The sequence below is a fragment of the Halomonas kalidii genome (genome assembly GCF_030010475.1).
In the GTDB taxonomy this organism is placed as follows: Bacteria; Pseudomonadota; Gammaproteobacteria; order Pseudomonadales; family Halomonadaceae; genus Halomonas; species Halomonas heilongjiangensis.
Genome location: NZ_JASCQN010000040.1, coordinates 1 through 57,671 on the forward strand (window position 1 = coordinate 1; position 57,671 = coordinate 57,671).

Here is a 57,671-nt window from a genome sequence, read left to right on the forward strand (position 1 = left end):
CGGCCGAACGCGGTGGCCACGCCGTGGATGCGGCGCAGCGCCTCGCCGTCCTGCCAGATCGTCAGGGTCAGCTCGCGGTCGAGGAAGGCCTCGGGCGAGAGGTCGACGTCGCGGCTGGCGAGATTGACGACCAGCACGAAGGGCGCCGAGAGAGTTTCGGTCAGCGTGAAGTCGACCACCGCCAGGTCGAGGTCGTCGGCCCCGGCGAGCGCCAGGGTGAACTGCAGTCCGGTTGCGTTGGCCATACGTCATTCCCTGACAGGTGAGCCATTCATGGCATTGATCAACGCAGGGTACAGGGCCCAATCGAATGCACAAGGTGCCCCTGGCGAGTGGCGCAAATCTCCGATACGAAATATCGGCAATGTCTTACAAGAACCCTACGCTTTGGTCCCGCCGGCCCACCGCAAAGGCGCCCTCCCCCCTGCGGCTTTATCACCCCTGGTGTTCCGCGTACAGAGCAGCAGCGAAGAAGACCCTGTCTAGAATTCCAGTGTCACGGTGATGATGTCTGTGTAGTTACCCACTCGGACATTCTGGCCCGCCGGAATGCGCCCATAAACGGTATGCTCTTCCGTGCCATCGGTGCTACTGCTGAGAGCGAAGGATCCCTCGCCCCAAACCGATGAGCGGGCAGCATCCTGATGCAACTGGTAGTCGAGAGTATCGATGCTGCTGCTCAACAATGGCTGCTGGGGACTGCCATTGGCAGAGCTCAGTGCGAGACTGTATTCGGTGGTTTCGCTGCAGATTACCGTGATGGTGGCAGTACTATCATTGTGCGCTGCACTGAACACGTCATAACCGGCAAAATCCAGCCCGCTGGCACTGACACTGCACTGTGCCTGAGTAGCACCGGCTGCCAGCGCCAGGGCCCCCCCGACCAGCCAGCGCAGCGGCCGATGGCTGGTCGGGATGGCAAGACGACAGGTGCCCGAGGCACACGTACCTGAAGGGGAAACAACGCTCATGGTGTGACTCCGTGGCAGATGACATCACCTAGCTCAAGAAATACATCTTCGATTTCCGGCACGTCCAGCGTGAACTCGCAGGCCTGCCCCTGCCAGAGGGCACGTAGCCGATTACTCGATTCGAGGTCGGTCACGAAGGTCTCGCCACGCTGGCCCACCGGAAAGCGCTCGCCGCGAGCATCTTCCACCACCGCGCCTACAGGCAATGGCTCGCCGCTCTCCAGCAGGATCCGGAAGAAGGCATCACGGCTATGGCTCACCGGGAAGCTCAGCTCCACACCGCTACGGTAGTAGGGGGATACCTGCATCTCCAGGCTCTCCACCCGAGCCCCCAGGGGCAGGTCCGCCTGCTCGATGCTGATGCGATTGCGCTCGTAGGCGCGCAGACGCGGGACCAGGGCGTTCCCTTGATGATTGGTGCGCGCGACAGGCTGGTTGTCGGCGTAGACCTGGACATCGGAAAATCCCGGCATCTGGACCACGGCAAAGCTGCGATCGATATGCCGGCTGGCGAAGAGGTCGCCGCCCAGCCAGGCCACACCACCACGCACATTGGCACGGCTGGCCGTTTGATCACGGCGTTGTGAGGCCTCCAATAGATAGGTCTGGTAGTCGTTCTGCAGGCCGAGACTGGCCTGCCGGTGATCGTCGCCGCCCAGGCCAGTGCGAACCCGGTAGCCGAACCCCCTGCCTACCGGCAGGCTGCGTTGTATCTGGAGGCTGCCCTGGCGGTGATCGTCACGGTCGCTGACGCTCAGGCTGGCACTGGTGCGCGGCATCCCCAGCGGGATGCCCAAGCCCGCCCGCAAGGCCGTTTCGCCAGTCTCCATGAAGTGCAGCGCCGAGAGCGTCAGGTAACCGAATGCCCCCAGCCCCTTGCTGTAGCCCAGGTTGACGATCTCGATGTCATCCCGGTCATCGAAGTTCTGGGCGGTATAGCTGAGGCTCAGCGAGCCGGCCCGGCCGCTCGACAGGCTGAAGAAGACTCTGTGCTGCTGGCGAGGCAAGGTATGTCCCTGGCGCATGCCGAGTCGCATGAAGTCCTCACTGGTGAACTGACTCTCGGCCCCCAGACTCAGGGGCCACCCCTGGCGCTGCAGTCCCAGGGTCATCAGATCACCCTGCCGGCCATCGGCCTCACTGGCAGCATAGGCGGCATGCATGACGCCGCCGAACGGCAGCAGCCAGCTGCCCCCCACCCCGGCCATCTGCTGGTCCTGCAACACTTGGGCATGCAGCTCGGTAGTCAGCCAGTTGGTCAACCCGGTACGGTAGGTGGCCGTTCCCAGCGCCCGGCCATAAGCATTGCTGGCGCGGCCAAAATCCCGACGGATGGCGCCCAGTTCCACGGAGTAGTCTTTCAGGCCCTGCCGCAACAGCCTCACGCTGGCGTAGAAGGGCTGGGTGATCAGCTGCTCGCGGCCGAGAATGTCGCGCACCACCAGCTGTGCCTGCCCCTGGCCGGTAATCACCGGGATCTCGTCGATGGAGAAAGGGCCAGGCGGCACCTCTCTGCGCAGGCGCAGGGCGTCATTAACGTACAGGTCCACGGTGGAGGGTAGCGCGGCCTCACCGGCCAGGCTCAGCAGGGGCAGGGTGACCATCTCCGGCCGGGTGGCGAAGTTGCTCCCCCACTGCAGACCACCGAAGCGCACCCCACCACTCCATGCCGTGCCCAGGCTGGTGGTATCCCCGAGCCGCAGGGTGCGCATGCTGTCGGGAGTGTCGCGGCGCCACTGGGTCTCCAGGCGCACCACGGCCGGCCGATCGCCGGGGGGGTTGTCTCGCACGACCAGTCGATTGATACCACTGCCCCAGCCGTTGAACACGCCTTGTTCCAGCAACCCACTATGGCGGGTCTCCCCACGGCTGTGGGTGCTCGACAAGTCATAGTTGAAGAAGGCGCCCAGTGACGAAGGCGTCAGCGGCACGCGGTCCCGGCGGGGGCCCTCGAGCCGGGTGTCCGCGAACAGGGCCGCGGGCACCTCGAGGTCCAGCGTTGACCGGCGTCGGTCCAGCTCGAAGGAGATCCCGAGCGGTTCAAGGCGGTAGAAGGCCTCGCCGTGATGATCGAAGGGCTCGATAGCCGGCGGGGCGATCCGCCACTGCTCCAGGTCGCTGGCGGCCACCCAGACGTCGTGACCGCCGCGTATCAGCGCCAGCGCCGTGGTGGGCCGTAGCTGGTCATTGACCGTGGCTTCCACCCACAGCTCCTCAAGCGTCCCGGTGTCCGGAATACCCCGGGGCTCCATGCTGGAAGACCCCGGCCGAGCGGCATGCGGCGAGGACTGGGCGACGACGCGTGTATACCAGCCATCGGCTTCGGCGGCTGTATCAGCATGAGCCGGGCTCACCATCAGCAGCAACATGACAGGCAAGGCGCCGCGCCCCTCCCCCCTGCGCCGCGCTGACCGCTGCACCACTACTCCACCTGTAAGCGTGAGGTGGTTTCCTGACCATTGACGCTCGTCGTGATGACAAGCTCGGTGCCTGCAGCGGGTAGTGGGCGGCCTGGGCTCAGTGCCCATGTCTGTTCGGCGCCCGGCAACACATACGAGTTGCCGGGGGACTGCAGCGTGCGACCACCGGGCAGACGTACGCGCAGACCACTCACCTGTCCATGGCCATGGCCACTGTTGCGGGCCCTCAGGCGTAGCTCACCACGGCCACCGCGCGTGGCTCGCCAGGCGAGCTCAGGCGTCGCGTCGCCGGAGGCCGGCGCCACGAATACCGGCAGGCTCATACGCAGCGCCATGCGCAGGCCCTGAAAGTCATCCGGGGCCGGCGGTGGCAACTCCTGCAGGAACAGGCGATAGCTGAGTTCGGTGTTGCGATCCGGCGGGCGGCGCAGTCCTACCCGCAATACCTGGGTCTGTCCCGGTGCCAGCGTGAAGATCGGCGGTGTGGCCAGCACCTCGCGACTGGGGGTGTAGTGCGCCTCACCGTTCTCCTGATGCCACGCCATCAGCGCCACCTGAACCGCGGTTTCCTCTGGCCCGGTATTGCGCACCCGCAGCGCCACCACCTCATGTTGGCCGGACAGGGCCACCCGGGTCGGGGTGACAGTGAAACTGCCGGCCTGGGCCTGGGTCGCCAGCAGCAGCGCTGCCACAACGAATGGCAACACCAGGCCACAACAGGCGGCCTGGCGGGCGGTCAGCGTGATCATCAGAACGTGACGGTGGCCACAACGGTGTCGGTGTAGGCCCCCGCGGGTGCGGTGCTCTGACCGCCGTCGACCCTCCCGAAGACGGTGTGATCCTCCGCCGCGCCCGTGCCCGTCGTCTCGACGTCACCCGTGGCCTCGTTGGTCCATACAACAGTTCGCCCAGCATCGCTGAAGAGTGAATACGTCAGGAAGTTGACCCCGTCTGTCAGCCGCCGCTCGGGCTCAGCATCGGTAGAGGTGCCGCCGGGGTTAGCGCCCTGCCCCAGGGTGATGGCAACGGCGGCGTCCTGGGTACAGGTCACGGTCACGGTGCCGGTGCTATCCAGGTCAGAGGGGGAAATGGGATCGTAATCGCCAAACGTCAGGGCCGTGGTGCCGATGGTGCAACTCGCCACGACAGTAGTGCTGACGTCAAGGTTCGCCGTTTCCTGAGCCTGAGCCATTGCCCCCCACCCCGTGGCCAGGGCCACGGTGGAAGCCAGCGTCAGTTTACGTAGAGAAAATGTCTTGGTGCTCATGGAGAGTGCTCCCTTGGATGTATTATGCCGTCGCTGACGGCGTAATAATCAATAGACCAAGGCACACGCTTGCTCTGTGCATCGCCGGCTGGCTACAGGCCAACAACCAAGACACAAAGAGCTCATTGTCCGGAAAGAGGACCGCAACAAGGAGGGAATCCCGAAACGGGATTCAGGCGAGTAGCGGCCCCTCGATCCTAGGATGCTGACATCCCTTAGACAGGTAGCTTTGCGTCACCGCTTTTCAACGGCTATGCCCTTGTCAACACATCGCCTGTTTTTTCAGGCATCAGGCCAGTACGAATATCAGCCTGATCAACGTTACATCACCCATATGGTGGCGTAACCTAGTTTTACATTAGTTGAGGCTTGTGCTTTGTACAAGCCAGATCCACACAATCGCACATCGATATTATATTAATATTAGATAATTTAGCATAAGTTGGTATGAGCCGGGTACTGGGTCAACCGCTATCGGCCCAGCTCTCGGTGCGCTCATGGAGGTCTTCTGTCTGCTGTCGTCGATCCTCCCTTGCCGACACCACCTACTAGGTGTCGACAAGGGAGTGAGTCGCCTTGCACTCAGCCTTGTTCGACAGAGAACTCCACGCTGCCGGTATAGCTCACCATCCACTGGACGCCGAACTTGTCCTTGCAGATGCCGAACTGTTCGGCCCACTCGGTTTGTTGCATGGGCATCTCGACCAGGCCGCCGGCGGCGAGCGCGTCGAACAGCTGTGAGGCTTCCGCACCGCTGTCCGCTTCCAGGCTGATGTAGAAGTTGTTGCCCATGTTCAGCGACGCGGCCTGGCTCTCGAGGACATCGGTACCCATCAGCATGGTATCCCGGCCGAGGGGCAGGGCCATGTGGGCAATCTTGTCCAGCTCGTGTTCCGGCGCCCCCATGGCGTTGCCACCGAAATCCCGGTAGCGGAGCACCATGGGGAACTCGCCGCCGAACACCGAGCGGTAGAAACCGAACGCCTCTTCGGTATTCCCGGCGAAGTTGAGATAGGGACTCACCATCTTCATGATCGTCGCGCCTCTTGGTGTGTATGTAGCTGTATGGATGGAGCTGTGTGGATGGAAGAGCAGCATCGCCTCGCCAATGTCGGGTCACGTACACGCTGTGCAACCAGCGGGCATGCGTTACAGGGTAGTCGAATCTCTCGCCACGACATCGACAGCCGCGACGCCCAGGCATGAATGCCCAGAGTCAAATCCATGGCTCCTGTAAACATCATGGATTGTCGCCTCGCTCCCATCGCCATATTCTTCCGACTATCAGGCGCACTACAGCAGGGTCATGTTACGTTGCCATGAACTCAGCTCGGGCATGAGCGACGTAGCAGCTCACCTTGGCATCGTGTCGCCTGGTGGGTCCGTGAGGCGCTCGATGCACCTCCGGCATGGACAGGCAATCACCCACTGACCTGGCTGGGAGGCCAACGTGAAACAAATGATCACACGACGTGGATTCGGGGTATGGGCCGGCACGCTGCTCGCCGGAAGCCTGATGGCGCAGCAGGGCATCGCCCTGGCGGTGCCTGGCACCGACGAAGGGCTGACCGACGAGGTGACCGAGATCGAGGAGCGACTCGGCGCCCGCATCGGCGTCGCCGTGCTCGATACGCAGACGGGACAGCGCTGGGAGCATCGCGGGAACGAGCGCTTCCCCATGAGCAGCACCTTCAAGACACTGGCCTGCGGCGCCGTGCTCGCGCGGGTCGACACCGGGGAGGAGGCCCTCGACCGCCGCATCCGCTTCGCCGCAGGCGATGTCGTGACCTACTCCCCGGTCACCGAGCATCGGGTCGGCGGCGACGGCATGACGCTGGCCGAACTCTGCGAGGCCACCATCACCACCAGCGACAACACCGCCGGCAATCTCATCCTGGAGACCCTGGGCGGCCCCGGCGGGCTCACCGAGTTCATGCGCTCCCTGGGCGATACCACGACCCGGCTCGACCGCTGGGAAACCGAGCTCAACGAGGCCACGCCCGGCGACCCTCGCGACACCACCACCCCGGTTGCCATGGCCGACAGCCTGCATGCGCTGCTCTTCGAGGAGAGCCTCTCCCCGCCATCGCGCGACCAGCTCAAGGCCTGGCTGGTGGCCAACACGACCGGCGACGCCAAACTGCGGGCGGGCCTGCCCCGGGACTGGCGCATCGGCGACAAGACCGGCGGTGGCGGCCACGGCACGAACAACGACGTCGCGGTGATCTGGCCGCCCGCCAGGGAACCGGTGATCGTCAGCGTCTACCTTACGGAGAGCGACGCCTCCTTCGACGACCGCAATGCCGCCATCGCCGAGATCGGCCGTCTCGTGAAGGAGGAGCTGGAACAGTGAGCCGCCGCGCTCGAAGCGGCTCGGAGGTGGTGCCGAGGCGATGGAGACGGCGCCCAGGATGAAAACGCCGGCAGGGATATGAGACCCTGCCGGTATCCCCCGAGTACCCGCCGAGGACATCGCCGACATGATCGATCTCTGGACCTGGACCACCCCCAACGGCCGCAAGGTCTCCATCATGCTCGAGGAACTCGGGCTGCCCTACCGCACCCACGCCGTGGATATCACCAGCCGCGAGCAGTTCGACGAGGCCTTCCTCGCCATCAGCCCCAACAACAAGATCCCGGCGATTCGCGACAACGACACCGGCATGACGCTGATGGAGTCCGGGGCGATCATGATCTACCTGGCCGAGAAGACCGGACGCTTCCTGCCCGAGGACGCCGAGGGCCGCTACCGCACCCTGGAATGGCTGATGTGGCAGATGGGCGGCGTGGGCCCGATGCTCGGCCAGGTCCACCACTTCCTGAAGTTCAACCCCGGCAAGGCGCCCTATGCCGAGCAGCGCTTCCACGCCGAGGCCGAACGCCTCTACCGGGTGCTCGACATCCGCCTGGCCGATCACGCCTTCCTGGCCGGCGACTACACGATCGCCGACATGGCCACCTGGCCCTGGATCTCGCGCTACGAGTGGCAGCGCATCGACCTGAACGATTACCCCAACGTCAGGCGCTGGTACCTCGAGATCGCCAACCGCCCCGCCGTACAGCGCGGCTACCACTGCCCGAAGCGGGTCAACGAGATTCCGATGCCCTGAGGCAGGCACGCCACCAGGCAGTGACTGACGGGCCACCCGAGCCGGGGCCTTTCAGAACAGCCCCAGCTGGCGGTCGATCAATGCCGTAAAGTCATCACCGACTAACGGCAGGATGGCGTCGGCCACCGGCTGCAGCTGGCGGGTGAGGTAGTGATGGTAGTCGATAGCCGAGCGGCGCGTTTCCAGCGGCTCCGGCCCCGCCACCGTGATCACGTAGCTGATCCAGCCGCCACCCTGGTACTGCCGCGGCCGGCCCAGCTGATCGTTGTACTCGTCGGCGAGGCGCGCCGCGCGCACATGGGGCGGCACGTTGCGCCGGTAGTCGTCGAGCCGCCGCCGCAACCGCTTGCGGTAGATCAGGCGGTCGTCGAACTCGCCCGCGAGCGTGCGGCGCACGTAGTCGCGCACGAACTCGCGATGCGGCTCGTCGGTGAAGATGCGGCGGTAGAGCTCCTGCTGGAAGACCTTGGCCAGCGGCGACCAGTCGGCGCGCACCGTCTCCAGTCCCTTGAAGACCACCCGCTCGCCGCCATCCGCCTCGCGTACCAGCCCCGCATAGCGCTTCTTGCTGCCCTCCTCCGCGCCACGGATGGTGGGCATCAGGAAGCGCCGGTAGTGGGTCTCGAACTGCAGCTCCAGGGCGCTTTCCAGGCCGAAGGCCTCGTTCAGGTGCTCGGCCCACCAGGCGTTGACCCGGGCCGCCAGGCGCAGCCCGATGGCGCGGGCCTGCGCTTCATCGTGGGCGTGGCCAAGCCAGACGAAGGTGGAGTCGGTGTCGCCGTAGATAACGGTATAATCCTCGGCCTCGATCAGCTCCCGCGTGCGGCGCATGATCTCGTGGCCGCGCAGGGTGATCGACGAGGCGAGCCGCGGATCGAAGAAGCGGCAGCCCCGGGAGCCCAGCACGCCGTAGAAGGCGTTCATGATGATCTTCAGCGCCTGGGCGAGCGGCGCATTCTGCTCGCGCTTGGCTGCCTCGCGGCCCTGCCACACCCGGGCCACGATATCGGGTAGCGCATGGCGGGTACGCGAGAAGCGCGCCCCCTTGAAACCGGGCACCGCGTCGGCGTCGCCGGGCAGGCGCAGGCCCTCCACCAGCCCCACCGGGTCGATCAGGAAGGTGCGGATGATCGACGGGTACAGGCTCTTGAAGTCGAGCACCAGTACCGAGTCGTAGAGGCCGGGCCGCGAGTCCATCACGAAGCCGCCCGGGCTGTCCTCCCCTGGCCGCTCGCCGTGGCGTTGCACGAGGTTGGGCGCGACGAAGCCGAGCCGGTGCATGCGCGGCAGGTAGAGATGGGAGAAGGCCGCCACCGAGCCGCCCATGCGGTCGGCGGGCAGCCCGGTGACGGTGGCGCGCTCGAGCAGGAAGTCGATCAGCTCGGTCTTCGCGAAGATCCGCGTGACCAGCTCGCAGTCCTTGAGGTTGTAGCGAGCGAGCCGGGGCTTGTCCTCGGCGAACATGCGGTCGATGGCGTCCATGCGCTGGTAGGGGTTGTCGATGGCCTTGCCCTCGCCGAGCAGCGTCTGGGCGACGTTCTCCAGGCTGAACGACGGGAAGCTCCAGGTCGCCTGGCGCAACGCCTCGATGCCGTCGATGATCAGCCGTCCCGGAGCCGAGGCGAAGAAGTGGTTGGCATTGTTGCCGTGGGCGCGCCACGCCAGGGGCTCGCCACCGCGCCCAAGCAACAGCGGCACGCCGAGACGCTCGGCGTGCCGCTGTAGAATACGCAGATCGAACTGCACCAGGTTCCAGCCGATGATCGCATCCGGGTCGTGCCGGGCGATCCAGCCGTTGAGGCTCTCCAGCAGCACCTCATGGCTGTCGCAGTAGTCGAGCGAGAAGTCCCGGGCGACATCGGCCTCGCCGCCCTGCCCGTTGGCCGGTCCCAGCATATAGACCTGGCGCTCGCCGCAGCCCTCGAGCGCGATGGAGTAGAGCTCGCCGCGGGCGTCGGTCTCGATATCCAGCGAGGCCAGCCCGAGCCGGGGGCGATAGTCCGGCGCGGGCTTCAACTGGGCATCGGCCAGCGTGCCATTGGCCTCCGCGCCGCCCGCGACCCACACCGGCGCGGTGATGAAGCGCTCCATCAGGTAACGCTCCGGCGGGCGGACATCGGCCTCGTAGACCTCGACGCCCGCCTGGCGCAGCCGCTTGTCGAGGTTGATCGACTGGCGATGCTGGCGACAATAGAGGCCAAGCACGGGGCGATGGTGAAAGTCACGCAGGTCCAGCTCGCGCAGCTCGACATCACGCTCGCCGCGCAGCAGCGCCTCGGCCTGCTCGCGCTGTTCGGCGGGCACGAAGGCCACCGAGGGCTGCACCGGCAGGCGGACATGCCGGGGGCCGTCATCGGTGGCCAGCCAGAACGTGACCTCGGTGCCGGCCTGCGTATCCCGCCAGTGTCGGGTCAGCACGAACCCCTGCTGTCGCTCCACCACCACCTCTCACCCGCCCGATCCTGGGGGAATGTTACTCGGTGGAGGGTGGAAAGTCGCCGTACGGCCGAACGCCGGCGCGCTGCGGACAATGCCTAAAGGCGCTTGTGGGTGCCGTTACACAGCGGCGGCGTGCCGGTCTGCTTGCAGCCGCAGAAGTAGAGCGTCTCGTCCCGTTGCGCCTTGTAGACCACCGGCCGCAGTTCGGTCACCTTGTGGGACCCGTCGCAGAACGGCTGGGTGGCGCTGCGACCGCAGGCGCACCACACATAGGTCTTGCCGGCGACCACGTCGACGGCATAGGGCGCCTTCTGGGCAATGCGGGCATCGGTCATGGCGTTTCCCCCCGGTCGGGTGATGAGCCTGCTTCTACCCTACTGCAGCGACCACGAGGCGTCACGCCCCAAGCGCCCCTCACTCAGGGCTATCGCAGATGGCGGTAACGCTCGAGGCTGTTCCGGCGCCACTCGCTTTGGGTAACTGCGATTCCCCTGGCCCCTCACTTCTTCCGCTTGTCATGAATGTAGATGACCTTCGAGCTCTCGCCCCGCGAGGGCCTCTCCTCGATATCGAAAAGCTCGGTTGCCGCCACCAGCTCCCCGAGCTTTCGATAGCCATAATTGCGCGAATCGAAATCCGGAAACTGCTTCACGATATTGCTGCCGACCGCGGCGAGCGGCGCCCAGCCGCTGTCGTCCGAAGACGACTCGACCGCATTGCGCAGGGAGTTGACGAGCTTGGCATCCGACTTCAGCTCCCTGGTGGAGCGCCGGATCGTCTCCGGCCCCTCCTCCTCACCTTCGCGCAGCACCTCGGTATAGATGAACTTGTCGCAGGCCGCGACGAAGGGAAGCGGCGTCTTCTTCTCGCCGAAGCCGAAGACGGTGAGCCCCGACTCCCGGAGCCGGGACGCCAGGCGCGTGAAGTCGCTGTCGCTCGACACCAGGCAGAACCCCGTGAAGTTCCCCGTATACAGCAGGTCCATGGCATCGATGATCAAGGCGCTGTCGGTGGCATTCTTGCCGGTCGTGTAGCCGAACTGCTGGACCGGCTGTATCGAGTGCCGCAGCAGGGTCTCCTTCCAGCCCTTCAGCTGCGGCCCGGTCCAGTCGCCATAGATTCGCTTCACGTTGGCGACACCGTACTTGGCAATCTCCGCCAGCAGGCCATCGACGATACCCGGCTGGGCATTGTCCGCATCGATCAGCACGGCAAGGTTGTTGTTCTTCTCCATCATGTCACCCTTGATGTCATCCTCAGGCATTTTCCCACCGGGACCAGTTCGGCGCAGCGACAATCGACTCGGCATCCGCCGGCAGGGCAAAGAAGAACCCCTGCCCCTGGCGGCAGCCCAGCCCCAGCACGGCCTGCCCCTGCTCCTCGGTTTCGATCCCCTCGGCGAGAACGATGAAGCCCAGGCTGGCACCCATATCGGCCACCGCGCGGACGATGGCCTGGTCCCGGGGATCGTCCAGGATGCCATGCACGAAGCTGCGATCGATCTTCAGCTTGTCGATGGGTAGGTGCTTGAGATAGCTCAGCGACGAGTAGCCCGTCCCGAAATCATCGATCGCCAGGGACACCCCCATGCGACGGATCTCATGCAGCCTCTTGATGGTGCCCTGGTCCGAGTGCATCAGGGATGACTCCGTGATCTCCAGCTCCAGGTAACTGGCAGGCAGGTCGGCAGCTTCCAGGATACGGCGAAGCTGTGCGACGAACCCCGGCCGCGCCAGCTGGGGAGCCGTCACATTGACGGCGATGTGTCCGAACGCCAGCCCGCCATCCAGCCAGGCCCGCCCCTGCTGGCAGGCACTCCGCAGCGCCCATTCGCCGAGCGCCAATACCAGGCCGGTGCGCTCCGCCAGGGGAACGAAAACGGACGGCGGGATATCCCCTTCCCGGGGATGCTGCCAGCGTGCCAGGGCTTCCACCCCTGTCCATTTCCCGGTCCGCAGGTTGACCTGGGGTTGGTAGTGGAGCAACAGCTGATCCTGCTTCAGGGCATCCCGCAGGTCGTTCCCCAGGCGCACCCGCAGCATCGCCCGGTCGGTCATGTTTTGATCGAAGAAGTGATAGCCAGAGTCATGACGCTTGGCCTGGTACATGGCGGCATCGGCCTGCTGGATGAGCTCGTCGGCCTGTTCACTGTCATCGGGATAGATACTGATGCCAATGCTGGCCTGGGCATGCAACTTCCAGTCATCGAACTCGATCGGCGCCTCCATGGCCCGCAGCAATCGCTCCGCGGTCTGGACAGCATCCTCCGGCATGACCAGGTCCTGGATCAGAATGATGAACTCATCGCCACCGAAACGTGCTACCGCGTCTTCTCCACGAATGGGCCCGGTGAGCCGCCGCGCGAACTCCTGAAGCACCCTGTCCCCCGTGGCGTGGCCGAGACTGTCATTGATCGTCTTGAAGTCATTCAGGTCCATGAACAGCACGGCCAGGCGCGTGCCCTGCCGCTGGCTATGGGACAGCGCCAGCCCGAGGTGTCGCCGGAAATGCGTCCGGTTCGGCAGGCCGGTCAGTGTGTCGGTGTTGGCGAGATGCTCCAGCATCCGCTGGATCGCCTTCTGCCGATCGGCCCAGGCCACCAGCAGGCTCAGGCCCAGGATCAGGCCGGCGAAGCCGCCGATGGCCGCGGCCATGCTCTCCTGGGACAGCAGCGACTCATGCGCGGCGCTCATGGGGCTTTCATAGAAGCGGGAGGCCCCCATCGCCGTGTAGTGCATGCCGGCCACCGCAAAGCCCATGAAGACCCCGGCTACCAGCGTCATGCCGCTTTCCGAGAACGCCGGCAGGCTGCGTACGCGGAAGTGGAGGTAGAGTGCCGCCAGGGCCAGCAGGAAGGCCACCACGATGGAGAGAACGAAGAAGGGGAAGTGATAGCGCAGCCCTGCCATGTGCATGGCTTCCATGCCGGCGTAGTGCATGCTGCCGATGCCGACGGCCATCAACAGTGCCCCCACGAGAAGCTGATGCACCTTGAGGCTCGGATGCGCCATGAAGTGCAGGGCCGCGCCGCTGCCCAGTATCGCCGGCACCAGGGACAGCGCCGTCAGGCTCAAGGCGTACTCCATCTGCTCGTGCCCTTCCACGGAGAAGGCCAACATGCCACTGAAGTGCATCGCCCATATGCCACAGCCCATGGCCACCGCGCCGCCGAGATGCCACCAGGTCTTGCTCGTGGGCGAAGGCGAGGCGACCATGCGATCCGCCAGCATCAATGCCGTGAGGCCCGCAAAGCAGGCGATGGCAATGGAAAGCGTGACCAGCAAGGGATCGTAGGTGCCTTCCAGCAACGGGCCCAGCGTGGGATCGGAGTTATCGAAACGCCAGAATTCCATCTTGACTCCTGATCGGACTCCTTGAGCCCTTCATTCGCGCGGCAAATCCGTGCCCTCACGATCCGACATGTCATGAACCCTAGGCGTGACCAACGGCAACCGCCCCTGAATCGAGCCTACTAAAGAAATTGTCGGCTTGCCGAGCCGGGACTTTAAGGCAGCACTGAATTCTTGTCGCGAGCAGTGGATTACAGCAGCTCCCGAGACACCTCGAGCACCCGCCCGTCGACCGTGCGCTGCAACTTGTCTTCGATCTGGCTGCAGATCGATTCCACCTTCTGGGACCCTGCCGCGGCCACGACGAAGGTCCATTCGCTGGCGTCGAGCCGGTCATGATCGGCGCTCTCGCAGACCGCGATCGCCGGGTTGCGCCCGAAGCGCTCGTGCAGGCCGCCCATGCGCTGGCGCTTCTCCTTGAGAGAGCGGCAGCCCGGCAGGGAAATCCTCACGGTCAGTACGCCGATATGCATGGTCCTCTCCTTGCCCGCTTTCCTTCCGGCCCGTCAACGCCGCCCAGGCACCCGCCAGGCCAGGGAGCACGTCCCCGGCGGCAGGCTCATGCCCTGCCCGCCCGCCGCTTCTCCTGTACCGCGAGCACCACCAGGGTCAGCGCGGTGATCGGCAACACGAAGTAGAGCATGGTCGCACCGAAGCCCGGCAGGGCGTCGTGCCGGGCGGCGGCCAGGATCAGGTAGAGGGTATAGGCCAGGTAGTAGCCGAGCAGGACCCCGCCTTCCCCGCGGCTGATCGTCCCTCGGGTAAAGCAGATCGGCAGGCAGGCCAGGGCCACCGCAATCATCACCGGGATGTCGAAACCGACCATGGCCGGCGACACGGCGATCCCCGAGGGCGCCAGCAGGCCGGTCAAGCCCAGCACGCCCAGGATATTGAAGACGTTGCTGCCCACCACGTTGCCGACGGCGATGTCGCGTTCGCCGCGCAGGGCCGCGATGATCGAGGTCACCACCTCGGGCAGCGAGGTGCCGGCGGCGATGATGGTCAGGCCGATGACCTGCTCGCTCACCCCCAGGTAGGCGGCGAAGGCCACGGCCCCCTCGACGAACCAGCGCGAGCCCAGCACCAGCAGCACCAAACCACCCGCCACCAGGCCCAGGTGGATTCCCCAGTGCCGCTGACTGCGGGCCGCTTCGGTGCCGGACGTGCTGTCTGCCGTCGACCGCTGGTTCTGGATGAACAGCAGTGCCAGGTAGCCCAGCAGGCCGGCGACCAGCAGCAGGCCATCGAGGCGCCCGATGCCGCCATCCAGGGCCATCAACAGCACCACCACGGAAAGCCCGATCATCAGTGGAATGTCGAGGCGCACCAGTTGCTGGGCGACCACCAGCGGCACGATCAGCGCCGAGATTCCCAGAATGAACAGCACGTTGAAGATGTTGCTGCCCACCACGTTGCCCATGGCGATCCCGGCCTGGTCGTCGATGGCGGCCTTGAGGCTCACGGCCAGCTCCGGCGAACTGGTGCCGAAGGCCACTACCGTCAGCCCGATGATCAGCGGCGAGATGCCCATGCGAGCGGCCAGCCGCGAGGCCCCGCGCACCAGGGCCTCGGCCCCCACGATCAACAGCACCAGTCCGGCGACGAATGCGGCGATGGTCATGCTTCAGACTCCCGAGGGGCGACGTCCCGCGGCCAATTCGGGAGCATCGCGATAACCACACCAACCATGTCAGCCTGCAGCCGTTTACTCATGCTGCAAGATATTGACGAGCTTTCCGAAAGGATCGCGGACGTAGAATCTCCGCACCCCCCAAGGCTCACTTACTGGCCCATACTCGATAGGCACGCCTGCATTTTTGAAGCGTTCGAGTGCAGCTTCGATATCATCGACTTCGATGGATAGATCGGGCACGGAAGTCCCTGAGCCGCCCTCGGACCCAAAACTCACCTGTACCATCATCCTTTCATCTGAGCCGTACGTTTGAAACCAACCGTGGTCCATCAACAGCTCAAGGCCCAGGATGTCCCCGTAAAACGCTGCCGCCTTGCCGAGGTCTGAGGTCGCCGTGTTGGACATGATACGCTTGACTTTCATGCTTCACCTCGATGTCTATTTTTCCCCCAACAGCCCGGGATCAGACGGTGCGCCCGTTATCGGCTTCGTGCCGCCTTCCCTGGCGGTGGTCGCATGCAGCAACACGGACGCCTGCACCTGTTACCGGCTTATCCACTACAGCCTAATCAACCTTTCTTCGGGTTGCGAAGGAGGAGATCCTGATGTTTTACGAAAGGAGGGGGCGTTCAGGAATCACTGACGATCGCATGACGACGAAGCTGAGCGGCGGTGCGAGTGGGCCGCACGCGTGTCGTCTGCTGAACAATCGTGATGCGGGCCTTCGGCCGTGGAAGCGATGCGACCGCCGGCCTTGCCTCTGGGCAAGGTCGGCGGTCGAGGTGACACTCAAGGGTTTCCGGGCGCCGCTGGCGCAGGGTCACACGGGGGTGCCGGATACCCGGTAGATATAGCCGTCGTTCATGCTCTCGAAGAGCGCATTCTTCAGCTTGCGGGTGGCATAGACATGCTGTGCCGGGATATTGGCCTCGGCCACGCTGGGCGCCGCCAGAATGGCGGCCACCGTGCTGTTACCGTTGACCCCGTTGATCTGAACCTGCAGGTTCAGATCGCCGGCGCCGGTGTAGCCCTGCACGTCGATCCGTACGGTGCCCTGGTTGATGATGGTGCCAGCCCCACGCCAGATCGCGGTATCGGCCAGGCTGTTGATGGCCGCCACCGCATCAGCGTGCTGGTTCTGGTTCATATTGCCGAAGGCATTGCGTATCGGGCCTTGCCGTTGTACCTGTAACATGGCTGTCTCCCTACTCGGACAAAGCGTAAGCTTTGTCTGAAAAGTCGGCGAGCGATGACCAGACAAGGCAAAAATTGGCGAAAAGACGGAGTTTACGCAGTGTAAATGAGTACTTTGAGCCAATTTTTAACGCCGTATGATCGAGCGCAGGCAGTTTTCAGACAAAGCGCAGCGATGGGGTTATCGCGGGTTCACTATCCAGTTGGTGCCCAGCCCGACGATGGTGCCCCAGTTGCTGTTGGAGGTGCAGGTAATGGTCTGCCCGTCCACCTTGATGGTGCCCTTGTCGGAGTCGGAGCCGCCGGCGCCACCGAACTCGAACGGTCCGATGAAGAAGCCGCCCTCGCCACTGATTTTCTGTTTCACCTCCTCGGCGAAATCCGAGCCGGCATTGATGGTGATGGTGGGCCGATAACCGACGATCATCTGCGAAACGATGCGCGCCAGGTTGCCACCCTTGCCGAAGTAGTACACATCATTGCCATCCTTGAAACCCGAATGGCCAGGCATGAAGGGACCATTCACGTAGTTGCTCGGCATGGACGAATCAAACCAGTTTTCCGGGGTCACGTTCACCACGGATACATCCTGGAAGGCGAAGGTGATATCGTACTCACTGGAGAAGTGCTCGGTGGAGACCTTCTCTACCTTGCCAGCGGCCTCGAAGCCGAAGAAGTCGAACAGGCCTCCCAGTTCCCCCTCGGCATAGACGGTGCTATCGGACCACTCCCGGGTGGACGAACTGAAGGAGAAGGTACGGGCTGACCCGGCAGAGGCATCGCCGCCATAGTTGTCATTGGTGATGCGCTGGATGTAACTCCAGGGGGTTTCACTGAGCTGGAACACCGGCTGGTCTTTCAGCGTCGTCCCCGCCTGCCCCACTACCGTGGACAGGTTGTCATTGTATTGCGTCACGGCATCGGTGATCGGCCCCTTCAACTTCTTCATATACTCATCATAGGTCGACTGGGCGTCCTGGTACGCCGTTTTCGCCTGTTGAAGTTGCGCGGCCACGGCGATGCCTTCATTTTCCAACCAGTCAGCGAAGGCTTCGGTGCTACCGGTCTGTTGCTGGAAGTTCTGGTAGGCCACATTCACATTGGCCTGCACCCTCCCCATAGTCTGCATCGCGTTGATGACATTCTGCTGCAGCTTCTGTCCTTCATCTCCGCCGTCAGTCACCATCAGTGAATTCAGGAACGCCTTGTACTGCTGTCCGAAATTCAGCTTCATGCCATAGGTATTGGGATCCACCAGCGGACTGGCCGGTACGATATTGAGGAACTGCACCTGTTGGTAGGGAATGGAACCGATCGGCGGGTTCTTGCCGCCCCAGTTCCAGGGCTGCGGCCCGGTCAGCATTTGCGGAACGCCTTCGATCTTCATCTGATCGGTGAAGGCGGTCATGAACTGGCCCCAAAGGGTTTTTGTCAAGTCGCTCATTGTCTTGCTCCTGATAAGGGTTAAGGGGCATTGTCATGCCCTTGTGGGTCACCGATCCGTGAATCGGCGATATCAGTGTTGAGCAAGAAAAAGCCCCGGTGAAATTATCACTGCTGATGGTTGCCATCATGAAAAATGAATCATCTACTGTGATGATCACCATTACCATCCATAATGGTTAATCCCTTTTCTGCATGAAAAAAACCACTAGTATGAAAGATGGTTTCAGCCAGATTGCGCACCTCGCCTTGAGGGAACTGTCGTATTTCCATAATCATTATAAAGGATGCCATCATGATCACGCCGGAGTTACCCGCAGCGACACCGGACACCCTGCTCAACGCTCAACGCCTGGCCGCCCTGCCCGCCACCAGCGAGCACGCCTTGCCGCCAGTGGACTGGCCGACACTGGGCGTGGCGGCCAATCGTATCCCCACAGTGATTCCCCTCACCGACTGGCAGGTCAACTCGCCCTTTCCCGAAGCGGATGTGGCGGTGATCACCTGGACCAGCGCCGAGTGGGCGGCCATGAACCAGGTGCTCACCAATCGCCGCGAACCGCTCACCCCGGAGCAGGCCAAGGGCCACGACTGGCGCCAGGGCTGGGAAAAATACCAGCGTGATTACTGCCGGATTCATCAGTACATGGTGGACGTGTCGAAAACCTACCAGGGTGGCGCTCCCTCCCTGTATGACCAGGCGTGGGGCAGCGTGCGGATGGTGACCATCGGCGAGCTGAAGGTACTGCTGGTGAAGTCCGGTATGCACCTGGCCCAGGACGGCACCGACCTGCCCCTGATCCAGTTGGTCGACCAGCTTTGCCGGGAAGCCCGGCCGCGGCTGGTGCTCTCCATCGGCACCGCCGGCGGCGTGCGCGAGGAGGATGCCCTGGGCTCGGCGCTGATTACCAACCAGGCCTACTTTCATTGCCTGAAGAATTTCGCCAACGCCGCCTTCAACCACAGCACCGTGCAATCGCACTGGCAACCCGGTGAGCACTACCTGCCCCAGGCCCAGGAAGGCGTGATCCAGGTCTCCGGCCCGGAAATCCTGCCGGTGAGCCCGCAGTACCCCGCCGGTGCCCATATCAGCCCGGATGCGCCGAACAGCCGCATCAAGGTGGTCACCGGCCAGCCCATCATTACCACCGACACCTTCCTGTTCGGCACCACCACCAACGGCCTGCAGCAGTACGGCTGTATCGTGGAAATGGACGATGCCGTGGTCGGCATGGCCTGCGAAAAGCATCGGGTAGCCTACGGCTTCGTACGCAACGTGTCCGATCCGGTCATCAATGGCCAGCTACCGGACTCCCTGCAGGACAGCTGGGCCGGCTACATCTATCAGGAGCAGGGGCTGTACACCAGCTACAATGGCGCCCTGGCCACCTGGGCCCTGCTGGCCGCCGAGGCGGACCGCCAGGAGGCGCACCATGACTAAGCCCAGCTGGTACCGGCTCAGCCCCGAGCCACAACGCAACGAGTATCGGCTGGCCCCGGTCAGCCCCACCGGGGCCGGCTTTCTCGATCAGGCCAGCGCCCTGGCCAGCCACGGCTGCGAGCTGTTCGTCAGCAGCCCCCAGGGCCGGCTGGCCGCATGGGAGTTGACCCCGGACACCCTGAGCTTTACCCCGGGGGCGGAAATCAACGCGAGCCTGGCCTACCAGGCCCTCAGCCCCTTCCTGCTGGGTGGGCAGCTGCACCTGCTGGCCTACGCCCGGGACGAGGGCATCCTCGATTTCTTCCGGGTCACCGCCACTGATTTCCAGCACCTTTACCGCTATCAGCGCACCTATGGCGACACCACCACGGGCTTCACCACCGTGCATGCCTTCGGCTACCGCGATCGGTGCCTGTTCATGGGCTACAACGCCGACACCGGCGCCAGCCGGCTCTATGGCATCCAGGTGCCACCCCAGGCCCCGCTGAGCATCAGCCAGCTATGGCAAAGCGACTGGGCAAAAGGCTGGCAGGGTTTCTGCTTCTTCCAACTCGGCGGCGAGAATTTTTTCTTCAAGCACAATCCCACCTACAAGGCGGTCAATATCGACCATTATATGGATGACCCTGCCCAGGGTTCCCACCCGGTAGGCACCGGCCTGCCGCTGCCCCAGGAAACCAGCGCGGCAACGACGCTCGCCTTGCAGGAAGGCCCCGGCTTTGCCGGGTATCGGGCGGACAGCGGCCAGCTGACCGTCAACCGCTTCCACAGCGATTGCCAGGGCTGGCAACAGCAAGCCCAGGTGCCGGCCGGGCGGGGGTACTCGCAGCTGCTCGCCATTCCCTGCGGTGACGGCGAATCACTGCTGGCCCTGTACGGCTGATTTTATTTATCGGCCACCATGTCGAAGAACCAGTCGATCACCTGCTCCACCCGGCGCGGGTACTCGTGGTCCTTGATGGTAATGATATGGATATCATTGAGCAGCGGCTGACTGGCCTGATGGCGGTACAGCCGCTCCTGCTCGAGCAGGGATGCCACGCAATGGCTGGGAATCACCGCCATCCCCAGCCCACCGGCCACCATGTCGATGGCGCCGTTGATGGAGTTGATTTCCCCGGCAAAGGTCAGCGAATAGGTGTTGAGATTGCAGCGTTCGGGAAATACGTGCTTGAGCCAGCGATCATAGTAATAGCTGGAGCCGGGGTACCAGATGAAGCGCTGCTCCAGAATGGAGTTGTCGGTCAGGTTGTGTAGGGGGGCGGGATCGCTGGACACCAGCACGTACTCTTCCTGACAGAACAGCCGGTAACGCAACAGCGGATGATTGTTGTTTTCCGTGACGAAACCGAAATCCACCTGATTCTCCAGCAGCATGCGCACCACCTCCTGGGTGGAGGTGAGGGTGATGTTCAGCTCGATATCCGGGTGTGCCCGGCGTCGCTCCAGCAGCATGGGAAAGTGCGGCGACATCAGGCAACTGGGCGGCATGGCATAGGATACCAGCCCCGCCACCCGCGTCTCCATAGCGTGCACCCGATCCATGAACTGCTGGGTGCTGTGCATCTGCTGGCGAACGTATTGCATCAAGGCGTTACCGGCATCGGTGAGCACCACCTTCTTGCCGATACGCTTGAACAGGGTGACGCCGATCTGCTCTTCCAGCTTGGCGATATGCTGGCTGACACCGGACTGGGTCATGTGGGCACGGGTGGCGGCATGGGTAAAACTCTGGGTCTGCGCCGCCGCCATGAAGGCCTTGAACAGGCGCTGATCCAGCAGCATGAAATCCCGGTTGGAAAAGCTCATCAGCGTCGCCCCTCACTGGCCATCGGTGACAGCGAGAATTGCAGATTGAAGGCCCGTCCCGCCCCCACCGCCAGCCCGGCATAGTCGGCAAAGGGAGACGGCGGCACCGTCACCGCGGTGGCGCCGTCGGCCCACACCAAGTCGCCGATAGCGTCAGCCTGTAACGCCTGGCCCTGCCGTTGCCAGTGGGACCAGGCCACCAACAGGTCGTCATCCAGATAGAAATATACCCCCAGCAGCCCCTGCCGCGGCCGGGCACGCAGGGTTGCCATCGCCTCGCACACCCCCTGCCGGAAGGCCGCCACGCCTTGCCCGCGACGCAGCCAGACCTCGCTGAACACCGCCCCTTGCTGCCAGCTGCCCCCCGAATCGAATAACTGCACTGGGCCCGTCTGCTCCGGCTGGCCATCGAAGGGCGCGGGGAAATCACTGTGGCTGGCGGGCCGGCCCTGCCGGGCCTGAAAACTGAACACGGTGCCGTGCAGGGCCCCGTAGGCACGCCCTGCCACGCTGGCATGGCTGGCCTGCTGGTAACACTGTCGGCTGGGGTAAAACACCAGGGCGATTTCATCCGGCACGCTGGGATGGTCACTGGGTGGCAGTACCGACGGCACATAGGCCTGCAGGCCCTGCGGGGCCATCGACTGTACGGTGGCGGGGATGAAAATCTCCCCCAGTTGCCGGTAAAAACGCTCCCGGCCGGCGCCACTGGCCAATTCCGGCAGGGCATAGCCCAGCCACACTCGCACCGCCCGCGTCGCCTGCGCTTCTGTTGTCATTACACGCTCCCTGGTCACATGATGATAGCTCTACGCATGAGATTGTTTCGCCGATTCTTAACGCCGGATGGGCGAGCGCAGGCAGTTTAAGACAAAGCGTAGGAGCAGATAAGGTAGCAAGGGATAGAGGAGCCAAGGCAGCGCGGCTCCTTCTCGTAGACCCGCCGGTCACGGGTCTGCTGTCACAGGGCGGCATGGTGTCAACGCCAATGAAGGGAGATCTGAAAAGAACTTGATGTACTGGCCAGGTGCCACGTGGCTGCCTCCTTGCCAAGAAAGAAAGCAGCTGTGACGACCAAATATAGCGAGGCGCCAGCGACTGCGTAGCCACTGTCGCCAAAGAACCGAATGCGGGCATCGCCCTCCTCGTGCGGCAGTGACGAACGCAGGAAGAGTAGCGTATGCAAAGACCAAGAGGGTCGATAGCGGCACTATTGCCAAGAACAAGTTCAGACTGACTGTTCGTATTATATTCTCAGCGCTTCGCGTTATCCGCTATATCGTACGCCTGTGGTTGGCCGACCGGCAGTTCGTCTTTCGGGCTATCCCAAACCAAAAAGATTTTACCGTAGGTTTCTTCAATGCTCTTCACGAATTCCTCTGCTTCTTCCTCCGTCATATCTGGCAAGGTAGGATCCACCTGCCCTATCTCCTCTTTGTGATGATGCCAAAGTGCTTGTTCGGTCTCTGGTAAGGCCGCGTAGGCATCTGCATCAATAATGAATTCCACGCCAATCAAGCGTGCATTCTCTTCATCGCTGTCATACAGCTGGCATGCCGTCACGCCGCCAGGAAGTCCACCCTTACAATAGTGATGCGCAATGGCGTCAAGGTCACCGGCGATATGGCGTTTCGCATCAATGTGGACCGTCCAGCCTGTCGTAGGCGGCTCGTGGGCGACGGCCGCACCTGCGCCGGCCAAACATGCGATGCCGAAAGCGATTGACGAGATCTTGTACATGACGACCTCCCTCCGAGGCTTTTTGGAAGTGCCGCGGTGGCTAACTTTACAGTGCTTCCTACATTATGATAGGGCACGACGCCAAGGCTCACCAATAGTAATTTTTTCGTACTGCGTATCAGTTTGAGTCATGCGATATTGCGCAAGCGTAACCAACTGACTTCGAGACATAACCTGCCTCACGGCTACCGGTATAGACTTTAAACAACTGGAGCAAAACATCGACGGCGGAACCTGCACACTGGACCGAATTTCCGTTTCTGATCGAAAACGGCCATCTCCGTTTCGGCTCCGAAATCCCCTCGATGCCCCATAACGGCAATATTATATAATGGGCCATCACCTGTAGCGCGCAGTACCAGCATCTGCATCGCCATGTTAGATGGTAGCTTCGTTCCTTTCGCGAGGATTTGTCGCGAACACACAGAATTTCTCACCTACGTCCACCACGTGCGCGTCGACGAACCCTGCCAGCCCTGCGACGGCATCGGGCCAGACTTGCATCGAATTGATTGCCAGAGCCTTGTCGAAGGTAGCGCTCTCGTACGGCATTTGCCGTCTTGAAGGAGATGAGATGAGCCATACGGATACGCCTGATGCCAAACTAAACGGCGCGCTTCAGCGCGCCCTTGCTGGAGTGCCTTAGAATAGCTTGTCACCAGGCAACTCCGAAGCCTGCCTGATCCACTTCACCATGAGCTCCTCGTCAATCTGGTCGTCTTCGTAGATATGCAAGTAGCGTGTATTCTGGACTTTGGACTCGATGGGTGGGAGTGGTTGCAGTGACGTTCCGTTGAGGAATGTCACCTTGACGTACTTCGTGAAGCAATGAAAGGCCAGGAACCAGCCATGGCCCTCGATGCCATAAAAGGGGGTGTTCCACCTCACGGCTTTGCGCACGTTGGGCGCGGTGCGATCGATAAGCGCGTCGAGGCGGCGACCCACGTCGCTTTTCCAGCCCGGCATGGCGTCGATGTAGGCTTGAACGGGGGCATCGCCATCGGCCTTCACGATCTGAGGATTACCGCCTGACAGGAGAACAGGCTCCGTGCTGGATACTCTCGTAGACGGGGACGTCTTCGCGCCGGCTGGTTTAGGTTTTTTCGGCATGCCTCCTCCTTGTTAGCTGGTCTCCAACATGAAAGCACGTAGCTGCCGCTCCTCTCTCATGACGTAGAGTATAAGCACCAGATCCTCATCTTCCCGGAAAAAAATGCGGCAAGGCGGCATCACCACTTCTCTGTATATGGAATTGGGAAGCTCGGGAGGAACGCGCCCGGATTGGGGAAAGTCTTCCAGTCGATCCGTTGTGTCGAAAACCTGCTCGACCAGGTGGCTAGCGGCAACTGGATTATCCAGAGCTATGTACTCGGCAATAGAATCCAGTTCTTGAAGAGCCGGCTCCGTCCAGACTACTTCAGCCATTTACGCATCTTCTCCCTGGCCTCTGTCTGGCTGTACATCCTTCCTTCGAGCACAGCCCGCTCTCCCCGTGAGAGGCCTTCCAGCAACTCGAGCCGGCGCTGCATGAATTCATAGTCCTGAACATCGACGAGATACGCCGATGGCTGACCATGCTCCGTAATCAACACCGGTTCTTTCGACGAGTGTAGGTCTGCCAGGATTTTGGTAGCCTGCCGCTTGAGGTTTGTAACAAGCTCAACTTTCATGGATACGACCCTGAACCAATTCATCAGTGATACTATAGTATCACTTTTCGTCCGGCGCAATCTCAGCCAACGCCCCGCTTCTGTCGCGGCCCTGACGCCGCGAAGCGGCGGCAGGGACGTCGGCTGGAAGCGAAGGTTGGGCGCCGCAGATCCTGCATCAGTGGCGTGCTGAGTCCGAATCGAAGATCACAGTCTCCTGGCCGACCTCCACCTCGCCGTAACTGAGATCGCCGACGCGCTCGTAGATGTGCAGGACGGCACCGGTCGTGGACTGCTGAGTTTCGGTAAGGCGGAAGCTACGCGGGATCGTGCCTTCGCCGAAAAGCTGCTTGCCGGTGCCGAGCACCACCGGAAAGAACCAAATGCGTAGCGTATCGACAAGATCGTGCTTGAGCAGCGTCTGGAGGAGATGGGCGCTGCCGTGGACCTGAATCTCGCCGCCTTCCTGTGCTTTGAGCCTCATGACCTCTTCGGCAACGTCGCCCTTAAGCAGATGCGAGTTGTTCCAGGCGAGCTTGTCGAGCGTCCGTGACGCGACGAACTTCGGCCGAGTATTGAGCGCCGTGGCAATCTCATCGGCCGGATCGGTGGACTTGGGCCAGGAATCCGCGAAAATTTCGTACGTCTTGCGGCCGAGCAGAAAGACGTCAGCGCGCTTGGTCCACTCGGTCATGATTTGGCCGAATGTCTCATCGAAATACGGGACCAGCCAGCCGCCGTGCGGGAATCCACCGTCACGGTCCTCGTCAGGGCCGCCTGGCGCCTGCATGACGCCATCCAGAGTCACGAACGTGCCCACAACCAATCTTCTCATATCACGCATCTCCTTTCTTGCAAACGCCCAACGTCTGAACTCACCGGCCGGCGGGGCTTTCTTCAGCAGGTCCGGAGGAATGGTGGGTTAGCCGTTACCGCTCACTGGCTGCAAGCCGCGCGCCGAGCGCAGCGAAGGCTGACGCGAAGCCATAGCGTAGCGCGCTCTGCACTCGGGCGGATTCGATAACGAACTGACGAAACCCGTACGCCAGGAAGCCGTAAATGACGAAGACGACAAAGGTCATTGCCATGAACACCAGACTCAGAACATGCAGATCAATGAGCGGCCGGGTGGAAGCAGGATCGATAAACTGAGGCAGAAACGCCAGGAAGAAGATGGTCAGCTTCGGGTTGAGGATGTTGAGCAGGAAAGCCTTCCCTATCAGCCCAATGGCTGACGTCTTCGACATGCTGCCATCGACTGAGAATGCGGAGCGATCGCGCCAAGTGGCGAAAGCCAGGTACAACAGGTAAGCGACGCCGGCGTACTTCAGGATCTGGAACGCCAGGGCGCTGGTGTGCATGACCGCAGCGAGACCGAGAATCGTGGCCACGAGGTGAGGAAGGATCCCCGCGGTACAGCCTAAGGCGGCAAAGATGCTTGCGCGTCGCCCACGCGTGAGGCCGGTAGAAACGGTGTAGACGACACCTGTCCCGGGAATGAGGACGACGACGAGCGAGGTAAGGAGGAATTCAAGCGTGATCATGTTGTGATCCCTGGTTGAGGATGCGACGGTCAACGCCCAGCTTCACCCGCGGCCCTGACGGTGCGAAGGGGCGCCAGCTGGAATCGATTGTTGGCCGGTACCTCGCTTCCATCGGAATGTGTGATTTGTAGCGAAAGCGGATACCGGTATTGTTCAGTCTGCCGCAGCGAAATGCGCCATCTGGTCTGCGTGTGCCTTCACGAAGGAAGGGCGCGCCGTGGCGCGCGCGACATAGTCACCACAGGCCGGGTATCCCGCCAGCCCGTCGAACCGGTCGACAAGGCGCAGCACATCCGCCATGAGGATGTCGGCGACGGAGAAGGTCCCGGCTAGCCATTCGCGCCCTGCCAACACCTTCTCCATGTGCTGAAGCCGGGCCTTGAGGAACCCGTCCAGATGCTTGCGCCCCGGCGTTTCGGCGATGTCGCCGGCAAACTTGAAGAGGGCCCAGGGCAGGCTCGCCATCTCGACCGAGTTGAGCGCCGCGAACAGCCATTCAATGACTTCGCTGCGGCTGCGCGGCTCGGCAGGCATCAGCGCGTCACTGCGCTCCCCCAGGTGGAGCAGGATCGCGCCGCTCTCGAAGATCGAGAGGTCACCATCGGTCAACCAGGGCACCTGCCCGAAGGGCTGGTGCGAGAAGTGCTCGGCGCCCCGCTCGCGAAACGGCACGCTCTTGACGCTATACGGCATACCGGCCTCTTCCAGCGCCCAGCGCACCCGTAAGTCACGCACATAGCCCCGGGGCATGTCGGGAACCCAATCGAAAGTGGTGAGGATCAGGTCGGTCATCTAGTGGCTCCTCTCGCTAGCGCCATCATCTGGCGCTTTCCCGCATGGCGGATTTCCTACCCAACTGCTTCGAACGTCCCTGTGCGTACCTCCCCGCTGCGCACGTAGCGGGTGACCAGCACGCCGCCAGGCGTGCTGGTCGTGTGCGCCAGGGTGAAGGCCGACACTTGTGCGTCGTCGCCGAACAAGCGCTTGCCGTGCCCCAGTATCACGGGATAGATCAGAAGCCGAAGCTCGTCCACCAACCCGGCCGCAAGCAGTTGGCGCACCATGTCGGCGCTGCCCCACGTCAACAGGTTGGCGCCTTCCTGCTGCTTGAGCGCGCGTATCGCGTCGGCCAGGGCGCCCTCCAGCGCATGACTGTTCTGCCAGTCAAGCATAGCGGGTCGATGCGTGGCCACGTGCTTGGGCACGCTGTTGAACAGGTCAGCGATGGCGTGGCTGGCGGAATCGGCCGGTACGCGCGGCCAGTACGACGCGAATATGTCGTAGGTGCGACGCCCCAGCAGCAACGCGAACGGCTGCGAGAACAGGTCCTGCAAGTCCTGGCCGATGGCCTCGTCGGCGTAGGGCACGATCCAGCCACCGAGGTGGAATTCGCCGCTGGGATCTTCGTCAGGCGCGCCGGGGGATTGAATCACGCCATCCAGACTGATGTGCTCGGCAACGATGAGCTTGCGCATACTCTACTCCAGGGTCGTCCGCGTGAAAGTTCTCGTACAGGGAATGCCTACGATCACTGCGACCCATCAGCTTCATTCCCTGACGGATAGTCGAACGAGACTCTGCGAAATCGACAGTGCGATGCCTGGATGACGCCTGACACCGGAGTCAAGCCGGGCCGCGAAGCGCTTTGGTGCTCCCCCATTTGTTTGGCGACCCGGGCTTAAAGTTGCCAAAGCCCATGATCATTGGATCCAAGGATATAGATCGCAAACTTTCCCTTTCCGGGAATCTCCAAGGGAGGCATGGCAATTTTCGCTCCTTCGGCCTCAACGTTTGCCACGGCCAGGTCTATGTCTTCCACAAGCCAATAGGGCCGAACTACCGGATCTTCAGTTTCCCGCAGAGGCCCCCTGACTCCGATAATTGAGCCATCGGATAACGTACAGGTTCTAGCTCCACCGAACAATTCGTCCGCCTCGCCAAAATTCACCCCGTGAGCAGCCTCATAGGCATTGCACACGGCATCCACATCAAGAGATACAATTTCCAGATAGTGAACTTTCATGTTTTTCCCCGATATTGAGTGCGCCTGGCGCCGTGGTAATCCGCCGGAACTGAGCGCAGCGTAATACCGGCCGGCTTCACCTATTTGTCAAGGCTCTCAACCCTCGACCAACACGAAGTCTGGAGCACCCGGCAATTTCTCGAATGCCGAACCAACTTCCGCATCCAAGTCAGCATTGAGTTTGAGATATTTGCCCATGATCGATGTTCCTTAACAGGGATTGGACCGCACGCTCCGTTATTGGATGAACGTGTCGGCGCGTTTCACCCCTCCCACTCGGTCCCAACGCTGCCGTTCACTGCCGCCGTTGCCAGAAGGTCGCCTGGCCGAAGCGCCTTGGCCCCTGGTAGCTGGCCTTGAGGTGCCGGAGATAACGCTGGGTGACCGCCCGCATCTCCTGTTGATAGGCGCCGAGCGATTGGTGCAGGCCGGACTCGATGGCCTTGGCCGCACTGGTTGCCGAGGCCAGGGCATGAAAGAGCCCCTGTGACGCCAGCGGGTCGAAGGCCAGCAGGGCATCCCCGATGGCCAGGAATCCCGGCCCCGCCTTCGACAGCTGTTCCACGTCCAGCAGGGAGGTGCCCGCCGGCCGGCCGCGTATCCGGGCGGGGGCCAGCCCCTCCAGCACCTCCGCCAACAGGGCATGCTCGCTGGCCCGGGCCAGAAAGGCCTCGGGGCGGCGCAACAGTCGACGACACAGCGGATCATCACCGTCCATATGATAGGCCAGCACCCGCTGCCCCTGGGGCAGGGGCACCGTATACCACCAGCCATGGGCATCCGCCTGAATGCGCATGGTGCCGTCCTGGCTCTCTGACCCCTGATCCAGAAAACCCTGGTTCAGAAAGCCCTGGTTCAGAAAAACATAGAGGCACAGCAGGGGATCATCGGCGCGGCGCCTCAACCCCAGTTGGCGCCCCAGGCGGCCGCTGCGGCCCGTGGCGTCCACCAACACCGGCGCCCGGAACGCTCCCAGTGCCGTGTCCAGCTGCCACTGGCCCTGACGGTGGCGAATATCCGCCTGCTTGCAGCCCTCCCGCAACGTCATCCCGGCATCCAGGGCCCGCCGGCGCAGCATCTGCTCGAACCCCCGCCTGTCCAGATACCAGCCGGGGCCGGCCGGGTCGCGGATGGCGTCCCGCCAGACCGGCCTGTCGCTGTCCCACACCGATACCGCGGCGCCCCGTTCCCGGTGCCCCGCGTCCTGGAAGGTCGCCAGCAGCTCGAGGCGCTGCAGCAGCACGGCGGCGGCCCCCGGCAGGGACTCCCCGATCGGCGGCGCTGTTGCCGGGCGGGCCCGGCGCTCCAGCACCAGCACCCGATGTGCCGGCCGCAGCAGGGTGCCGAGGGCCAGGCCCGCGGGCCCGGCGCCGACGATCACGACGTCGAAGGGGCGCTCACCGGCCATCAGCGGCCGCGGCGCTTGGCGATCAACAGCTCGCGCATGCCCTTGTCGGTCTCGTGCCGCTCCTGGGGCGTCATGTCGCGGCCGCCCCTGTCCTCGACCTGCATCAGCGGCGGGAAGTCGGGATCCCCGCTGGGGCCAGGCCGCACCTCCACGATCCCCATCCGGTCGAAATGGGCCACCATGTTCGCCAACTGGTTCAGGTGGCCAACGCCCAGGGTGCGGTCCCAGTCGGAGCGCTGATGGTAGGCGGCCAGGCGCTCTTCCCTCGGCAGCGAGGGGTCCATCACCTTGCCGTAGTTCTCTTCGCTCAGCACCTGGTTGGGTACCCGGGCGGGCCAGAAGGTGGGCAGGTAGGGATCGTATTCGGTGTCGTAGCCGGAGCGGCAGCTGGCGGTATCGGTTTGCCAGGGGATGGCCATCCACCGGGTGATGGAGCCGGGGATCTGGCCGTACAGGGGGCCGTTGTAGGACGTCGCCATGGCCGGGGTCAGGGTGGTGCCGTAGTCCGGCTCCGGATCCTCGGGGCTGCGGTGACGCCAGCGGTAGGGTTCCATGTACATGGTGCTGTGGCGTACCGGCCAGGTCATCTCGCACCCCGGGTGGAAGGCATCGGCGATGCAGAACTCCAGGGCCGCCCTGTCCAGCATGGCGGGCTGCTGCTGCAACGGCACCTCGTCGATGGAGCGCGGTGGTTGCCGGTGCGGATCGTAGTCCGCCACGAAGTCCCCTTCTGCCCACGTTTCCAGCAGGGCCAGCTGGGTGGTGGTCAGGGCGTTCATGGCGTCGGGGACCCTGGGCATGGGGACGTTCATGGCGTCGCCATAGATCCAGGGCCACGGCTTCATGGAGGTGTCGCCGTCCCGGGGATTGCGGAAGCCGTTGGCGACGGTACGCCTGAGCTCGGCATAGGTTGCGCCCGGCTCCGCCAATTGCGTGAGATAGCGAGGTTCCAGGAAGTGCTGGGGCATGCCATAGCCGAAGCCGGCGGCAAACCCCGCGTTCATCCATTGCAGATCGCACATGGCCTCGAGGATGGGCAGTATGTCGTCGCTGAAGGAGGGCCTGACGGGCGCCGCCAACTGGCCGGCCTGGATGGCCAGGTCCGTCATCAGTGCATACAGGGTACGCACCGCCCTCTGCTGGGGGCCGTAATTGGGCGGGGCCACCACCACCCAGGCCGGGGCCACGGCGATGGAGCGGCCATCCACCAGCACCGTGGCCGTCACCGGGCCGTCGCTGGTGTCGTCGTACCAGCCGTCGTTGTTGGCGAAGGTGGTGGGGGGCTTCTCCCCGCAGGAGGCGGAACGCCCATGGCCGCCGAAGACCTGCAGGCGGCCGACGGTGTCGGTGCGCAGTTCCCCCAGGGGCACCTCGGTGTCCATGAAGGTGCCGCCGTCGAACCGGAACTCGGGCCCCAGGCTGGAAGGGGTGTCGATGCTACGGGCGCCGGGGGTGATGGCCAGCTTGTGCCTGTCGGGCGGTGCCACCTCGGCGTTGCGACGCTTGGAAGGCGTTGCCGTCGCCGCTTCCGGGATATCCAGCGCGAGCTCGAAGTTGTACCAGGCCGCCTTGTGGTTGGCCAGCTCCACCGTCCAGGTGATCTCGGTGGCGGGATCCATGGTCAGCTCCCGCACTACCCTGCCGTTGCCGTCGTAGGCGTAGATGCGGAATTCGGCCACCTCGCGCTTCAGAGCGCCGGTGGCGTCCCGGTAGGCTCCGGGTTCCCTGGGCAGGGGCTCCGTGACCTGGGGGCCTATGTAGAAACCATCGGTTTGCCTGGAATTGCCGACCCTGGCGATGCCGATGGACGGATGGATCTTGGCGTAAGCGATCTCAGCCATCTGTTCACTCCCTTGTTGTATGGCACGACATCAAGAGGCGTAGACGCCCTGGCGCCGCACCGGTTCATGAATCCTTGAACTGAAATAGCACCGCTGGCTCAGCGGTACGTTGCTGCATACCTGGATAAGGAAAGAGAGGCACTGGTGCACTGCAGCTGGGCAAGATCAGAGTGCCATGAACGAAGCCGTTTCGACTTCTTCGCAGTCGAGCTGTTTCTCAATGACGCGGGCAAGGTCATCAGGCAAGGCATTTGAACTATCTTCAGCACCTTCGAGCGGCCCCGGAAAGTTGCTGGAGATGACTGCCTACTCGCGCAGTCGTCGACTAAACGTACTGGGTTTCCTGAGCTGCCGAGGTAGGCTGGTCTATCAGACCACCACCGAATCGGTGACGACAGAGACGGTTATGACCACTCCCGTTTCAGTGGCCGATTGTCAGATGATTGGCATCACCACACACTCAGCGCTTCCGGGCAGCGTCGGCCGACACCGCCCATACGCCGTGCGGGCCCGGCCCGACCTCAATCGTGGCGACTTTCTCGCGGGTGGCGACGTCGAAGACTACGAGGGTTCCGTGCGTGTGGTCGGCGACCGCGGCGAGCCCCCCATCAGGGGTGAAGTTGACGTGGTGGGGACTCCCCGGGATCTCGAGACGGGCCAGGACCTCGTAGGTGGCAGTGTCAATGACGATCGCCTCGCGGGTGTGATGATCGGTGACCCATACCTCGCCTCCTTCCGGCGTGAACGCGAGGTGGTGGGGCTCTTCCCCAACCGGCATGGTCTCCAGAAGCTCACCCTCCGCACTGAAGGCGTGCACGGGACCACGCCAGTCCGTCACCCAGAAACGTCCGTCGGGGCCAAACAGGATGTTGTGCGGGGACTGGCCGGTCGGGAGGTAGTTGACGACCTCATGCGCGTCGAGGTCGACGATGGCGAGCTCGCCGGTGTGGTTCAGCGTTACCCAGGCGGTCATCCCGTCGGGGGCGATCGCCGTGTCGTGTGGCTGGCCCCGGAGGGGGATGCTGGTAATGTGCTCGCCGTCAAGGGTGACAAGGTCGAGTCGCTCGGCCGTCTCGTTCGCGACGACGAACAGGTCGCCGGCCGCTTTCACGTCGTGCGGGGTGTCACCGAGCTCGACGAAGGTGAGTTCCCCGTCACGAACGAGAGCGAGCTCGGTTCCCCGGTACAACGTCCCGGCGGCAGTCCCATCCTCAGCGACAGTGACGTTATGCGGACCACCCGGCGTGTCGTACCCTTCCATCACCTCCCGCGCATCGAGGTCGACAAGAACAAACCGCTCGGCGTCCTCGACCCCGACCCAGACTAGCCGCATGCCCGGCTCAGGGGTGGGCGTTGAGGCAGGGGCCAGTTGCCAGCCCGCAAGCACCGCCGCTACGAACGAGACGAAAAGCCACCGCAGGATGCGATACCCTCCCGCAGCCGTGCCCGCCCGACGGTAGCCAACTGCTGAGCAGCTACCGTTACCGCCCCTTCTGCAGGGGCACAGGTGCGCGCCCAGGCTGATCAGCCATTCGCCTCCAGCCCTGGCCTGCGGGGTGGGGGACTCGGTGCCCGAGTCCATGTTGCCAACGATAGGAGGACGGAGGAAAAGTAAAGATGACATGGACGTTCCTGATACAGGTGAACAAGCAGGTTTCCGCCGTTTCAATGACTTGGCGGTCTCAAGTTCCAAGTGCAACGCTATTGAAGGGTGCCCGGACCAGCGACCGATTTGTTGAGCACCTCGGCATAGACTTCCCACGGTGTTCGCCAGTCCAGTGTCTTGCGCGGCCGGGACACCCTCCGGCAAAGGACTCCGCTGAGGGAAAGCCACTGGTCAGGACCGAGGCCGGTGGTGACGACGGCGGCATCGCCCCCTCGACAAGCACGAGGCACCCTTGCGAAGGCCACGCCATGCACCACCAAACAGCCTGGCAAACAGATCGGCCCGCAACCGGGCATTGCGCTGCTCCAGTGCCCGCATTTTCGGATCCGGATTGTGGAAGGCCATCGTCACCTCCGCTGTCGCGATCACACTAGGTGCATAGCATAATAGGGGCACCGCGCAAGCTTTTCATGGTTGCCTGAAAGGCAGGAACCGGCCAATACCGGAGTTTCAGCACGGCCTGATATGTCATTCCACCCTTACCAACAGTGCGGGCCTGAATGAGTACATCGTGTGATGGCAGGCATGCGGTGTCTGTCTACATCGATACCCACCAGGATGATGCCGCCGGCAAACTGCAGGTGATGGGCGGAGCCCAGGCCATCCTGACCGCCATCGCCTGCCTTGCGATAAGAGGCCACGAGTGTCCCTGCCAGGATGCGTGGGGTAAGCCCCTGATTAGGTGGAGGTACGGTGCATTCTTCGCAGGGTTCCTACGGTGGGGCTCGCTTCGTCCATGAGGCCTGCCGAGCCACTGGAGTCTACTCCTCATTGCCCCGCGGCTTTAGCTCGGCGGGCTCCAGGCGCTGCGGATGACCATCGGGGCGGAAGAGTAACGACCTCGTCAACAGGGCCTGTCTCTGGTTAGATGCGTCTTGGGCGACCTGCGTCCCTGACGACCTCCATCCCCATCGACACCCCGGAGCCCACTTATGTCTCGCGCTATCGACATTCCTGCCGCCGACGGCACCATCGACGCCCATGTCTTCACGCCCGGGAGCGCCGAAGGCCCACTGCCAGCCGTGGTGCTGTTCACCGATATCGGCGGCCTGCGCCCCTGCTATCACGAGAAGGCTCAGCAGATAGCAGACAACGGCTATGCCGTGTTGATGCCCAACGTCTACTACCGCAATGCGCGCGGCCCCGTCGTGCCGGAGGGCAAGTCCTTCCGCGATCCGGATGTGCGTCCGACGCTGTTCGAGTATGCCGGCCACCTGACGCCCGAGGCGCAATCCCGCGATTTCGTCGCCCTCCTCGACTGCATCGATAGCGAGGCCGAGTTCGCGGACGGCCAGGTAGGCGTGGTCGGTTACTGCATGACCGGCTCCTTCGCGCTGCGCATGGCGGCCGAACACCCCGACCGCGTCGCCGCCGCGGCCGGCTTTCACTCGGCCCGGCTGGCGGGCACCGACGACCCGAACAGCCCAGTCCACGTGGTCGGCAGCATCGAGGGGCGCGTCTATCTCGGCCACGCCGACCAGGATGAGCTTCTGCCCCCCGAGCAGATCGCCCGCATGGACGAGGCGCTGGCCAAGGCCGGCGTGCACTTCACCACGGAGCTCTACAAGGGTGCAGCCCACGGCTTCACGGCCAAGGACGCCCCCGCCTACGACGCGATCGCCGACGCCCTGCATCACAAGCGGCTCGCCATGCTCCTGGAAGAGACGCTGTAACGGGACCTTCCCCGCTTTTCATCAGCGGTCCCGCTGTATGGGGCCGCGATGGCGGGAGCAAAGCCCGCCTTTGACGAGGGTAAATGGGAACCTGTCCCCAATTACCCAACTTATACCTACTCTCGGCCAGGAGCAGCCCTTCAGCGAGAGATGATTAACAAGTCTTCCTCTGCCTACTTGCGGGAGGAGTCCATATATGAATTGTTAGGCCGCACTTTCTGCGCCATTTCTATGCCGCCCTCAAGACTGCGGGTCGAACCCGAAGACGCGTAGCTCTTGGTCACAACGACAGGCCTTCGCGATGCGCGCGGCCCACGCGACGGCCTCCTCGCGTGAGGGTAGTTCGAGCACAGTGAAGCCGCCGTCAAGCGGGGGCGCCCATGGGTAGCCGCCCTCGGCGACTGCTCCGTCTGCTCCGACGAGAACGGGCGGCACGCCTTCGTCGATGCCGCCGCCGAAGACGTAGACGCCGGCGGCTTTCGCCTCGTCGATCACGGCGTGCGCGTCGCGACCCACCGCCTCCCACTCGCCTTCGGGCACGACCATCGCAGCGCTGGGAAAGGAGATCAGGTACTTGGCCATGGTGCTATTTCCTTTGGAGATTGATGTCGGTCGTGGAGCGAGTGTGCGGCCTAACAGTGATTATACCGCACGCCGTCTGCGCCCTAACCTACTGAAATACCGTAATATTAAGTATAGCTCGGCAGTATAACACCGATCATCGTGCCGGCTACATAACACGAATGGATGTGCCCGCAGCATCTACCGGCAGTCCCGCTTAGGGTCGTCTGCTGTCATTTACAATCAATCAGCATGGTCTGAAATGCTCCTTACGGCCAAGAGCGGTCTTTCAGCAAGGTCTGATGTAACGCCAGCCATCACGCGCTTGTCGCGTGCATGGCATCCCATTGCTCCCAAGCTAACCGATACAGCCTCACTGGACGCCCATGGAATTCAAGGGCATCGAACTTAGCAAACCCTGCTTTCTCAGCGACCTTCAGCGATGCGACGTGCTCAGGCTCGATGATTACTACCACCGAATGGAACTGTCTATTTCCAAAAGCATAATTTAGTATCGCTTTCGCCGCTTCAGACGCTAAGCCCATATTCCAATAACGCGTGGCAAGTCGATAGCCAAGGTTGATTTCCTCGACATCAGCGACCAATTCTGGTCCAACACCGCAGAACCCTATCAGTGCAGAATCTTTTTTATCGATTAGTGCCCATGGCCCCACGCCGTGTGACTCGTAGCAGGCCAAACACCACTCAATGAACTTGCGGGTAGCGGCCTCATCACAAACGCCACAGACCGAGGATTTCATGACATCAGGATCGCTGAGAATTTCGGTCAATGCAGGAACGTCCCCGAGGGATAACAGCCGTATAACCAACCTCTCCGTTTCGCAAATTTGCACCATCGCCTCCCTTTGCATAACGCCGCGCTCTGCGGAAAATTTTTGAGCGCAGCGGAAAATTTGTCCGACAGCAGCGCTTTGTTATGCTTTGGTTTATGGAACAAGTTCATTTTCATTTGGTGTTCCTTTATTTATTACACTCTGCCGAATGAGATTCTTCAAAAGTTCAGCAGACTCCTCAACAGCTTGTGCGAGATCACCTTTGACCTTTGAACCATGCACAGCGGCGGATCGCGAGTTATAAAGTTTTTTTACTGACTCAAACTTGGCCTTACATGCATCTGCATCAACAGGATGAAGAAAACGTGCAATATAAAGGCTAATTCGAAATCGAATTTCTGAGCTTGCTCCGAACATTCCTTCTATACCCGCCCAAAGAACTGCCATCTTAATTCTTGGCATGGCGTGCCAACGATACGAAGCTAAACAGTGAACGGCAGTTTGAAATTTGTCGTTATCGAGAAGTTTCCTTGCGTTGTAAAAGTGTTCGGTAATCCACGTTACGTCATCAGCATTTAGTTTGTGTGGTGAAGTCTGAGTTAAACCATGCATATGATAATTCGTTGCTCGAAGATGACTTTTTGAGGATATTGAGCTGGCCTCTGTGTCAGACTGGAGATTGAAGCCTACTTCGGTATGGAAAATTGCGCTGAGAAGAAGTGCATCCCAAGAGGAGTTCCAAGCGATAGCTGCTAGCTCTTTGGGTGTCGGAGCAGAAATCTTCATTTGAGCTGTAATACGCGGAATGAATGCAGCTACAACAGCTATATCGTCAGGACGAGTACATGTGGATATTGAAGTTGCCAAATCAAGGTGAGAAGTGTCTGCAGCCAGTAGGTTAACATTTTCGTTAAGCTCAACATCTGTAGCAACCTCAAGGCCACTGAGCAAAATATAAGTTGTATTTCCTGTTCCTACGACTTGCATAGGCCTCCTAAAGCATAACAGTGATATTAGATAGCGTGCTCGATAACAAGGATGAACGCGCCTGCGCGTTCAACAATGTTATTGCTGCACGCAAAACCCTCTCTATCCTACTGAAAAACCGGCAAATTAAGTATAGCTTGGCTACATAACAACAATCATCACGCACGCTGCATGACACCGATGAAAAATCGTACTGCCTTTGCCGACATGGCCGCTTAGGGTCGATTGCGCCTTTTGCATGAGTGTTCCTGTTTCGGCAAATAACTATTAGTCAGCAAGGGAAAAATGCAGCCACAAGCCCCCTCCAAGATGCTATAAAAGCTCGGCTCTAGGATCGCCCACCTCCCTCGAACTCCTAGGCAACCGGTCTGAAACACGAGAGGGAGCCGACCTCCCGCGCCAATCGTCAGCTCCTCTCAAGCTTGGTTAGCAAAAGGTCACCGAAGACCGTCATGGCTAATGAATATTGAGGATGCTCCCCTAGGGCCTGCCCCACAGCCTCGTTAGCCTTCTTCGTTGCTTGGAGTATTGTCGCACCGTCCTCCCATTCCCGAAGGAACGGCTCTAGCCAGCGGTAGGTCACTTTCACGTCTAACGGCCATGGCGAGGCGATGACCGCCCGACAGCCTTTATTCAGGAGCAGTTTTGGAAGCCCGACAGCTGTGTTGTCTAACGGATGCTTGTCGATTCGTCCTCCACTGCAGACAAAGAGAATGACAACCTCGACGCCCGCAAGAGTCGATGCAAGCGCGGAAGGGGATTCGAACAGGCTGGCTTCGTCACGAATGCTATGGATGTAACGCCCATCAGCTGTAAGTCCACCATGGGCTGTCACTACAGCTAAGCCAGCGTCAGCCATGTTCTGTGGCAGTTTCCGGTTTGTATCCACCGAAAACTCGAACTCTTCAAAAGTGTCTCTGAGCCGATCGAGTGCTAAGTCTAATGGGCCCTCAACCTCTGGGCCATCCTGAGCTGATATCCATGCCTTATATGCGGTTTTGCCATTGCGCGCGCCCCCCCTGACCATTGAGAACCACGTAAGCGATGGCACCAACCCTACTGCAGAAGCGATACCGTGAAACTGGCTGAAGCCACCCGCGTTGTCCGGTTCGGCGATGTTAAGGTTGTAAGCTAACTGTTGTAGTAGCGGCTCAGCAATGACCATCAGTGCGTTTGATGGCGGTAAGCGTACATCTAGCGTTTCCATTGAGATGTAAAACTCGTTATGCCCTTCTGCAGTATCAATGTGGCCGTACTTCTGGGGATAGTTCTGAAGCCACGCGAGCAACCGCAGTTTAAATGGCCGAGAATGACGGGGCTGCTCGATATACTGAACCTCTCCACGCGATACATATGTCACACTAAGTTCGCCACTGCTATCCACACCGATGAATGCGACATCAAGCCCAGCCTCGTTCAGGGACTGAGAATAACGAACTGGCCAGTCGCATTCCAAGGCAGGGGGCACAGAAGGCAAGGTAACCGCGTGGTCGGCTAGAAGCTCGACCCCAAACGCCTTGTTTTCGTCAGACGAATCGCCCTCTGTTGGCTCATCTATAAGCCGACGCGCAACAACGCTAACGAGCGCTAAGTCACCAGGTGCATCACTAGCATATAACCCCCTCTGCACACGGTTGAACAAGTCGGCAACGTCGGATGCCGAGGGTGCAACTGTCGAAAATGTTTGCACCAAATGAGACGCTTGTGCCCCCACTAGTTCAAGACCTTCTTTAAGTTGATTACGCGCTGTCTCGCTGACCCCCACCATACCTGCATCTGCTTTCTGAATAGTCTGTCCCAGTAAAACTACGAGTGGGAAAAGTAAGCTGCGATCGCTCTTAGCAGCATCATAGTTGCCGCTCAGCCTTTCTACGATCGCACCGATTTCTGGAGAATCTTTTTCGACTCTTGGTAATCTCAAGCCCAACTCCAAAGTAACAATGCGAGCATCATCTTCCGCGTCGTAGCCTAAGTCCCCGGTCAATTTTTTTAGGCTCGGAACGAACTCGTTCGCCAAGTCAAAGAGCCCCAGATCACGCAGAATACGAATCGCGGTATGAATTTCTTGCCAAAGATCAGGCTTTTCCACTGGAGCGCCGGTTGCCATCGCCGACACGAGGCCAACTAGAGCCTCGGTTAAATTCCGGCAGCGATGGTAGATGTCCGCGAATGCATGCCAGGCTAAGCGAGCACGCAGTGCATTTCCTTGTCCGATTAATAGCGCCTGCTCCACTAGGTTTCGAGCGTGCTGATAGTGTCCCAAAGTGGCGCACTGGCCAGCTACTAACCGTAGTACCCGAAGATCTGCATTACGCTCTTCGTTCGCATGTGGCGCCATAGCACACACTAAAAGTAGAAGTTTTTCTAGGAAGTCAACATCAACATCCTCACCCTCTGGTGCACTCATCGAAATTAATCGAGTCACCAAGCGAATGACATAATCTGGATGGATTGCCAGTTCTCTGGGCAGCACAGTAACCCCGTGCTCTCCTGAGCCTTGACTACCAAGCCAACTTAGGCCTTTTTCGACCACAGCCATCAGAGTTTCTTGATCGGGTTCCTGGATGTCGGCCAGATCTTCCGCACTATTCTCTTCAGCTTCCTTGTTTCGGGTGGTTAGACTTATACCTTCACCCGCAAGGTCTAGCATAATGAAGGCAATAATCGGAACGCCAATGTCACCGCATGAGTCCACTGATAACAGTCGCGAAACTTCTATGCGAATCGAACCATCTTCAGGATGGTGAGCAAGAAAACGAAATACCGGCTTCAGAAGCTCTCGATAGTAATCGCCTTCATCACGCCCGATTTCCTCTTTTAGCATCATCGCCCGAACGGACGACAGTGTGAGCTGAGTTCCCTGCCTCCCGTAAAGTTCGGATCCAGTGATCTGGCTCGCAGCGTCAGCTGCGTCTCTATAACGTCCAAGATGCCACGCATGCATGGCGCAACAGATCACGGCCAGCTCAAACCAATCGCTGCCCCAGCTATGAGCGTCCTTAATCAAAAGACTGTAACTCTGCTGGGGCGATAGTACTCCATCCAGTATTGCTAGGTGCCTCTCAGTGAGTCCCGCCGTGGTGAAAAAGTCTTCCGTATCGAGTGTTGCATCGCGGCAATTCATCAGCAAACGACGATCACGATTCTCCCTCAGGCGTGACGAACTCGGGTAAAGCTGTGCCAGTCTTTCATCATAGTTTTCAATCAGTGTGTTTTTCTGAAGGAGTGTTGCAAGCTCGAGTCCTTGCTCGATCCACATCTCGCTGTTCAAGCCTGTGGCATCCTCAGGTAGGAACGCGAGGGCGAGTGAATTATCTCCAGCTTTGTGGGCAAGCCATGAGAACTGCACCAAATTCGTTGGGTCTATTGATGGCAAGTGTTGAGTAAGCTGCGCAAGAGCATCAAGCGCTTCGTCGGCTCGGCCTGCTCTGGAGAACAGCTGGGCCAAAAGATGCAGCCGATTTATATCGGTAAGCCGCATTTCCTCTATCTCTACCATCACCGCTGCCATGTCTCCGCTGAGAACTAGCGATATCCATCTCTGCGCATTTTGCTCAACAAGGTCCTTTGCATCAGGCTTGCTGACCAGTGCTATTACATAGCAATCATCCACACTAGTTAGCAGGTTTACATTGCGTTCTAATGTTGCTGGGGTCTCATCGACATGAGCGACCACATAACTATTGATATCTCGAACTGCAGAAACGCTTAAACTGCAGAGACTCACTACATGCGGTACCCATATATCTTCAGATATTAGGACAGCCGATACCCCAAAGGCTGCGGGCGGTGCAATATCCTGATCTCTGTAGAGACTTGCATCCGCAATAGCCACAAGTGTCTTCCGACTTTGCGACAAAATGGTGGCTTCCAATTCAGCAACATCAAGGCTCGTACTACTCACGACTCGCGTAATGCGCTTTAGGAATGCAATCAGCTCGTCATCCGCTGCTTTGCCACTCAGTGTCACGAACCCAGATATTAAAGCCTTGATGACAATTTTGGGTGTCATGGTAGTCACTGAGGTCGGTGGTAAGATGACAACAACACCATCGAACGGTCGATTTCCCTCATCATCTCTCATGTTTAGAAGCAATATCACTGTTCGTCCGATGACTTCATCAAACGTACCACCTTGAATCAGGTCAACGCTTCCAAGAGAAAATCCTTGGGAGAATATCTCACGAGGGTCAAACCCTTCGATGCGTACGTCTTGAGCACTTTCTGACTCGTTCATTTCTGCTCTTTGCCTTCTGGTTGCGATAGCAAAACTAAGTTACCCAAGTCACTCTCAATAGCGCACAACAACTGCATTCCTTCCAATACCTTTCGCACGCCTGATAGCGTGGTGCTTGCTCAAAACCAGTAGTAAACTTGTAGACGGCTGTATCTATGACATTACTTTTCGTGCAGTGCATAGAGGGATTATCCGCCGCCTATGCTCGGCTAAAAGCCATAAGGATCACGCCCCCTCAGATCTAGTCCAAGAATTCATTAGACTTCAAGACACTTCCGAGCAAAACACGGTACATATTTTGTACGCTAGATTTCCATCAATAAGGAATGTCCGGTTTGGGTCCAGGCCGTGTGAAAACAGAAAAAAGCTTGTCTGACCCAAGAATCGTCCCCCTCAGCCGTTCGGTGAGCCCATCTGAGCCACTGCTTTGATGATTGCTGTCTGGCATTGTCGTGACATATCTGGATTTCTGCATCACCAAATAGCACCGATATCGCGCTTTACAGCCCTTGAAAACATGGGAAAAACGGGCTGATTACGCCCGTGCAGCCCGTATTAACTCATTGACACCGAGAATGCTCATGACACGCTTCAGATTGTAGGCCAACACATGAAGACTCATTTCTGTGCTCACATTTTTAAGCCGCCTTGTCAGGAAATGCGTCGATCCCATCCAAGCCTTCAGCGTCCCGAACGGGTGCTCTACCGTTTGTCGCCTTAGACGCATCATCTCTGGATTCCAATCGAGACGTGACTGCGCTGCTTCAAGCACATCTTCGTGCTCCCAACGTTTGATCCGCCTCTGCTGTCCAGTCGTACACTTCTCCTTTATGGAACAGCTTCCACATGCCGAGCTCCAGTAACAATGCAGCTTCTGCCCATTCTCTATAGTTTCAAACCGCCATATCAGCCGTTGCCGCGCTGGACAGATATATTCATTGCTTTCAGAGGAGTAGCGAAAAGCGCCTCTTGGGAAAAGCCCCTTGGCCTGACTTGGCGATGTCACTGGCTTGGGTAGATAGGTAGTGATTCGTTCCTTGTGGCAGGCCAGAATTTCCTCGCCCTTGTAGTAGCCCCTGTCGGCTACGACTTCGAGCTCCTTGATGCCAGTGGCCTCACGAGCTTGCTTGGCCATGTTGGCCAACTGACCACGGTCATGGCCGATGTTGGTCACCTCGTGGGCCACAATCAAATGATGCTGGCTATCGACAGCGGCCTGCACGTTGTATCCCACAACCCCTGTCCCTCTGCCACTGGTGGCCATGGACCGAGCATCCGGGTCCGTCAAGGAAGTTTGCTGGTCGGGAGACCGTAGCCGCTCCACCTCAACTGACTGTAATCGTGAGGTTTCTTCCCTCAGCTTTCTGATTTTCTCCTTCAGGTGTGCGGTCTTGGCCTCTGCCAGTGCAGGCTCCTCGCGATCGGCTGCATCAAGCTGGGTGAGGTATCGTTCGAAGCTTTCTTCGATCTGCTCGAGGCGACGCTTCATCTTGGTCGCTGTGAAATTACGGTCACGGTTGTTGACGGCCTTGAACTTGCTACCGTCGATGGCCACGATAGCTTGGGAGAAAAGCTCCAGGCGTCGGCAAAGCACGATGAACTCTCGACAGACCCGACGAATGGCCTCGCCATTATCCTTGCGGAAATCCGCGATCGTCTTGAAATCCGGTGTCAGGCGCTCAGTCAGCCACATCAGCTCGACGTTGCGCTGCGTCTCACGCTCCAGGCGGCGACTTGACTGGAGGCGATTGAGGTAGCCGTAGATGTAGAGTTTCAGAAGAACAGCAGGATGGTAGGCTGGCCGCCCCGTTGCGTGCGGATCGACACCCTTGAAACCGAGGATTCTGAGGTCGAGCCCCTCAACGAATGCCTCAATGGCACGGACCGGGTTATCGTCTGCGATGAAGTCATCCAAAAGTGCAGGAAACAAAGTGCCTTGGTCTCGGGCCTCTCCTACCACGAATCGCTTCATCGCTATTTCCTCAGCGGACCTCGGCAAAGTATAGCGGCCACCACGTTTTCACACAGCCTGGGTCGTCAGCTGTCGAAACCATTGCATCAGCGTAGTCTAAAATTCCCTAACCGGCCAGAAGCCGTCGTTCAGAAAAGGCTTATATAACGTTTGAGTTCAGGGGCTGCCGGAACCCGAAGGACGGAGCACACCGGATAGCGCCGCTTGAGGGCGGTACCTTGGAACAAAGAGTTGGGCATCTTTTTACCGAGAGACGCCTACCGGGCTAGGCCAGAGCACAGTCTTCTTCGGAAGAATCGCAGAGCCCTCAGTCCCAACCAGCGTCCACTCAAGACGGTTGTTGTTTCCAGTCAATTCGAGGTTGACCTTGGCCACCGGGATCACGGATCGATTTAGCAGCCGAGAGACATGGACTTTAGTAGAGAACCACCCGATGTCTGCATGAACCTCAAGCGGATGAGGGTCCTGGCTCGTAGCGAGACTACCAATAAGATCTCCTTCTGAGTTCTCCAGCTCAAGAGTAACGAAGAAGGTCTCGTTTGACGACATACCCCCTTCGTTTGTCCAGGCCCGCGCAATTTCCTTTCGTGTGACGGATATGGATTCCTCGCGGACGCCTTGGAAGTAGATGAATGCCGCAGACAAACCGCCTACAATTCCAACCAGATAGGCAAGGGCCTCAAGCCCGTCCTTTAGGTTCCATTCAGCCAAGTTAATGCACCTCTCTCGCTGGATACCCAACAGGTATTAGACTGTCCGCTCTGATATTGGATGAACGAGCATGCAGTATTTGCTAGCATGGCCTCTTTGAGTCGTCAGCTGCCGCAGGTACCCAATCAGCATAGTCTGAAGTTCTCCATTCGGCCAGAAGAATACATTTAACAGAGCTGATATGCGGTAAGCACGAGACGCGTCCTTTAAGACGTCGCCACCATGCCTTGAGACTCGGTGCTCACTTCATGGTTACTGCGACGAGACCAGTAACTGCACCGACAACACCTGTAAGGGTCGCAAAAATCATGACGACAAACTCAACTTGTTCCTTCTGCTCTTTCCGCAAGGATGATCGCAGCTCAGAAATGCCGTTATCGGTTAGCACATAGCGGTTGCTGATTTTATTGCACTGTTCCCACATCCCTTCTGCCTCATGTGATGGAATGGCCACAAAGCGACGCTTCGCCCTTCGGGTGAGATAATCTGTTGCGAGGATCGAGATCTCTTCGTCGAGCATGCTATCCTCGAAATAGCTTTCATGCTCAATAGACTGTATTTCTTCTCTCGGCTTTGGCTCCGCTTGTGCATTTCTGATAGCCACTCTATAGGAGTTACTCACTGCTTCCTTCTGGCGAAAGAGCTTGGCCAACTTCGCCCGATACTGCAGGTATTCGATCATCTCTCAATCTCATCCACCAAACCGAATGTTTGGCTCGCAGTGTACTTCAGCCTCGAAGCCAAGCCTATCTTTACCTCGGTTTTGCAGTAGAACTCAGGCTTGGTCATCCTCAAAGGCCACTTCTTCCTCCATTTCGTCTTCAGGGGTAAGGGTGGCGACTTCTGGAATGTATTTCGAGTGTGCTGTCCGAAGGTATTCTTTCGCGCTGTCGTTGCTCGCTTCGTAAGCCAACTGTTGGTTAACGAACGACAATCTAATTCTCGAGTCGTTTATCACGTCCGCCCAACTCTTTGCCCACACGGTTATGTTTAGCTCATCATCGTCGAATATCATGCCCGGGGGCTTTCCTCGCTGCCTAGCGCGACGTTTCGCAAAGTCATCGAGTTCGTTTGAAATAGCCATGAACGTCCAGCGCACTTTGACGTCGTGGAAGCGCTCGTCGTTCGCCACAGCTATCGCGTATTTCTCGATTTGAGTTAGGACATCCGAATTAATTTTCTGGCTTGGACGCTTCAGCTCGACCACTAGATAGTCGTATTCCCCTGCCCTAGGCTGAGCAGCTTTATGGAGCATAAGGTCAATCCGCCCGCCGCCTCCATCTCCTACGTCTACCAAATCGGGGGCATCTTCGCGCACCCCAAGCTTATCAAGATGTTTCCTCAAGACCTCTTCAAGGCGCTCCTCGCTTCCGGCCAGAGAGAACTCCTCATGAAAAATCCACGCTTCTTTCTCTAGGATCTTGTGAAGCTGATCCCTCTCTAGAAGCTTTTTCTTGCTTTCCTTGTCGAATAATAGAATCTCTAGGCCATTCAGGAAGTCCAAGCGGTTCGCTACAACCTTAGACGAGCTAATTATCGATGACAGGCTCGTCTTCTTTAGAAGATCCGCCAAATCGTCTTGGGTTTCTCTTTTTAACTCAAGAATTTCTCCTATGATCGTCTGGACGGATTCCGGATTCTGCCGAAGGGCCTGCGCAAGGAGAGAAAAAGTGAACTTTTTGGCTTTTATGTCCGATTTTTCGAATGAGGGAAGATAGCTCTGCACATTCACTGCAAGGATATCAAACACCTGGCGCTCTGCAGCTTCGACTGGCCCAAGATCCTCCTTTTCCTCATACGGATAGATGTTCGCCCGTTTCCACGCCTCCACGATAGCGCTTTGCTCCTCCGCAAGGCGCCTGCGAAAGTGTCCTTTAACCTTGGCGGTAGCAGCGTCCACCACCTTCGTGACGCCCTCATGAAGGTCTGTGACAGCGAGCAGGTTAGTCTTGTCCAACTCTCTGAAGTAGTCCGACTTAACATAGACGGTGAAGTTGAATCCGGGCGCGCGAACTTTTTGTCGGATGGGAATTTCATGCAGCGAAACACCGTTCGCGTCGCATAGATGGATAGTACGCTCCGTTGAAACTTTCCATTCGATAATGGAGAGCTTGGCGCTAACGATAGAACCGTCGCTTAAAATCACATCGTTGAGTTCATATTCAGACTTATCTAGTTGCGCGTCCGCTGGATTGACCTTTTGGCCATCATACTCAATTGACACACCGGGGTATTCCGTCAGGTAGGCGCAGAATATCTTTGCTAGCTCATGAGGTACATTGTCGCCTTGGAGAGATCGGAAACTCCTAGGCGGATTGTTGATCGTTACGGTTGTACCTGTTGTGGTGCGGGAATTGCCCTCAACGAGGTTACTCACTTCGAAGTCATCAAGAGCGTTCGCGTCGCCGACTACACGGAAAGCATATAGGCGCCCATTGCTCTGAAAAACCGTATTCCACTCAACGCGCGCTCCCAGTGCAAATGCCTTGAACCTACCGCGGCCATTCTTTCCGTGCAACGCGCGCCCGTTGATCTTTCCTCTCGTTTTTTTCCAGGAGTCACCAAGATCGCCAAATAGCTTCTCGATATGCGCATGCTCTATCCCGGTTCCATCGTCACGCACGGTGATAGACTCGATCGCACCAAGATCATTTCGCTCAAGGCTGACGATGATCCGATCGGCGCACGCATCCAGTCCGTTCCATATTAGCTCAGCAAGAGCCGGCAGTGGACGCGACGAGGTTGTTATAGACTCGATGAAGTCTCGTTTTGCGACGACGCGAATTTTTGCCATTCTTTTTACCCTTCAAATCTTCAGTGTTTCTGGCATGCTAGGCTATGGCTTGGGCAAGGTATAAACGATATCGCAGCGGGCCTTGCATCAGAAGCCCTAGCAGCCTAACAGGTATTAGATAGTCAGCTCGTTATTGACTTGAACGTGCCTGCTGCATTTGCCAAGACGTTCGCTTTGGGGCGTCAACTACCCCCGCAACTCCATCGGCATAGGCTGAAGTTCGCCATTCGGCCAACAGCAGCCGTTCAGCGGAAGCTGATATAGCGCTCGGCTCTGCGGCTGGCAAAAGCGAATGCCATGCCGGAGCTTTTGCCAGTCCGGCAGCAGCCGTTTGTTATGCGCTTCTTCTACTACGCTCCCGAAACAGTTCTTCGATTGCCTCATCGGCAAGGCACGCTCCAATCTGGGAAGAATCGAAACTCGAAGACTTCCTACGCTCTTCTTTCGTCAAGCGAGGGAAAAGCTCTGCCTTCATCTGCTCAAAAGATTTAAACACATCATTCTTCTCTTGTTCTTTCATTTCCTAGCCCTCTAAAATAATTGGCAAAAAAGTGCTGATTTAGATCAGCGGGGAAGTAATGTTTTCTCTTGACCCAAATCAACCCATCGCCTTTCGATATGACAGCCACATCAATAGGCCCTCCGACAGTTTCCATCGACTCGGTGATGCGCCTCTTAAATGCCGTTAAATTGACGAGAGCTTCGGCCATTGCTGCCAACTCATCTTTCGGAAGCACTGTGACCATCCGCAAAACAGGTTGCGAATGCTCGTCTCGTAGATGCTCTCCAAACCTATCAAATAGCCCTCTTAGTAGTTTAGATGTTTGCAACCTAAAGCGCTTTCTACCTTCCATACCAATCTTCTCATTGTCCAAAAGCTCTGGTAATCGCCTGAAGGTTTCACCCAAATAGCTCTGCAAAAAATGAAAAACTTGAGGGTTAATTCCGTTCATAAAGGTGGTCACCATATCTTCTTGTGCGAACGCAATGATTCTACACTCACTCCCACTGGTGATGGTGTGTGATTTATCTTGATTTCTTCGATATTTGAGCTTATTTTCAACAACTCCTTCAATGTCAAAAGTGAGTACAGAAGGATAAATTTCAGATTCACCGTAACCAGCAATAACTAGACCTGACACCCCCATCGAAAATATTTGTCTCGTTTGTATGAATGTGGCTATGTCATACAGCTTCGCAGCAGTGGCGCTTGCGACTTTAGCCTTCTCAAATATTACCTCCCTTAACTCCTTGAACTCTTTCAGATACTTAGAACGAACCTTCCTTTCAAAGGCACTTGTCATGCCCTCCGCATACTCCTGGCCTTTTAGCCTTGAGTGATGCTCATTTACGACTGCGCGTATTGCCTCCGCAGTTTCCTCAATGCTGACTTGTCCTTTTTCTTGGATAATGGGATGTAATTTTTCAAAAAACTCATCTCGTATCAGACTGAAGTATCCACTAACATTTCTTAATAGCCAACGCTTTTGTGAATCTATCGGAAAAAGATCAGGACTGTCATTTAAGTATTCTAAAAAGTCGACTGCATATTGCTCAAGCGTGTCATATGTCTTATCCCCAGACTTGTGGCGATACGTTTTAATTAGTGTTTCCCACGGCACACTAAGCAGGCCAGCATTTCCATATACCATTACCCCTACTGGCGAAACTTTCGAAAGAGAAAATAGCTTCAATGCAGAGTTGTATATTTTTTGATCGCCTATGGTTACAGCACTATCTGCTGCCAAAGCTATAGCCGATGCATTTGCGATTGCAACTTCTGCAGTCATTATTATCTCCAGTTTCTATAGCTTGCGAGTGTGCGCATAACAGTTCAGCATTTTTTCAACAAGGATGAACGCACATGCGGCCTTTGCCACCTGGCGGCTTAGGGTCGATTTCTGCCCTTCGTCTGATCAATCGGCGCTCGCCGCTACCATGATTGCCTCTCTCCAGCGTGGATCGCCTCCGCCAGTCGCGCGCTAATAGCGATCTCCTACAGCTCCGTGTCGCCTATGGGGCTGGCCTGGGGCGCGTGGTGGGTACGCTACCGCCAGGGGAATGGTGGCGTGCGTATCGCCTTCCCTGGCAGGGGCTGCATATGGTGTCGCCTTATAGCGACGCCGAGGCATGAGGTTGATACATGCTTTTACACTACAGCCTAATCAAACTTTCTTCGGGTTGCTAAGGAGAATTCTGGGTATTTTGCGAAAGGAGGGGGTGGTGCAGATGATGAGTGAGGTGGGGGCAGATCCCGGAGGTGTCACTGATGGCGGCGGTCAATGCTCAACTGTCGCGACGATGGCGGCGTGTTCACCGAATAAAGGCGCCGAGGACCGCCCCTATGGGGTCAGACCCCGGTCGAGTTGTGGCCCGTTACCGAGCATTGGCCAAGCGGATTCGACACCGCCGGGGTCTGACCCCCTAGGGCCTCCCAGCGCAGGCAGCTAACCGCCAAGACACCCTCAACATGCTGACCTTTCAGCAAGCATCCTGGGGATCCGTCAGGGTCAGGCCCCGGAGGCGTCGCTGATGGCGGTGATACCCGCTTTGGGGTCTGACCCCGTGCTCGATTGGCGTCGGTGGCATGGGCTCGCCGCAGCGACCTCGATCTCCCGGGGGTCAGACCCCGGAGGCAGTCGGCAGTCTCGGCGTGATGGGGGCAGAACCCGGGGGCAGTCGGCGGCCTCGGCGTTATGAAAAGCAGGGTTCCGGCCCATGCGGGGCATGGGCCGGGGGGGTGCTGCGATTGAAGTGGCTCAGTCGCAGGGAACGACGGCGCGGGCGGTGTCCTTGGCCCAGAGGCTCTGGCCGTCCGGGGTGGTGCCGTGGGCGTTCCAGGTCTCGGTGATCTCGACGCAGTAGGAGCCGAGGTCCTCGGTGGTCTTCTCGGGGTTGGCGGGCTGCTCGTCGCCGATGCGCATGATGTCGGGGTTCTCGCTGGTGTAGCGCGGCGAGAGGGCGTTGCTTGCACAGCCGGCCAGCAGGGCGGTGGCCATCAACAGCGGCAGGGTGTAGTGAAGTCGCATGGGGTTCCTCCATGAATGATCAGTCGTTATTTCGCAGCTCCATGGATGTGTGACGTGCGAAGCGCTCTGAGCGGCGGTTACGGCCGTCAATTCCATTGACGTGCCTGCCTACCGCCCGTGCATTCTATCCGAGACACCGGGGCAGTGCTACAGATGGGCGCGGCGGGTGCAGTGGGCGTCGAAGATGGCTACAATCGAGGGTCTGATTTTCTTGGGAATTCCAGAGCCGACATGTCGAACACCGCACGCCATCCGCGCAAGATCCTGGTCACCAGCGCCCTGCCCTACGCCAACGGCTCGATCCACCTGGGCCACCTGCTGGAGTACATCCAGACCGACATCTGGGTGCGCTTCCAGAAGAGCCGCGGGCACGAGTGCCACTACGTGTGTGCCGACGACGCCCACGGCACCGCCATCATGCTGCGCGCCGAGCAGGAGGGCCTCAGCTCCGAGGCGCTGATCGAGCGGGTCTCCCGCGAGCACCAGCAGGACTTCGCGACCTTCGGCGTGGCCTTCGACAACTACCACTCGACCCATTCCGAGGAAAACCGCTACTTCAGCGAGCTGATCTACACCCGGCTGCGCGACGCCGGCCATATCGCCACCCGCGACATCGAGCAGATGTACGATCCGGTGAAGGGGCTGTTCCTGGCCGATCGCTTCATCAAGGGCACCTGCCCCAAGTGCGGGGCCGACGACCAGTACGGCGACAACTGCGAGGCGTGCGGCGCCACCTATACCCCGGCCGAGCTGATCGACCCGGTGTCGGCGATCTCCGGCGCCACCCCCGAGGTGCGCAGCTCCACCCACTACTTCTTCAAGCTGCCCGACTTCGCCCGTTTCCTGCAGGGCTGGATCGACGAGGGCCACGTCCAGCCGCAGATCCGCAACAAGCTGATGGAGTGGTTCGAGTCCGGCTTCAACGAGTGGGACATCTCCCGCGATGCGCCCTACTTCGGCTTCGAGATCCCCGACGCCCCGGGCAAGTACTTCTACGTGTGGCTCGACGCGCCCATCGGGTATCTCGCCAGCTTCAAGAACCTCTGCGACCGCGAGGGCATCGATTTCGACGCCTATTGGCAGAAGGGTTCCGACGCCGAGGTCTACCACTTCATCGGCAAGGACATCGTCTACTTCCATGCGCTGTTCTGGCCGGCCATGCTCCACGGCGCCAAGCTGCGCACCCCCACGGCGGTGAACTGCCACGGCTTCGTCACCGTGAACGGCGCCAAGATGTCGAAGTCCCGCGGCACCTTCATCAAGGCCGCCACCTACGCCGAGCACCTCAGCCCCGAGTACCTGCGCTACTACTTCGCCGCCAAGCTCACCTCAGGGATCGACGACCTGGACCTCAACCTCGAGGACTTCACGGCGCGGGTGAACTCGGACCTGGTGGGCAAGGTGGTCAACATCGCCAGCCGCTGCGCCGGCTTCGTCAAGAAGCTGGCCGACGGGAAGCTCTCGGCGCACTGTGCCGAACCCGACCTCGTGGCACGCTTCATCGCCGCCGGCGACGGCATCGCCGAGGACTTCGAGGCCCGCGAGTTCGGCCGCGCCATGCGCAAGGTGATGGAGCTGGCCGACGAGGCCAACACCTATATCGCCGAGCAGGAGCCCTGGGTGCTGGCCAAGCAGACCGGCCGCGAGCAGGAGGTGCTGGAGATCTGCTCGGTGGGCATCAACCTGTTCCGCCAGTTGATGGTCTACCTGGCGCCGGTGGTGCCGACCATGGCCGAGGGCGCCCGCGAGTTCCTGAAGCTGGAGACCCTCGCCTGGCACAGCCGCCACGACCTGCTGGTGGATCACGAGATCGACAAGTTCAAGCCGCTGATGACCCGCATCGAACGCGACCGGATCGATGCCATGATGGCGGCATCGAAGGAGGACCTGGTGGAAGAACAGAAACTCAAGGACGCTCCCAGGGGGCCGCTGGCCGAGGAGCCCATCGCCGCCGAGATCGCCTTCGACGACTTTGCCAAGGTCGACCTGCGCATCGCCCGCATCGCCAAGGTCGACTATGTCGAGGGCGCCGACAAGCTGCTCCAGCTGACCCTCGACCTGGGGGGCGAGACCCGCACCGTGTTCGCCGGCATCCGCGCCGCCTATGCCCCGGAGGCCCTGGAGGGCCGGCTGACGGTGATGGTCGCCAACCTGGCACCGCGCAAGATGCGCTTCGGCGTATCGGAAGGCATGGTGCTGGCCGCCGGCGACGACGAAGGCATCTACCTGCTCTCGCCGGACTCCGGTGCCGAGCCCGGGCAGCGTGTCCGCTGAGCCACTCCCAGGCATGCCGGTGCGCCGGCATGCCATGCGTCTTTCCGCTCAAGGAGAGGGGTTGGCTGCCGATAAATCCTGCATACCTCATGCATCTTTTATGGCAGCTTGCTGATGAAGCCTCTCCTCTCCTCCCTGAGTCACCGCTTCTTCCTGGCCCTGGGCGGCGTGCTCTGCCTGGCCATGCTGGCCCTGGTGCTGATCGCCCGCTACCAGATCATGCCGGTCCTGCTGGAGGACGAGAGCCAGTACGCCAGTACCGAGCTCGACCGGGCCGAACGGGCCATCGGTGCCGAGCTGAAGCATATGGGGCGCCTGGTCGAGGATTGGGCCTGGTGGGACGACTCCTATCAGTTCGTGCGCGACCAGCGGCCGGAATACGTCGCCTCCAACCTCTACGACAGCACCCTCGAGACCCTCGACCTGAGCCTGATGGTGTTCGTTTCCGCCGAGCACCAACCCTACTGGATCGCTGGCTTCGACGACGACGGTGACTTCACCTCCTGCGCGGGGCTCATGCCCCCCTGCGACTGGGCCAGCGACACCGTCGAGCTGTTGCTGGGCACCATCGAGGCGGGGCTGGCGGAGGAGACCCACACCCGGTTGCTGGCGGCGCCCGAACTGGCCCTGGTCGGGCTGTCGCCCATCTACATGAACCAGGAAGAAGCGCCCCCGGCAGGCTGGCTGGCCATGGTGCGGCCGGTCTCGCCCGTGTGGATCGAGCAACTGCGCGAGACCACCGGCATCGACATGGCCCTCGAGACCCACGCCGTCGACGGCGCGCCACCCGAACAGAGACTGGAACGACTCTCCCCGACACGCATGCTGGCAGGCCGACATGTCGCCGCCCTGCCCGCCACCCACCGGGTACGCATCGCCGCCGACCTGCCCCGGCAGCGTTACCAGACCAGCCTGGAGACCTTCCGCTTCGCGCTCTACTGGACCGGCGGCGTGCTGCTCGTGACGCTGGTCGTGGTGCTGTTGCTGCTCGAGCGCATGGTGCTCCGGCCCCTGCGCGAGTTCTCGCGCTTCACCCAGCACCTGCACCGGGAGCGGATGGCCGCCTCGACCCCCGACGCGCTGCTGAAGCGCCGCGACGAGATCGGCACCCTGGCCCGGGAGTTCCAGCACCTGCTCGAACACCAGCAGCAGCACGAGGCCGATCTGCTCGACCTGTCGCAGCATGACCCGCTGACCGGGCTGGCCAATCGCCGCCTCTTCGATGAACGCCTGCGACAGTCGCTCGACGAGAGCCTGGAAGCGGGTGCCGATGTCTCGGTGCTGATGGTCGACATCGACCACTTCAAGCCCTACAACGATCACTACGGCCATCCGGCCGGCGATGCCTGCCTGGTGGCCCTTGCCGATCGCATGGAGCAGTGCCTGGGCAAGCAGGGGTTCCTGGTCGCACGCACCGGGGGCGAGGAGTTCAGCGTGGTGCTGCCGGACACCCCCCTCGATGAGGCCCACCGGCATGCCGAGGCGCTACGGCTTGCCGTCGCGAACCTCGCCCTGCCCCATGCCGCGTCGCCCATCGACAGCGTCGTCACCGTGAGCATCGGCGCGGCGGCACGGGGCAATTCCCATCCGTGCGAGCCCGCCGCCCTGATGCGTGCCGCCGACCAGGCCCTCTACCGAGCCAAGGAGACCGGGCGCAACCGGGTCGAGCTCCATCGCCGGGCCGTCGTGGGTTCGGCCCAGGGCTGAGGTACCTCGGTAGTCGCAAAAGGCGTACAATATCGGCCTGTTAGCACCGCTGCCGACGACCCCACCGAGGAGCGAATGTGACGGGCCAACCCGCCTTGATCGATGCCATCGACGCCGAACTGCCGCAGACCCAGTGCGGCAAGTGCGGCCATCCCGGCTGTCGCCCCTACGCCGAGGCCATCGCCGCGGGCGAACCGATCAACCGTTGCCCGCCCGGCGGTGACGCCACCGTCAGGCGGCTGGCCGAGGTGACCGGGCGGGAGCCCGCACCGCTCGAACGGCCCGCCCAGGAACCGCTGGTGGCATGGATCCGCGAGGCCGAGTGCATCGGCTGTACCAAGTGCATCCAGGCCTGCCCGGTCGATGCCATCCTCGGCGCCGCCAAGCGGATGCACACGGTCATCGCCACCGAGTGCACCGGCTGCGAGCTCTGCGTGGCCCCCTGCCCGGTCGACTGCATCGACCTGCTGCCCCACCCCGACTGGGTGGCGGCCGACACCGAGGCCCGGCGGCGCGACTACCTGGCCGCCCGCGCCGAGCGAGGGCGCCAGCGCTTCGAGGCGCGCAACCGCCGCCTGGAACGCCAGGCACGGGAGAAGCGCCTGGAACGCCAGCGGCGTCTGATCCGCCAGACCTCTCGCGCCAGCCGCGGCGCCTCGGACGACCGGCTCGAGCAGCGTCATCGACAGATGGCCGTCAAGGCCGCCGAACAGGCCCTGCGCCGGGCACGCCAGCAGCTGGCCCACGCCGAGCGCCAGGGCGTTGCCGAAGCGATCGCGTCGGCCCGGGATCAGGTAGCGCAGGCGACCAGGCTGCTCGACGACGCCCGCACCGCCCTCGAGAGCGCCACATCCCGCTGATTTGGACGACGGCTCACGAGCCGTATAGAATAAGAATAATTGCCGTACCAGGAGGCTCGCATGCAGCCCGACACCGTGAAGCTGACCATCCGCCTGCCACGTCAGGATGTGGAATTCGCCAAGGCCTATGCCAAGGCGCACGGCCTGACCGTCACGGAAGTCATCGACCGCTACCTGCGGCAAATGCGCGAGCTGGAACACGCCACGCTCTCGCCAGAGCTCGATTTCATTACCGGCCTGGTGCCCGGCGATGTCGACGGACTGGAAGAGTTCCGCCAGCATCAGCGTGAGAAGCACGGATGATCCTGGTCGATACCAATGTGCTGCTCGATGTGATCCAGAAGCGTGAGCCCCACTACCCGGCATCCGCGGCGGTCATCGACGGCATTCTCCGGCACCGCTACCGCGGCACGCTCTCCGCGCATGCGGTGACGACGATTCACTTCCTGGTACACCGCCACCAGAATGGCGACCTGGCCCACCAGGCCGTTGCCTGGCTATTGCGCCACTTCGACATTGCGTCCGTCGGCCGAGCCGAGCTGTGGCGAGCGCAGGGGCTTGGCTGGGCCGACTTCGAGGATGCCGTCGTCGCGGCCGCCGCAGAGACCCGGGGTTGCCACACCATCGTGACCCGTAACGTACGCGACTTCGCAGGCTCCCCGGTTCCCGCCATGACACCGGAAGAGTATCTCCTGTCAGTAGCGTCTGCAGAAGGACCCCCACAGGATTCATGAACGCCCAGAAACGTTACGAGATCTTCGCGCGGCTGCGCGAGCACAACCCCGAGCCCACCACCGAGCTCGACTGGACCACTCCCTTCGAGCTGCTCGCCGCGGTGCTGCTCTCCGCCCAGGCCACCGACGTGGGGGTCAACAAGGCCACCGCGCGGCTCTACCCGGTGGCCAATACGCCCCAGGCGATCCTCGATCTCGGCCTCGACGGCCTCAAGGAGCACATCCGGACCATCGGGCTCTACAACACCAAGGCCGAGAACCTGATCAAGACCTGCCGGATCCTCGTCGAGCAGCACGGTGGCGAGGTGCCGCGCACCCGCGCCGCCCTGGAGGCGCTGCCGGGCGTGGGCCGCAAGACCGCCAACGTCATCCTCAACACCGCCTTCGGCGAGCCGACCATCGCCGTGGACACCCATATCTTCCGGGTGGCGAACCGCACCGGCCTGGCCAAGGGCAAGAACGTGGTGGAGGTGGAGCAGAAGCTGCTGCGCCACGTGCCGAAGGAGTTCCTCAAGGACGCCCACCACTGGCTGATCCTGCACGGCCGCTACACCTGCGTGGCCCGCCGGCCGCGCTGCGGCAGCTGCGTGATCGAGGACCTCTGCGAGTTCAAGGACAAGGTCGATATCGGCTGACACCCGCGACGCCGGCCCACGCCGGGCGAACCGACAGCGAGGCCGCCCCATGGAGATGCTCAAGTACCTGCTATTGCCACCGCTCGCCAACGTGCTGTTGACGCTGCTCGGGGGCCTGCTCTGGTCGCGGATGCGGCTGTTCGGCGGGCTGCTGGTGGTGCTCGGCCTGGGCGGGCTGCTCGTCCTCGCCACCCCGGTGGCGAGCCACGCCCTGCGCCTGGACCTGGAGCCGCCACCGCTCTCGGGCCCGGGTCAGTTGGAAGCGGCCCAGGCGATCGTGATCCTCGGCGGCGGCCGCGATTACCTCGCCCCGGAGTTCGGCTGGGGCGACGCCCCCGCCAACGCCAGCTGGCGTCGGCTCGCCTACGGCGCCCACCTGCACCGCCAGAGCGGGTTGCCGATCCTGGTCAGCGGCGGCCGGGTCCACGACGAGCACAGCGCCGAGGCGAGCCTGATGGCCGCGGCACTGCGCGAGGTGTTCGAGGTGCCGGTGGCGTGGATGGAGGGGCAGAGTCGCAACACCGCCGAGAACGCCCGCTACAGCGCCGAGATGCTGCGCATCGCGGAGGTGGAGAGCATCGCCCTGGTCTCCCAGGCCTGGCACCTGCCCCGGGCCGTGGCGGAGTTCGAGCGCGCCGGCCTCACGGTGATCCCCGCCCCCACCGACTTCGCCAGCGCCCCGCCCCCGGGCCTGGCCGGCTGGCTGCCGCGAGCCTACCACCTGCACCGCAGCAGCCGGGCGTTGCACGAGTGGCTGGGCCGCGGGGAACAGGCCCTGCGCCGGCAGTTGCTCGACCGCGGCGATTGAACCGCGGCGATTGAAAGATGGTGCCGGCGGCATCGCCGGCCTCACGCCTCGGCCGTGTCTGCCACCGCCCCGTCCGCTGCCAGCATCGGCAACGGCGACGCCAGCTGGGCGGGCCAGTCCCGGTCGTTGGCGACCTGGGCGTGCTCGCGGCTACACTCCAGCGCGTCGATATCGACATCGCTGCAGGCCCATCGCTGGCCGGCCTCGGTGACGGCCAGCAGGCCGTCGGCGGGAAAGCCGTGATCCATGGGCGCATAGAGGGTGGCCTCGCCGGTGTTGACGTCCAGTGCCGGGCTCCAGAGCGCCTCGCCGGCGGTCACCGCCTGGGCCACGAAGAAGCGGTTCTCGAGCGCCCGCGCCAGGCAGCCGACCCTGACCCGGGTCGCGCCGGCCGCGGTGTCGGTGCAGCTGGGCACCAGCAGCAGGCGCACCCCCGCCTCGTACTGGGCCCGCACCGGCAGCGGGAACTCGACGTCGTAGCAGACCGCGATACCCACCCGGTGCCCGTCGCAATCGAACCAGTACAGGGCGTCGCCGGGCTCGACCACCCCGCTCGCCTTCTCGTAGCCGGTCAGCTGCAGCTTGTCCTGCCAGCCGTGAAAGCCATCGGGGGCGAACCAGTCGGTGCGGTTGCGATAACGGCCGCTGCCGGTGGCCAGCAGGAAGGTACCGGGCACGATGTAGAGATCGAGCTCCCGGGCCAGCCGCCGATAGAGCGCGCACCACGCCCTGCGCAGCGGCTGCAGCGCCGCCAGCGACGCCGCCAGGTCGTCGCGCACCGCCGGCGCGAAGCCCGCCGCCAGCTCCAGGCTCAGGTACTCCGGCAGCACGGCGATCCGCGCACCCCGTGCCTTGGCCTCGGCCAGCCAGTCGGCCTGGCGCCGGGCGAACTCATCGAAGTCCCGCGGCATCCCGATCGGGTACTTGGCCACCGCCACACGCATCAC

At 60.9% G+C, this 57,671-nt stretch carries 52 protein-coding genes, 1 pseudogene and 1 riboswitch (1 of these 54 running past the window's edge); of the genes and pseudogenes, 13 read left to right on the plus strand and 40 right to left on the minus strand.

From position 1 onward, the window contains the following. From QLQ85_RS10965 to QLQ85_RS10990, 6 genes are all read right to left on the minus strand, one after another. The coding region (locus tag QLQ85_RS10965) for a contractile injection system protein, VgrG/Pvc8 family (protein WP_282739017.1) at window positions 1-245 on the minus strand (245 nt) is incomplete at its 3' end. Between the two features lie 237 nt (window positions 246-482). Continuing rightward, window positions 483-971: a Csu type fimbrial protein gene (locus QLQ85_RS10970; protein WP_282739018.1), complete on the minus strand. Its 489-nt coding sequence runs from the start codon at window positions 969-971 to the stop codon at window positions 483-485. Further along, entirely contained in the window at window positions 968-3,175 is a 2,208-nt protein-coding gene (locus tag QLQ85_RS10975; protein WP_282739019.1) for a fimbria/pilus outer membrane usher protein, read from the minus strand. Before QLQ85_RS10975 ends, QLQ85_RS10970 begins: the two co-directional genes overlap by 4 nt. 218 nt (window positions 3,176-3,393) lie before the next feature. Next, entirely contained in the window at window positions 3,394-4,140 is a 747-nt protein-coding gene (locus QLQ85_RS10980) for a fimbrial biogenesis chaperone (protein WP_282739020.1), read from the minus strand. Continuing rightward, window positions 4,140-4,658: a Csu type fimbrial protein gene (locus QLQ85_RS10985; protein WP_282739021.1), complete on the minus strand. Its 519-nt coding sequence runs from the start codon at window positions 4,656-4,658 to the stop codon at window positions 4,140-4,142. The genes QLQ85_RS10980 and QLQ85_RS10985 overlap by 1 nt, the downstream gene beginning before the upstream one ends. A 179-nt stretch (window positions 4,659-4,837) precedes the next feature. Beyond that, window positions 4,838-4,926, minus strand: a riboswitch (cyclic di-GMP riboswitch). A gap of 314 nt (window positions 4,927-5,240) precedes the next feature. Next, the gene (locus QLQ85_RS10990; RefSeq protein ID WP_282739022.1) at window positions 5,241-5,690 is read right to left on the minus strand and encodes a VOC family protein; all 450 of its coding nucleotides are present in this window, start codon (window positions 5,688-5,690) and stop codon (window positions 5,241-5,243) included. A 484-nt stretch (window positions 5,691-6,174) separates the two neighbouring features. Between QLQ85_RS10990 and bla the strand changes: the two genes are divergently transcribed. After that, a complete protein-coding gene (gene bla, locus QLQ85_RS10995; RefSeq protein ID WP_407650384.1) occupies window positions 6,175-7,011 on the plus strand; it encodes a class A beta-lactamase in 837 nt (278 codons plus the stop codon). 127 nt (window positions 7,012-7,138) lie between these two features. Then, window positions 7,139-7,768: a glutathione S-transferase family protein gene (locus tag QLQ85_RS11000; RefSeq protein ID WP_282739024.1), complete on the plus strand. Its 630-nt coding sequence runs from the start codon at window positions 7,139-7,141 to the stop codon at window positions 7,766-7,768. Window positions 7,769-7,819: 51 nt separating this feature from the next. On the opposite strand, the gene QLQ85_RS11005 is transcribed toward QLQ85_RS11000, so the two are convergent. The 9 genes from QLQ85_RS11005 to QLQ85_RS11045 form a co-directional block, all read right to left on the minus strand. Then, complete coding sequence (locus QLQ85_RS11005; RefSeq protein WP_282739025.1) at window positions 7,820-10,207, minus strand: DNA polymerase II; 2,388 nt, start codon at window positions 10,205-10,207, stop codon at window positions 7,820-7,822. Window positions 10,208-10,302: 95 nt separating this feature from the next. Continuing rightward, window positions 10,303-10,542, minus strand: a complete 240-nt coding sequence (locus QLQ85_RS11010; protein WP_282739026.1) for a CDGSH iron-sulfur domain-containing protein — start codon at window positions 10,540-10,542, stop codon at window positions 10,303-10,305. Window positions 10,543-10,706: 164 nt separating this feature from the next. After that, window positions 10,707-11,504, minus strand: coding sequence for an NYN domain-containing protein (locus tag QLQ85_RS11015; protein WP_282739027.1), 798 nt, complete (start codon window positions 11,502-11,504; stop codon window positions 10,707-10,709). Next, on the minus strand, window positions 11,464-13,560 hold the full coding sequence (locus QLQ85_RS11020; RefSeq protein ID WP_282739028.1) for a putative bifunctional diguanylate cyclase/phosphodiesterase: 2,097 nt from the start codon (window positions 13,558-13,560) through the stop codon (window positions 11,464-11,466). The genes QLQ85_RS11015 and QLQ85_RS11020 overlap by 41 nt, the downstream gene beginning before the upstream one ends. Window positions 13,561-13,748: 188 nt before the next feature. After that, window positions 13,749-14,030, minus strand: coding sequence for a DUF503 domain-containing protein (locus QLQ85_RS11025; protein WP_282723745.1), 282 nt, complete (start codon window positions 14,028-14,030; stop codon window positions 13,749-13,751). Between the two features lie 86 nt (window positions 14,031-14,116). Then, a complete protein-coding gene (locus QLQ85_RS11030) occupies window positions 14,117-15,178 on the minus strand; it encodes a calcium/sodium antiporter (protein WP_282739029.1) in 1,062 nt (353 codons plus the stop codon). An 84-nt stretch (window positions 15,179-15,262) separates the two neighbouring features. Then, on the minus strand, window positions 15,263-15,613 hold the full coding sequence (locus tag QLQ85_RS11035; protein WP_282739030.1) for a VOC family protein: 351 nt from the start codon (window positions 15,611-15,613) through the stop codon (window positions 15,263-15,265). Between the two features lie 397 nt (window positions 15,614-16,010). Further along, window positions 16,011-16,385: a hypothetical protein gene (locus tag QLQ85_RS11040; protein WP_282739031.1), complete on the minus strand. Its 375-nt coding sequence runs from the start codon at window positions 16,383-16,385 to the stop codon at window positions 16,011-16,013. 180 nt (window positions 16,386-16,565) lie between these two features. After that, window positions 16,566-17,828 carry a hypothetical protein gene (locus QLQ85_RS11045; protein WP_282739032.1) on the minus strand — a complete coding sequence of 421 codons (1,263 nt, stop codon included), beginning with the start codon at window positions 17,826-17,828 and terminating at the stop codon, window positions 16,566-16,568. A gap of 294 nt (window positions 17,829-18,122) precedes the next feature. Here QLQ85_RS11045 and QLQ85_RS11050 point away from each other — a divergent pair, with 294 nt between their 5' ends. Next, complete coding sequence (locus tag QLQ85_RS11050; protein ID WP_282739033.1) at window positions 18,123-19,268, plus strand: phosphorylase family protein; 1,146 nt, start codon at window positions 18,123-18,125, stop codon at window positions 19,266-19,268. Further along, window positions 19,261-20,151 carry a hypothetical protein gene (locus QLQ85_RS11055; protein ID WP_282739034.1) on the plus strand — a complete coding sequence of 297 codons (891 nt, stop codon included), beginning with the start codon at window positions 19,261-19,263 and terminating at the stop codon, window positions 20,149-20,151. Before QLQ85_RS11050 ends, QLQ85_RS11055 begins: the two co-directional genes overlap by 8 nt. Window positions 20,152-20,153: 2 nt before the next feature. Here QLQ85_RS11055 and QLQ85_RS11060 read toward each other — a convergent pair whose 3' ends face one another. From QLQ85_RS11060 to QLQ85_RS11120, 13 genes are all read right to left on the minus strand, one after another. Continuing rightward, window positions 20,154-21,077: a LysR family transcriptional regulator gene (locus QLQ85_RS11060; protein WP_282739035.1), complete on the minus strand. Its 924-nt coding sequence runs from the start codon at window positions 21,075-21,077 to the stop codon at window positions 20,154-20,156. After that, window positions 21,077-21,856, minus strand: a complete 780-nt coding sequence (locus tag QLQ85_RS11065; protein ID WP_282739036.1) for a hypothetical protein — start codon at window positions 21,854-21,856, stop codon at window positions 21,077-21,079. Before QLQ85_RS11065 ends, QLQ85_RS11060 begins: the two co-directional genes overlap by 1 nt. 475 nt (window positions 21,857-22,331) lie before the next feature. Next, the gene (locus QLQ85_RS11070; protein WP_282739037.1) at window positions 22,332-22,817 is read right to left on the minus strand and encodes a DUF1264 domain-containing protein; all 486 of its coding nucleotides are present in this window, start codon (window positions 22,815-22,817) and stop codon (window positions 22,332-22,334) included. A gap of 642 nt (window positions 22,818-23,459) precedes the next feature. Then, window positions 23,460-23,927 (minus strand): DUF1801 domain-containing protein, encoded by a 468-nt coding sequence (locus tag QLQ85_RS11075; protein ID WP_282739038.1) that lies wholly within the window; start codon window positions 23,925-23,927, stop codon window positions 23,460-23,462. 12 nt (window positions 23,928-23,939) lie between these two features. After that, window positions 23,940-24,242, minus strand: coding sequence for a type II toxin-antitoxin system RelE/ParE family toxin (locus QLQ85_RS11080; protein ID WP_282739039.1), 303 nt, complete (start codon window positions 24,240-24,242; stop codon window positions 23,940-23,942). Then, window positions 24,230-24,487: a type II toxin-antitoxin system Phd/YefM family antitoxin gene (locus tag QLQ85_RS11085; RefSeq protein ID WP_282739040.1), complete on the minus strand. Its 258-nt coding sequence runs from the start codon at window positions 24,485-24,487 to the stop codon at window positions 24,230-24,232. The genes QLQ85_RS11080 and QLQ85_RS11085 overlap by 13 nt, the downstream gene beginning before the upstream one ends. 157 nt (window positions 24,488-24,644) lie before the next feature. After that, window positions 24,645-25,301 (minus strand): dihydrofolate reductase family protein, encoded by a 657-nt coding sequence (locus QLQ85_RS11090; protein WP_282739041.1) that lies wholly within the window; start codon window positions 25,299-25,301, stop codon window positions 24,645-24,647. A gap of 94 nt (window positions 25,302-25,395) precedes the next feature. Beyond that, on the minus strand, window positions 25,396-26,010 hold the full coding sequence (locus QLQ85_RS11095; RefSeq protein ID WP_282739042.1) for a LysE family translocator: 615 nt from the start codon (window positions 26,008-26,010) through the stop codon (window positions 25,396-25,398). Between the two features lie 153 nt (window positions 26,011-26,163). Next, window positions 26,164-26,802, minus strand: coding sequence for a glutathione S-transferase family protein (locus tag QLQ85_RS11100; RefSeq protein WP_282739043.1), 639 nt, complete (start codon window positions 26,800-26,802; stop codon window positions 26,164-26,166). A 56-nt stretch (window positions 26,803-26,858) separates the two neighbouring features. Further along, entirely contained in the window at window positions 26,859-27,485 is a 627-nt protein-coding gene (locus tag QLQ85_RS11105) for a dihydrofolate reductase family protein (protein ID WP_282739044.1), read from the minus strand. A 203-nt stretch (window positions 27,486-27,688) separates the two neighbouring features. Then, a complete protein-coding gene (locus QLQ85_RS11110; RefSeq protein WP_282739045.1) occupies window positions 27,689-28,033 on the minus strand; it encodes a VOC family protein in 345 nt (114 codons plus the stop codon). A 295-nt stretch (window positions 28,034-28,328) separates the two neighbouring features. Next, window positions 28,329-29,441 (minus strand): NAD(P)/FAD-dependent oxidoreductase, encoded by a 1,113-nt coding sequence (locus QLQ85_RS11115; RefSeq protein ID WP_282739046.1) that lies wholly within the window; start codon window positions 29,439-29,441, stop codon window positions 28,329-28,331. Beyond that, complete coding sequence (locus QLQ85_RS11120; protein WP_282739047.1) at window positions 29,441-31,282, minus strand: LodA/GoxA family CTQ-dependent oxidase; 1,842 nt, start codon at window positions 31,280-31,282, stop codon at window positions 29,441-29,443. The genes QLQ85_RS11115 and QLQ85_RS11120 overlap by 1 nt, the downstream gene beginning before the upstream one ends. A gap of 283 nt (window positions 31,283-31,565) precedes the next feature. Here QLQ85_RS11120 and QLQ85_RS11125 point away from each other — a divergent pair. Continuing rightward, window positions 31,566-31,691: pseudogene (locus QLQ85_RS11125) on the plus strand (IS630-like element ISHsp2 family transposase); the annotation flags it as partial. Window positions 31,692-31,742: 51 nt separating this feature from the next. Here QLQ85_RS11125 and QLQ85_RS11130 read toward each other — a convergent pair. Further along, window positions 31,743-32,615 (minus strand): YncE family protein, encoded by an 873-nt coding sequence (locus QLQ85_RS11130; RefSeq protein ID WP_282739293.1) that lies wholly within the window; start codon window positions 32,613-32,615, stop codon window positions 31,743-31,745. 1,265 nt (window positions 32,616-33,880) lie between these two features. Here QLQ85_RS11130 and QLQ85_RS11135 point away from each other — a divergent pair. After that, entirely contained in the window at window positions 33,881-34,621 is a 741-nt protein-coding gene (locus tag QLQ85_RS11135) for a dienelactone hydrolase family protein (RefSeq protein WP_282739048.1), read from the plus strand. 240 nt (window positions 34,622-34,861) lie between these two features. On the opposite strand, the gene QLQ85_RS11140 is transcribed toward QLQ85_RS11135, so the two are convergent. The 10 genes from QLQ85_RS11140 to QLQ85_RS11185 all read right to left on the minus strand — a co-directional run bounded on the left by QLQ85_RS11140 (window position 34,862) and on the right by QLQ85_RS11185 (window position 49,706). Then, a complete protein-coding gene (locus QLQ85_RS11140) occupies window positions 34,862-35,203 on the minus strand; it encodes a YciI family protein (protein ID WP_102628833.1) in 342 nt (113 codons plus the stop codon). A gap of 296 nt (window positions 35,204-35,499) precedes the next feature. Beyond that, window positions 35,500-36,054: a GNAT family N-acetyltransferase gene (locus QLQ85_RS11145; protein ID WP_282739049.1), complete on the minus strand. Its 555-nt coding sequence runs from the start codon at window positions 36,052-36,054 to the stop codon at window positions 35,500-35,502. Between the two features lie 75 nt (window positions 36,055-36,129). Next, a complete protein-coding gene (locus tag QLQ85_RS11150) occupies window positions 36,130-36,963 on the minus strand; it encodes a hypothetical protein (protein WP_282739050.1) in 834 nt (277 codons plus the stop codon). Window positions 36,964-37,369: 406 nt separating this feature from the next. Beyond that, window positions 37,370-41,200, minus strand: coding sequence for a CHAT domain-containing protein (locus tag QLQ85_RS11155; RefSeq protein WP_282739051.1), 3,831 nt, complete (start codon window positions 41,198-41,200; stop codon window positions 37,370-37,372). A 535-nt stretch (window positions 41,201-41,735) separates the two neighbouring features. Then, a complete protein-coding gene (locus tag QLQ85_RS11160) occupies window positions 41,736-43,172 on the minus strand; it encodes an IS1182 family transposase (protein WP_282739052.1) in 1,437 nt (478 codons plus the stop codon). A 243-nt stretch (window positions 43,173-43,415) separates the two neighbouring features. Next, the gene (locus QLQ85_RS11165; RefSeq protein ID WP_282739053.1) at window positions 43,416-43,883 is read right to left on the minus strand and encodes a hypothetical protein; all 468 of its coding nucleotides are present in this window, start codon (window positions 43,881-43,883) and stop codon (window positions 43,416-43,418) included. A 241-nt stretch (window positions 43,884-44,124) separates the two neighbouring features. Further along, window positions 44,125-44,565 carry a hypothetical protein gene (locus QLQ85_RS11170; RefSeq protein WP_282739054.1) on the minus strand — a complete coding sequence of 147 codons (441 nt, stop codon included), beginning with the start codon at window positions 44,563-44,565 and terminating at the stop codon, window positions 44,125-44,127. A gap of 93 nt (window positions 44,566-44,658) precedes the next feature. Further along, the gene (locus QLQ85_RS11175; RefSeq protein WP_282739055.1) at window positions 44,659-46,677 is read right to left on the minus strand and encodes an ATP-binding protein; all 2,019 of its coding nucleotides are present in this window, start codon (window positions 46,675-46,677) and stop codon (window positions 44,659-44,661) included. Between the two features lie 497 nt (window positions 46,678-47,174). Further along, the gene (locus QLQ85_RS11180) at window positions 47,175-48,467 is read right to left on the minus strand and encodes a hypothetical protein (RefSeq protein ID WP_282739056.1); all 1,293 of its coding nucleotides are present in this window, start codon (window positions 48,465-48,467) and stop codon (window positions 47,175-47,177) included. A 969-nt stretch (window positions 48,468-49,436) separates the two neighbouring features. After that, window positions 49,437-49,706: a hypothetical protein gene (locus tag QLQ85_RS11185; RefSeq protein ID WP_282739057.1), complete on the minus strand. Its 270-nt coding sequence runs from the start codon at window positions 49,704-49,706 to the stop codon at window positions 49,437-49,439. 231 nt (window positions 49,707-49,937) lie between these two features. Between QLQ85_RS11185 and metG the strand changes: the two genes are divergently transcribed. The 7 genes from metG (at window position 49,938) to QLQ85_RS11220 (ending at window position 56,724) form a co-directional block, all read left to right on the plus strand. Then, window positions 49,938-51,980, plus strand: coding sequence for a methionine--tRNA ligase (gene metG / locus QLQ85_RS11190; RefSeq protein ID WP_282739058.1), 2,043 nt, complete (start codon window positions 49,938-49,940; stop codon window positions 51,978-51,980). A gap of 114 nt (window positions 51,981-52,094) precedes the next feature. Continuing rightward, the gene (locus tag QLQ85_RS11195; RefSeq protein ID WP_282739059.1) at window positions 52,095-53,687 is read left to right on the plus strand and encodes a sensor domain-containing diguanylate cyclase; all 1,593 of its coding nucleotides are present in this window, start codon (window positions 52,095-52,097) and stop codon (window positions 53,685-53,687) included. Between the two features lie 77 nt (window positions 53,688-53,764). After that, a complete protein-coding gene (rsxB, locus tag QLQ85_RS11200; protein ID WP_282739060.1) occupies window positions 53,765-54,547 on the plus strand; it encodes an electron transport complex subunit RsxB in 783 nt (260 codons plus the stop codon). 60 nt (window positions 54,548-54,607) lie between these two features. Continuing rightward, entirely contained in the window at window positions 54,608-54,850 is a 243-nt protein-coding gene (locus QLQ85_RS11205) for a DUF6364 family protein (protein WP_282739061.1), read from the plus strand. Then, entirely contained in the window at window positions 54,847-55,281 is a 435-nt protein-coding gene (locus QLQ85_RS11210; protein ID WP_282739062.1) for a PIN domain-containing protein, read from the plus strand. Before QLQ85_RS11205 ends, QLQ85_RS11210 begins: the two co-directional genes overlap by 4 nt. After that, a complete protein-coding gene (nth, locus tag QLQ85_RS11215; RefSeq protein ID WP_282739063.1) occupies window positions 55,278-55,916 on the plus strand; it encodes an endonuclease III in 639 nt (212 codons plus the stop codon). The genes QLQ85_RS11210 and nth overlap by 4 nt, the downstream gene beginning before the upstream one ends. A 49-nt stretch (window positions 55,917-55,965) precedes the next feature. After that, a complete protein-coding gene (locus QLQ85_RS11220; protein WP_282739064.1) occupies window positions 55,966-56,724 on the plus strand; it encodes a YdcF family protein in 759 nt (252 codons plus the stop codon). A 41-nt stretch (window positions 56,725-56,765) separates the two neighbouring features. On the opposite strand, the gene QLQ85_RS11225 is transcribed toward QLQ85_RS11220, so the two are convergent. Beyond that, window positions 56,766-57,671 carry the 3' portion of a carbon-nitrogen hydrolase family protein gene (locus tag QLQ85_RS11225; RefSeq protein WP_282739065.1) on the minus strand. The gene runs 27 nt beyond the window's last position, so 906 of the gene's 933 nt are visible here — the last part of the coding sequence; the start codon falls outside the window, past its right edge; its stop codon occupies window positions 56,766-56,768.

Excerpts from the sequence above, each read along its gene's own strand:
- QLQ85_RS11065 (WP_282739036.1), bottom strand. The coding sequence starts at position 21,856 with ATGACAACAGAAGCGCAGGCGACGCGGGCGGTGCGAGTGTGGCTGGGC.
- QLQ85_RS11055 (WP_282739034.1), top strand. The coding sequence starts at position 19,261 with ATGACTAAGCCCAGCTGGTACCGGCTCAGCCCCGAGCCACAACGCAAC.
- bla (WP_407650384.1), top strand. The coding sequence starts at position 6,175 with ATGGCGCAGCAGGGCATCGCCCTGGCGGTGCCTGGCACCGACGAAGGG.
- QLQ85_RS11220 (WP_282739064.1), top strand. The coding sequence starts at position 55,966 with ATGGAGATGCTCAAGTACCTGCTATTGCCACCGCTCGCCAACGTGCTG.
- QLQ85_RS11095 (WP_282739042.1), bottom strand. The coding sequence starts at position 26,010 with ATGATCACGCTTGAATTCCTCCTTACCTCGCTCGTCGTCGTCCTCATT.
- QLQ85_RS11120 (WP_282739047.1), bottom strand. The coding sequence starts at position 31,282 with ATGGCTGAGATCGCTTACGCCAAGATCCATCCGTCCATCGGCATCGCC.
- QLQ85_RS11140 (WP_102628833.1), bottom strand. The coding sequence starts at position 35,203 with ATGGCCAAGTACCTGATCTCCTTTCCCAGCGCTGCGATGGTCGTGCCC.
- QLQ85_RS11105 (WP_282739044.1), bottom strand. The coding sequence starts at position 27,485 with ATGCGCAAGCTCATCGTTGCCGAGCACATCAGTCTGGATGGCGTGATT.
- nth (WP_282739063.1), top strand. The coding sequence starts at position 55,278 with ATGAACGCCCAGAAACGTTACGAGATCTTCGCGCGGCTGCGCGAGCAC.
- QLQ85_RS11145 (WP_282739049.1), bottom strand. The coding sequence starts at position 36,054 with ATGCAAAGGGAGGCGATGGTGCAAATTTGCGAAACGGAGAGGTTGGTT.
- QLQ85_RS11090 (WP_282739041.1), bottom strand. The coding sequence starts at position 25,301 with ATGAGAAGATTGGTTGTGGGCACGTTCGTGACTCTGGATGGCGTCATG.
- QLQ85_RS11195 (WP_282739059.1), top strand. The coding sequence starts at position 52,095 with ATGAAGCCTCTCCTCTCCTCCCTGAGTCACCGCTTCTTCCTGGCCCTG.
- QLQ85_RS11050 (WP_282739033.1), top strand. The coding sequence starts at position 18,123 with ATGATCACGCCGGAGTTACCCGCAGCGACACCGGACACCCTGCTCAAC.
- QLQ85_RS10970 (WP_282739018.1), bottom strand. The coding sequence starts at position 971 with ATGAGCGTTGTTTCCCCTTCAGGTACGTGTGCCTCGGGCACCTGTCGT.
- QLQ85_RS11130 (WP_282739293.1), bottom strand. The coding sequence starts at position 32,615 with ATGCGGCTAGTCTGGGTCGGGGTCGAGGACGCCGAGCGGTTTGTTCTT.
- QLQ85_RS11070 (WP_282739037.1), bottom strand. The coding sequence starts at position 22,817 with ATGTACAAGATCTCGTCAATCGCTTTCGGCATCGCATGTTTGGCCGGC.
- QLQ85_RS11135 (WP_282739048.1), top strand. The coding sequence starts at position 33,881 with ATGTCTCGCGCTATCGACATTCCTGCCGCCGACGGCACCATCGACGCC.
- QLQ85_RS10980 (WP_282739020.1), bottom strand. The coding sequence starts at position 4,140 with ATGATCACGCTGACCGCCCGCCAGGCCGCCTGTTGTGGCCTGGTGTTG.
- QLQ85_RS11180 (WP_282739056.1), bottom strand. The coding sequence starts at position 48,467 with ATGACTGCAGAAGTTGCAATCGCAAATGCATCGGCTATAGCTTTGGCA.
- QLQ85_RS10985 (WP_282739021.1), bottom strand. The coding sequence starts at position 4,658 with ATGAGCACCAAGACATTTTCTCTACGTAAACTGACGCTGGCTTCCACC.
- QLQ85_RS11170 (WP_282739054.1), bottom strand. The coding sequence starts at position 44,565 with ATGATCGAATACCTGCAGTATCGGGCGAAGTTGGCCAAGCTCTTTCGC.
- QLQ85_RS11075 (WP_282739038.1), bottom strand. The coding sequence starts at position 23,927 with ATGCCGAAAAAACCTAAACCAGCCGGCGCGAAGACGTCCCCGTCTACG.
- QLQ85_RS11010 (WP_282739026.1), bottom strand. The coding sequence starts at position 10,542 with ATGACCGATGCCCGCATTGCCCAGAAGGCGCCCTATGCCGTCGACGTG.
- QLQ85_RS11080 (WP_282739039.1), bottom strand. The coding sequence starts at position 24,242 with ATGGCTGAAGTAGTCTGGACGGAGCCGGCTCTTCAAGAACTGGATTCT.
- QLQ85_RS11175 (WP_282739055.1), bottom strand. The coding sequence starts at position 46,677 with ATGGCAAAAATTCGCGTCGTCGCAAAACGAGACTTCATCGAGTCTATA.
- QLQ85_RS11185 (WP_282739057.1), bottom strand. The coding sequence starts at position 49,706 with ATGCGACTTCACTACACCCTGCCGCTGTTGATGGCCACCGCCCTGCTG.
- QLQ85_RS11045 (WP_282739032.1), bottom strand. The coding sequence starts at position 17,828 with ATGAGCGACTTGACAAAAACCCTTTGGGGCCAGTTCATGACCGCCTTC.
- QLQ85_RS11035 (WP_282739030.1), bottom strand. The coding sequence starts at position 15,613 with ATGAAAGTCAAGCGTATCATGTCCAACACGGCGACCTCAGACCTCGGC.
- QLQ85_RS11040 (WP_282739031.1), bottom strand. The coding sequence starts at position 16,385 with ATGTTACAGGTACAACGGCAAGGCCCGATACGCAATGCCTTCGGCAAT.
- QLQ85_RS11110 (WP_282739045.1), bottom strand. The coding sequence starts at position 28,033 with ATGAAAGTTCACTATCTGGAAATTGTATCTCTTGATGTGGATGCCGTG.
- QLQ85_RS11060 (WP_282739035.1), bottom strand. The coding sequence starts at position 21,077 with ATGAGCTTTTCCAACCGGGATTTCATGCTGCTGGATCAGCGCCTGTTC.
- QLQ85_RS11115 (WP_282739046.1), bottom strand. The coding sequence starts at position 29,441 with ATGGCCGGTGAGCGCCCCTTCGACGTCGTGATCGTCGGCGCCGGGCCC.
- QLQ85_RS11205 (WP_282739061.1), top strand. The coding sequence starts at position 54,608 with ATGCAGCCCGACACCGTGAAGCTGACCATCCGCCTGCCACGTCAGGAT.
- QLQ85_RS11160 (WP_282739052.1), bottom strand. The coding sequence starts at position 43,172 with ATGAAGCGATTCGTGGTAGGAGAGGCCCGAGACCAAGGCACTTTGTTT.
- QLQ85_RS11020 (WP_282739028.1), bottom strand. The coding sequence starts at position 13,560 with ATGGAATTCTGGCGTTTCGATAACTCCGATCCCACGCTGGGCCCGTTG.
- QLQ85_RS11085 (WP_282739040.1), bottom strand. The coding sequence starts at position 24,487 with ATGAAAGTTGAGCTTGTTACAAACCTCAAGCGGCAGGCTACCAAAATC.
- QLQ85_RS11030 (WP_282739029.1), bottom strand. The coding sequence starts at position 15,178 with ATGACCATCGCCGCATTCGTCGCCGGACTGGTGCTGTTGATCGTGGGG.
- QLQ85_RS11100 (WP_282739043.1), bottom strand. The coding sequence starts at position 26,802 with ATGACCGACCTGATCCTCACCACTTTCGATTGGGTTCCCGACATGCCC.
- QLQ85_RS11150 (WP_282739050.1), bottom strand. The coding sequence starts at position 36,963 with ATGCAAGTCGTAGGAACAGGAAATACAACTTATATTTTGCTCAGTGGC.
- metG (WP_282739058.1), top strand. The coding sequence starts at position 49,938 with ATGTCGAACACCGCACGCCATCCGCGCAAGATCCTGGTCACCAGCGCC.
- QLQ85_RS11000 (WP_282739024.1), top strand. The coding sequence starts at position 7,139 with ATGATCGATCTCTGGACCTGGACCACCCCCAACGGCCGCAAGGTCTCC.
- QLQ85_RS11025 (WP_282723745.1), bottom strand. The coding sequence starts at position 14,030 with ATGCATATCGGCGTACTGACCGTGAGGATTTCCCTGCCGGGCTGCCGC.
- QLQ85_RS11155 (WP_282739051.1), bottom strand. The coding sequence starts at position 41,200 with ATGAACGAGTCAGAAAGTGCTCAAGACGTACGCATCGAAGGGTTTGAC.
- QLQ85_RS10990 (WP_282739022.1), bottom strand. The coding sequence starts at position 5,690 with ATGAAGATGGTGAGTCCCTATCTCAACTTCGCCGGGAATACCGAAGAG.
- QLQ85_RS11210 (WP_282739062.1), top strand. The coding sequence starts at position 54,847 with ATGATCCTGGTCGATACCAATGTGCTGCTCGATGTGATCCAGAAGCGT.